The 57,671-nt window shown below is 62.8% G+C and carries 42 protein-coding genes, 1 tRNA gene and 3 pseudogenes (1 of these 46 running past the window's edge); 23 read left to right on the top strand and 23 right to left on the bottom strand.

What is annotated here, in order from left to right; all coding sequences use genetic code 11:
- The 7 genes from F758_RS0132355 to F758_RS0132325 all read right to left on the bottom strand — a co-directional run.
- On the bottom strand, nt 1-1,128 hold the 5' portion of the coding sequence (locus F758_RS0132355; RefSeq protein WP_024511769.1) for a S9 family peptidase. 999 nt of this gene lie to the left of the window's left edge; the window shows 1,128 of its 2,127 coding nt (coding positions 1-1,128); it begins with the start codon at nt 1,126-1,128; the stop codon falls past the left edge of the window.
- A 307-nt stretch (nt 1,129-1,435) separates the two neighbouring features.
- Nucleotides 1,436-3,157: an ABC transporter permease gene (locus F758_RS0132350; RefSeq protein WP_024511768.1), complete on the bottom strand. Its 1,722-nt coding sequence runs from the start codon at nt 3,155-3,157 to the stop codon at nt 1,436-1,438.
- A gap of 132 nt (nt 3,158-3,289) precedes the next feature.
- On the bottom strand, nt 3,290-4,351 hold the full coding sequence (locus F758_RS0132345) for an ABC transporter ATP-binding protein (protein ID WP_024511767.1): 1,062 nt from the start codon (nt 4,349-4,351) through the stop codon (nt 3,290-3,292).
- Nucleotides 4,352-4,433: 82 nt separating this feature from the next.
- Nucleotides 4,434-5,621, bottom strand: a complete 1,188-nt coding sequence (locus F758_RS0132340; RefSeq protein ID WP_024511766.1) for a pyridoxal-phosphate-dependent aminotransferase family protein — start codon at nt 5,619-5,621, stop codon at nt 4,434-4,436.
- Between the two features lie 69 nt (nt 5,622-5,690).
- Nucleotides 5,691-6,476, bottom strand: coding sequence for an LssY C-terminal domain-containing protein (locus F758_RS0132335; protein WP_024511765.1), 786 nt, complete (start codon nt 6,474-6,476; stop codon nt 5,691-5,693).
- Between the two features lie 211 nt (nt 6,477-6,687).
- Nucleotides 6,688-7,407, bottom strand: a complete 720-nt coding sequence (locus tag F758_RS0132330) for a thermonuclease family protein (protein WP_024511764.1) — start codon at nt 7,405-7,407, stop codon at nt 6,688-6,690.
- 139 nt (nt 7,408-7,546) lie between these two features.
- Nucleotides 7,547-9,277, bottom strand: coding sequence for a hypothetical protein (locus F758_RS0132325; protein ID WP_024511763.1), 1,731 nt, complete (start codon nt 9,275-9,277; stop codon nt 7,547-7,549).
- 459 nt (nt 9,278-9,736) lie between these two features.
- Here F758_RS0132325 and F758_RS0132320 point away from each other — a divergent pair, with 459 nt between their 5' ends.
- Nucleotides 9,737-10,597, top strand: a complete 861-nt coding sequence (locus F758_RS0132320; protein WP_024511762.1) for a caspase family protein — start codon at nt 9,737-9,739, stop codon at nt 10,595-10,597.
- Between the two features lie 135 nt (nt 10,598-10,732).
- On the opposite strand, the gene F758_RS0132315 is transcribed toward F758_RS0132320, so the two are convergent.
- Nucleotides 10,733-11,632 carry an efflux RND transporter periplasmic adaptor subunit gene (locus F758_RS0132315; RefSeq protein WP_024511761.1) on the bottom strand — a complete coding sequence of 300 codons (900 nt, stop codon included), beginning with the start codon at nt 11,630-11,632 and terminating at the stop codon, nt 10,733-10,735.
- Nucleotides 11,633-11,820: 188 nt separating this feature from the next.
- On the opposite strand from F758_RS0132315, the gene F758_RS48330 reads away from it, so the two are divergent.
- Nucleotides 11,821-12,168, top strand: a complete 348-nt coding sequence (locus tag F758_RS48330; protein WP_245286652.1) for a hypothetical protein — start codon at nt 11,821-11,823, stop codon at nt 12,166-12,168.
- Between the two features lie 66 nt (nt 12,169-12,234).
- On the opposite strand, the gene F758_RS0132305 is transcribed toward F758_RS48330, so the two are convergent.
- Nucleotides 12,235-14,220 (bottom strand): AsmA family protein, encoded by a 1,986-nt coding sequence (locus F758_RS0132305; protein ID WP_024511759.1) that lies wholly within the window; start codon nt 14,218-14,220, stop codon nt 12,235-12,237.
- A gap of 199 nt (nt 14,221-14,419) precedes the next feature.
- Between F758_RS0132305 and F758_RS0132300 the strand changes: the two genes are divergently transcribed.
- Entirely contained in the window at nt 14,420-15,094 is a 675-nt protein-coding gene (locus F758_RS0132300) for a Crp/Fnr family transcriptional regulator (protein WP_024511758.1), read from the top strand.
- Between the two features lie 18 nt (nt 15,095-15,112).
- Complete coding sequence (locus tag F758_RS0132295) at nt 15,113-16,078, top strand: DNA-methyltransferase (protein ID WP_024511757.1); 966 nt, start codon at nt 15,113-15,115, stop codon at nt 16,076-16,078.
- 13 nt (nt 16,079-16,091) lie between these two features.
- Here the strand turns inward: F758_RS0132295 and F758_RS0132290 are convergent, their stop codons facing one another.
- The 3 genes from F758_RS0132290 to F758_RS0132280 form a co-directional block, all read right to left on the bottom strand.
- Nucleotides 16,092-19,223, bottom strand: coding sequence for an efflux RND transporter permease subunit (locus F758_RS0132290; RefSeq protein WP_024511756.1), 3,132 nt, complete (start codon nt 19,221-19,223; stop codon nt 16,092-16,094).
- Complete coding sequence (locus F758_RS0132285) at nt 19,223-20,134, bottom strand: efflux RND transporter periplasmic adaptor subunit (protein WP_024511755.1); 912 nt, start codon at nt 20,132-20,134, stop codon at nt 19,223-19,225. The genes F758_RS0132290 and F758_RS0132285 overlap by 1 nt, the downstream gene beginning before the upstream one ends.
- A 108-nt stretch (nt 20,135-20,242) precedes the next feature.
- Complete coding sequence (locus F758_RS0132280; RefSeq protein ID WP_024511754.1) at nt 20,243-21,718, bottom strand: caspase family protein; 1,476 nt, start codon at nt 21,716-21,718, stop codon at nt 20,243-20,245.
- A gap of 478 nt (nt 21,719-22,196) precedes the next feature.
- Here F758_RS0132280 and F758_RS0132275 point away from each other — a divergent pair, with 478 nt between their 5' ends.
- The gene (locus F758_RS0132275; protein ID WP_024511753.1) at nt 22,197-23,003 is read left to right on the top strand and encodes an N-acyl homoserine lactonase family protein; all 807 of its coding nucleotides are present in this window, start codon (nt 22,197-22,199) and stop codon (nt 23,001-23,003) included.
- Between the two features lie 157 nt (nt 23,004-23,160).
- On the opposite strand, the gene F758_RS0132270 is transcribed toward F758_RS0132275, so the two are convergent.
- The 3 genes from F758_RS0132270 to F758_RS0132260 are packed head-to-tail and all read right to left on the bottom strand — an operon-like array spanning nt 23,161 to nt 25,409.
- Nucleotides 23,161-24,606, bottom strand: a complete 1,446-nt coding sequence (locus tag F758_RS0132270) for a DHA2 family efflux MFS transporter permease subunit (RefSeq protein WP_024511752.1) — start codon at nt 24,604-24,606, stop codon at nt 23,161-23,163.
- A 4-nt stretch (nt 24,607-24,610) separates the two neighbouring features.
- Nucleotides 24,611-24,934, bottom strand: a complete 324-nt coding sequence (locus F758_RS45040; protein WP_035723843.1) for a hypothetical protein — start codon at nt 24,932-24,934, stop codon at nt 24,611-24,613.
- 22 nt (nt 24,935-24,956) lie between these two features.
- Nucleotides 24,957-25,409, bottom strand: a complete 453-nt coding sequence (locus tag F758_RS0132260) for a MarR family winged helix-turn-helix transcriptional regulator (RefSeq protein ID WP_024511751.1) — start codon at nt 25,407-25,409, stop codon at nt 24,957-24,959.
- Between the two features lie 331 nt (nt 25,410-25,740).
- Here F758_RS0132260 and F758_RS0132255 point away from each other — a divergent pair, with 331 nt between their 5' ends.
- Nucleotides 25,741-26,265, top strand: a complete 525-nt coding sequence (locus tag F758_RS0132255) for a cytochrome P460 family protein (protein ID WP_024511750.1) — start codon at nt 25,741-25,743, stop codon at nt 26,263-26,265.
- Nucleotides 26,266-26,990: 725 nt separating this feature from the next.
- Here the strand turns inward: F758_RS0132255 and F758_RS0132245 are convergent.
- A complete protein-coding gene (locus F758_RS0132245) occupies nt 26,991-27,521 on the bottom strand; it encodes a MarR family winged helix-turn-helix transcriptional regulator (RefSeq protein ID WP_024511749.1) in 531 nt (176 codons plus the stop codon).
- A gap of 119 nt (nt 27,522-27,640) precedes the next feature.
- On the opposite strand from F758_RS0132245, the gene F758_RS0132240 reads away from it, so the two are divergent.
- The 5 genes from F758_RS0132240 to fahA all read left to right on the top strand — a co-directional run bounded on the left by F758_RS0132240 (nt 27,641) and on the right by fahA (nt 33,262).
- Nucleotides 27,641-29,290, top strand: coding sequence for an FAD-dependent oxidoreductase (locus F758_RS0132240; protein WP_024511748.1), 1,650 nt, complete (start codon nt 27,641-27,643; stop codon nt 29,288-29,290).
- A gap of 11 nt (nt 29,291-29,301) precedes the next feature.
- Nucleotides 29,302-29,523, top strand: coding sequence for a DUF2783 domain-containing protein (locus F758_RS0132235; RefSeq protein ID WP_024511747.1), 222 nt, complete (start codon nt 29,302-29,304; stop codon nt 29,521-29,523).
- 20 nt (nt 29,524-29,543) lie between these two features.
- Nucleotides 29,544-30,497 (top strand): MBL fold metallo-hydrolase, encoded by a 954-nt coding sequence (locus F758_RS0132230; RefSeq protein ID WP_024511746.1) that lies wholly within the window; start codon nt 29,544-29,546, stop codon nt 30,495-30,497.
- A 1-nt stretch (nt 30,498) separates the two neighbouring features.
- Nucleotides 30,499-31,845 (top strand): homogentisate 1,2-dioxygenase, encoded by a 1,347-nt coding sequence (gene hmgA, locus F758_RS0132225; protein ID WP_024511745.1) that lies wholly within the window; start codon nt 30,499-30,501, stop codon nt 31,843-31,845.
- Between the two features lie 145 nt (nt 31,846-31,990).
- Nucleotides 31,991-33,262 (top strand): fumarylacetoacetase, encoded by a 1,272-nt coding sequence (fahA, locus tag F758_RS0132220; RefSeq protein WP_035723831.1) that lies wholly within the window; start codon nt 31,991-31,993, stop codon nt 33,260-33,262.
- 16 nt (nt 33,263-33,278) lie between these two features.
- Here fahA and F758_RS0132215 read toward each other — a convergent pair whose 3' ends face one another.
- Nucleotides 33,279-33,746 carry an Lrp/AsnC family transcriptional regulator gene (locus F758_RS0132215; protein ID WP_024511743.1) on the bottom strand — a complete coding sequence of 156 codons (468 nt, stop codon included), beginning with the start codon at nt 33,744-33,746 and terminating at the stop codon, nt 33,279-33,281.
- A 119-nt stretch (nt 33,747-33,865) separates the two neighbouring features.
- Here F758_RS0132215 and hppD point away from each other — a divergent pair, with 119 nt between their 5' ends.
- On the top strand, nt 33,866-34,984 hold the full coding sequence (hppD, locus tag F758_RS0132210; RefSeq protein ID WP_024511742.1) for a 4-hydroxyphenylpyruvate dioxygenase: 1,119 nt from the start codon (nt 33,866-33,868) through the stop codon (nt 34,982-34,984).
- 30 nt (nt 34,985-35,014) lie between these two features.
- Here hppD and F758_RS0132205 read toward each other — a convergent pair whose 3' ends face one another.
- From F758_RS0132205 to F758_RS0132190, 4 genes are all read right to left on the bottom strand, one after another.
- Nucleotides 35,015-36,127: a CaiB/BaiF CoA transferase family protein gene (locus tag F758_RS0132205; RefSeq protein ID WP_024511741.1), complete on the bottom strand. Its 1,113-nt coding sequence runs from the start codon at nt 36,125-36,127 to the stop codon at nt 35,015-35,017.
- A 160-nt stretch (nt 36,128-36,287) separates the two neighbouring features.
- Nucleotides 36,288-37,088, bottom strand: a complete 801-nt coding sequence (locus tag F758_RS0132200) for an FAD binding domain-containing protein (protein ID WP_024511740.1) — start codon at nt 37,086-37,088, stop codon at nt 36,288-36,290.
- A gap of 134 nt (nt 37,089-37,222) precedes the next feature.
- Entirely contained in the window at nt 37,223-39,571 is a 2,349-nt protein-coding gene (locus F758_RS0132195) for a xanthine dehydrogenase family protein molybdopterin-binding subunit (RefSeq protein ID WP_024511739.1), read from the bottom strand.
- Between the two features lie 87 nt (nt 39,572-39,658).
- A complete protein-coding gene (locus tag F758_RS0132190) occupies nt 39,659-40,144 on the bottom strand; it encodes a (2Fe-2S)-binding protein (RefSeq protein ID WP_024511738.1) in 486 nt (161 codons plus the stop codon).
- An 865-nt stretch (nt 40,145-41,009) separates the two neighbouring features.
- Between F758_RS0132190 and F758_RS0132185 the strand changes: the two genes are divergently transcribed.
- On the top strand, nt 41,010-43,052 hold the full coding sequence (locus F758_RS0132185) for a methyl-accepting chemotaxis protein (protein WP_024511737.1): 2,043 nt from the start codon (nt 41,010-41,012) through the stop codon (nt 43,050-43,052).
- Nucleotides 43,053-43,117: 65 nt separating this feature from the next.
- Here the strand turns inward: F758_RS0132185 and F758_RS0132180 are convergent, their stop codons facing one another.
- Nucleotides 43,118-43,504, bottom strand: a complete 387-nt coding sequence (locus F758_RS0132180; protein WP_024511736.1) for a DUF3175 domain-containing protein — start codon at nt 43,502-43,504, stop codon at nt 43,118-43,120.
- Nucleotides 43,505-43,725: 221 nt separating this feature from the next.
- Between F758_RS0132180 and F758_RS0132175 the strand changes: the two genes are divergently transcribed.
- From F758_RS0132175 to F758_RS0132160, 3 genes are all read left to right on the top strand, one after another.
- Nucleotides 43,726-45,195, top strand: coding sequence for an MFS transporter (locus tag F758_RS0132175; RefSeq protein WP_245286651.1), 1,470 nt, complete (start codon nt 43,726-43,728; stop codon nt 45,193-45,195).
- A gap of 6 nt (nt 45,196-45,201) precedes the next feature.
- Nucleotides 45,202-46,026, top strand: a complete 825-nt coding sequence (otsB, locus tag F758_RS0132170) for a trehalose-phosphatase (protein ID WP_024511734.1) — start codon at nt 45,202-45,204, stop codon at nt 46,024-46,026.
- A gap of 372 nt (nt 46,027-46,398) precedes the next feature.
- Entirely contained in the window at nt 46,399-47,874 is a 1,476-nt protein-coding gene (locus tag F758_RS0132160; RefSeq protein ID WP_024511733.1) for a trehalose-6-phosphate synthase, read from the top strand.
- Between the two features lie 100 nt (nt 47,875-47,974).
- Here F758_RS0132160 and F758_RS45035 read toward each other — a convergent pair.
- A pseudogene (locus F758_RS45035) lies at nt 47,975-48,309 on the bottom strand (hypothetical protein).
- Nucleotides 48,310-48,524: 215 nt separating this feature from the next.
- On the opposite strand from F758_RS45035, the gene F758_RS0132150 reads away from it, so the two are divergent.
- The 7 genes and pseudogenes from F758_RS0132150 to F758_RS0132115 all read left to right on the top strand — a co-directional run.
- Nucleotides 48,525-48,614: transfer RNA gene (locus F758_RS0132150), tRNA-Ser, on the top strand.
- Between the two features lie 161 nt (nt 48,615-48,775).
- Nucleotides 48,776-50,071 carry a tyrosine-type recombinase/integrase gene (locus F758_RS0132145; RefSeq protein WP_024511732.1) on the top strand — a complete coding sequence of 432 codons (1,296 nt, stop codon included), beginning with the start codon at nt 48,776-48,778 and terminating at the stop codon, nt 50,069-50,071.
- Nucleotides 50,072-50,474: 403 nt separating this feature from the next.
- Nucleotides 50,475-51,560: a SphA family protein gene (locus F758_RS0132140; protein ID WP_024511731.1), complete on the top strand. Its 1,086-nt coding sequence runs from the start codon at nt 50,475-50,477 to the stop codon at nt 51,558-51,560.
- A gap of 147 nt (nt 51,561-51,707) precedes the next feature.
- Entirely contained in the window at nt 51,708-52,706 is a 999-nt protein-coding gene (locus F758_RS0132130) for a formylglycine-generating enzyme family protein (protein WP_024511730.1), read from the top strand.
- The gene (locus tag F758_RS0132125) at nt 52,703-54,394 is read left to right on the top strand and encodes an arylsulfatase (protein ID WP_024511729.1); all 1,692 of its coding nucleotides are present in this window, start codon (nt 52,703-52,705) and stop codon (nt 54,392-54,394) included. Before F758_RS0132130 ends, F758_RS0132125 begins: the two co-directional genes overlap by 4 nt.
- 145 nt (nt 54,395-54,539) lie before the next feature.
- Nucleotides 54,540-55,527, top strand: a pseudogene (locus F758_RS45030) (HAD family hydrolase).
- 262 nt (nt 55,528-55,789) lie between these two features.
- Nucleotides 55,790-56,368, top strand: a pseudogene (locus F758_RS0132115) (hypothetical protein); the annotation flags it as partial.
- Between the last annotated feature and the right edge of the window lie 1,303 nt (nt 56,369-57,671).

Raw genomic sequence — 57,671 nt, 5'->3', positions numbered from 1 at the left:
ATCGAAGGCGATGGCGTGCTCATCGCCGGTTGCGAGATCGCGGATGATGATGGACGGCAACGCATGGGCGCGCTCCAGCCGCACCAGGTGGCCCGAATAGAGATCGTGGCCGAGGATATAGACGCCGGGGCGATGGCCGATCAGGTCGCGCCAGTTGGCGCGCTCAGCCGCGGTGAGCGGGGCGGTGACGATCTTGAAGTCGATCGCGTTATCCGCATTGGTGAGGATGAACAATTCCTCGCCGCGATCGGCGATCGAATATTGCACGCCCTTCTCGCGCGCGGCGACCAGGCGCGGCGGCGCATCGGGGTTCTTCAGATCGATCAGGCGCTGCTCGGAGGTCTCGTGGTCGCCGCCGGCGATCACGCAAAAGCGGCCGGAGCTCGATTCGTGCAGATGGGTGAACCAGCCGGGATCCTGTTCCTCATAGACGAGGATGTCGTCCGCCTGCGCGGTGCCAAGCCGATGCCGCCAGACCTGCATCGGCCGGTGGTTCTCGTCGAGCTTGACATAGAAGAAGCTCTTGCAATCCGCGCTCCACACCATGCCGCCGTCGGTGTCCTCGACGAGATCGTCGAAGTCCTCACCGGTTTGCCAATCACGGATGCGGATCGCGAAATATTCCGAGCCCTTGGTATCGGCACTCCAAGCCTGCAAGCGGTGATCCCAGGAATGGCGGCTGTCGCCGAATTTGAAATAGTCTTGGTCCTTCGCGAGCGCGTCACCGTCGAGCACGATGTGCTCGTCGCCGCCATCGCGCGGCATGCGGCCGAACATCTCGTGCTGCCCGCCCTCGCGGAATTTGCGGAAATAGGCGTAAGGCCCGTCCGGCGAAGGCACGCTGGAATCGTCCTCCTTGATGCGGCCGCGCATTTCCGCAACCAGCTTCTTCTGCAGCGTCGCGGTATGGCCGAGCAGGCTCTCGGTATAGTTGTTCTCGGCTTCGAGATAGGCGCGGATATCCGGATCCAGGACCGCCGGATCGTGCAGGACCTCCTGCCAACTGGGATCCTTCAACCAGGCATAGTCGTCGGTGATGGTGATGCCGTGGCGGGTGAAGGAATGCGGCCGGCGGGGAGCCTCCGGCGGCTTCACGGCGGCAGCCTGTTTGTCCAGGATTTCAGTCACTTAGGTCCTCGTTGACGCGGGGCTTCGATCGGGTCCGGGACATATGGGCGCGGAACGACGGATTGCCATATGCCGGGCGTATCCATCTTGAACCGACATCCTGACGAGCCTGCTCGAACCATCATTCTGAGGCGCCGATGCCAACGGGTCCGCGCAAAGCGCGGCCCGATGACAGGCTCCGCGGCGGCCTCGAAGGATGAACGGCCCCGCTGCGAGACCCGGGCCGTCGCCCTTTGAGGCTCGCTGGCGCGAGCACCTCAGGGGGTGACGGGATTAACTTTGGACGGGTTTCGATATTGCGCCTGCTCTAGTTATTGCGCAGCCGTGCGCTGGCACCGGCGCCGAATATCGGGATGCGGTTCACCGCCAGCACCACGGCGAAGGTGATCAGCAGCATGACGATGCCGAGCACGGAAATGGCGGCGAGCTCGCCGCCCTCGTTGAGATCGTAGATCAGAACGCTCAGCACCTTGGTTTCCGAGGTAAACAGCACAATCGCCGCGGAGAGCTCGCGCATCACGCCGATGAAGATGAAGCACCAGGTCGCGATCACGGCGCTGCGCAACAGCGGCGCGGTGATCCCGATCAGCGATTGCAGCCGCGTCGCGCCGAGAATGCGGCTGGCGTCCTCGAGTTCGGGATGGATCGCGGTGAATGCCGCCTGCAATTGCTGATAGGCCGAGGGGAGATTGATGATCAGATAGGCGAGCAGAAGGATCCAGAGTGTGCCGTAAAGCACGAAGGGCGGCCGCGTGTAGCTCAAGAACAGGCCGACGCCGAGCACGATCCCGGGCACCGCGACCGGCGCGGTGGCGAGAAAGCCGAGCAGGCCCGCGCCGACGATCGCCTGGCGCGTGGCGACATAGGCGAGAACCAGCGCCACGATCGTGCCGATGGTGGCGGTGGCCGTGCCCAGGATAACCGTGTTCTTCAGGACCAGCGCGGTCGAGGACAGTTCGGTGAACACGAAGACGATATTGTGCAGCGTCAGCGTCGATGGCGTTACCAGCGTCGTGGCGTTGGGCGAGACGGCCGCGTTGAGCAGCGCGAAATAGGGCAGGAACACCGGGTTGAGCAGCACCAGCAGGCAGAATGTGAGCGCGGCCCAGCGCCAGCCTTTCAGTTCGATCCGCCGCGGCGAGCCATATTTGCCGCCGACTACCGAATAGCTGCGCCGCCCCAGCATGAATTTTTGCGCCTGCAGGAGCAGTATGGTCAGGAGCAGCAGCGGCACCGCGCCCGCCGCGGCGAGCTCTGGCTTCGGCGGGTACTGAAACAGGCTCCAGATTTTCGTGGTCATGGTGTGAAAGCCCGCGGGCAGCGCGAGAATCGCGGGCGAGCCGAACAAGGTCATCGCCTGCAAGAACGCGATCAGGCTGCCGGCCACCAGCGCCGGCAGCGCGAGCGGAATTGTGATGCGGCGCGCCGTGGTCCAGGCCTTGGCACCGAGAATGGCGGACGCGTCTTCCAATTCCCCCGGCATGGTGTCCAGCGCGTTCGCGATCGGCACGAACACGAAAGGGAAAGTGTAGCAGGAGATGACGAAGATGAGGCCTTCCAGCGAATAGATGTTGAACAGGTGATCGTCGGGCTCGGTGCCGGTGATGAAACGATAGAATTGGTTGAGCAGCCCGCTGTTGGGTGCGGCCAGCAGCTCCCAGGCGATCGCGCCGAGAAAGGGCGGCGTCACGAAGGATGCGGTCACCAGCGCGCGAATCATCTGCCGGCCCGGCATGTCGGTGCGCGACACCAACCAGCCGATCGGCGCGGCAATCGCACAGCAGATTGCGGCGGAGCTGACGGCGATAACAGCGGTGGTGAACAGCGGATCGAGAAAATCGGGATCGGAAAACAGGGTGGCAAAATTCTGCAACGTGAAATGCCGTGCCTTGTCGGTCAAGCTGTAGATCGCAAGCCACGATAAGGGCAGCGCGATCAGCACGATCAGACAGGCTGCGAACAGCCATAGCACTGGCTTTGTGAAGTCGATGCGGGGCTTGGTGCGTGAGATGTCCGCGGCGATGGTCATGCCGCATCCTCCGTCGTTCCGGGGCGCTCCGAAGGAGCGAGCCCGGAACCTCGAGATTCCGGGTTCGCCTCTTCGAGGCGCCCCGGAATGACGGCGGTGAGTGGGGACGCAACAGTTCGCATCACGCGCATCTCACCGCTCCAGCGCCCGGCAACGTCGCGGCGGGAGTGTCAGCCACACCTTGCTGCCGTCGGCCACCACATTGCCGGGGCTCGTGACCACGCGCAAGGACGTGCCGTCGGCCGCCTCGACCAGATAGTCGCGGCTTGCGCCAAGAAACACCTGCCGGATCACGCGCGCGGGCAGCGTGTTCGGCGTACCGGGCGACGCTTGTGTGGCCAGCGCAATGTCGTGCTGGCGGATCGCCACCGCGGCGGGTTGACCGGCAACGAGCTTGGCGCCGACCACTTGTAGCGTCGTGTCCGCAAAAGCGACGTGGTTTTCATCGCGCGCCACCGCCTTGATCACATTGGCCGCGCCGATGAAGCGCGCCACGAATTCCGATTGCGGGCGGTCGTAGATGTCCTCGGGCGTGCCGAGTTGGTCGATGCGGCCTGCGTTCATCACCGCAATCAGGTCGGCGGTGGTCATCGCCTCCGACTGGTCATGAGTGACGTAGACTGTCGTGTAGCGGTATTCGTCATGCAGTCTGCGGATCTCGAAGCGCATCTCCTCGCGCAGATTGGCGTCGAGATTGGACAGCGGCTCGTCGAGCAGCAGCGTCTCGGGTTCGACGATCAGCGCCCGCGCCAGCGCGACGCGCTGCTGCTGTCCGCCCGAGAGTTCGCCGGGGTAGCGCTGCGCCAGCGGCTCCAGCCTGGTGGTGGCGAGGATCGCCGCGAGCTTTTTTGCGATGGTCTCGCGGTCGAGCTTGCGGACCCGCAAACCGTAGGTGATGTTGTCCGCGACCGTCATGTGCGGCCAGAGCGCGTAGCTCTGGAAGATCATCGACATCCCCCGGTTTTCCGGCGGCACGGTTCGCATTGTCGACGATAGAATACGGTCGCCGACGCAGATTTCTCCGGCGGACGGTTCGAGAAAGCCGGCGATCAGCCGCAGCGTCGTGGTCTTGCCGCAGCCGGAGGGGCCGAGCAGGCACACGAGCCTGCCGTGCTCGATCCGCAACGAGACGTCATCGACCACGGTGAGCGGACCAAAGCGTTTTGTCAGGCCGCGCAGTTCAACCGGCGCCACGCATCTCCCCCGGCGTATTGTTGCGAGCCTCAGGCGCGCTTTACCCGGGAGTAAGCACTAAAAGCCGCGCGGCGAACAGAGCCTAGGCGCCAACACTTTCGCCGATATAGGCGATCGCCGCCTCCATGCCGCCCTTGCCATGTGGAATCCGCAGCGCGTTGAGGCCGACCTCGATCACGCCGAGCGTCCCCAGGATCATCGGCGCGTTGATGTGGCCCATATGGGCGATGCGGAACGCCTGGCCCTGCAGGTCGCCGATGCCGACGCCCAGCACCACGCCGCATTTCTCCTTGCAGTAGCGGTGCAGTTTGGTGGGCTCGTGGCCGTTGCCCACCAGCACGGTGGTCACGGTGTTGGAGCGCTCGGAGCTTTCCGTGATGTTGAAGCCGAGCACCTGGCCCTCGGACCACACAGCGACCGCGCGCCGCACCGCTTCGGCGAGAAGCTGATGCCGGCGGAACACGTTGTCGAGCCCTTCCTCGAACAGCATGTCGATGGCCTGTCGCAGCGCGAACAACAGATGCACCGGCGCGGTGCCGGCATAGCGGCGGTAGTGCTCGACGCCCTCGCGCTCGGTCCAGTCCCAATAGGGAGTGCGCAAATCGGCCGTCTTGTGCACTCCTTGCGCGCGCTCATTGGCGGCGACGAAGCCCAGCCCGGGCGGGGTCATCAGGCCCTTCTGCGAGCCGGACATCGCGACATCGATGCCCCATTTGTCCATCTCGAACGGCATGCAGCCGAGCGAAGCCACGGTGTCGACCATGTAGAGCGCGGGATGTCCGGCCGTCTTGATGGCCTTGCCGATCGCCTCGACATCGTTGACCACGCCGGAGGCGGTGTCGACCTGGGCGACGAGGATCGCCTTGATCGCATGATTCTTGTCCGCGCGCAGCCGCGCCTCCACTTCATCGGGCCGCACCGCGCGCCGCCAGTCGCCCTTCAGCACCTCGACCTCGGCGCCCATGGCGCGCGCGGCATTGCCCCAGCCGACCGCAAAGCGTCCGCTCTCCAGCACCAGCACCTTATCGCCGCGCGAGAGCACGTTGGAGAGCACCGCTTCCCAGGCGCCATGGCCGTTCGCGATGTAGATGTAGGATTTGGCCTTGGTCGCGAACAGCTTCGAGAGATCGCGCAACAGGCTGTCGCTCAAATTGACCATCTGTTCGGAGTAGATGTCGAGCGCGGGCCGGTGCATCGCGCGCAGCACCTCGTCAGGCATGGTGGTGGGCCCGGGAATGGCCAGAAACTCCCGGCCGGCGCGAACGGTCATGGGTGGATTTCCTTGCGTTGGGGCAACCGATGGATGCAGCCTCTTGGGACGAATTTCAAGCGTTTTGCACTAGCTCTTGAGCGCACCCGTTATGCTTCGCCAGATCTGGTCTTTCAGTTCGGTCGCGGGCGGGCTCGGGATCACGGTGACGGGACCTGTCTGCTTCTGGCACGCCTCGACCAATCGCAAGATCCACACTTCCCCGTCGGTGTAATAAAGATCGCCGCCGCCATTGCGCCCGGTGAGCGTGGGCCCGACGCCGGTCACCTGATATTTGGCTGTGATCATGCCGGCATTTTCGAGATCGGCTGCAAGCAAATCCCGCTCGGCATCGACATCGGCATCGATGTGGTGCGTAATCGCCCCGGTGAAATGGCTGATGCCGACGCCCTTGTCGAAGGTCACGGCGCCCAGCCAGACCGGTCGGTCCTCCTGGCCCTTGTCCAGCACCTTCCAGAAGCGCACGTGGTGCCGACGATCGGCGCTTTTGCCGGCTGGCTTCTCGAACGCGTAATCCTCGCGGCGGCCGAGATAGAACAGGTTGGAGACCGGCGCATCCTTATAGGCGCGGTCGAGCAGCACGCTGCCGACGATTTCGATGGAGGAGCGCAGCGTGATGGGATCGGCGGGAAACCAGCCGGCTTGATTCATCGCGCACAGCACCTCGCGAGCATCTCCGATCAGCCCGATATTGATGGGATCGCCCGGAATGCCCTGCGCGGTGCGCGTCACCATCGGCAAGCTCGCAAGTCCGCGCTGATGCTCATAATGCGTCCAGAACGCCGGCAGCACGATATAGGCGAGCGAGGTGTATCCGAGCAGGATCGCAAGCAGCGTCAGCAGCACGCGCTCCAGCCGCGCGTGGTGCGCGGCACGCGGATCCGCATCATGGTGTTGATCGCTCACGCTCTCTCACCGTCACCCTGAAGAGCGCGCCCTGGCGCGCGTCCCGAAGGGCGACGGCCCGGCTGCTGCAGCGGGGCCGTTCATCCTTCGAGACGACCGCGTTGCGGCCTCGTCAGGATGACGGATTGAGATGGGCGTCCGCTTCAAAACGAACAGCCCTTCACCGCCGCGTCTCGCGGCAGCCGGCGGCCTCCGCTTCATCCACCGAGCAGAACCAGCGCGTGCCCTTGCTGATCTTCATCTTGATCTGGGCGTACCAGCGGCTGGTCGGCTTGTGATAGATGCATTCGCCCGACGAGTTGACGTTGCCTTTGATGGTGCAGTCGGGCGAAGGCGCGACCGGGCCGGATGCGGAGGCCAGGAGGATCGCATGCGCGGTCTCCGGCACTTTCACCGCGCCGAGGATAGTGGTCTTCTTGTTGCGGATACGCCAGTCCCACGGCGCGATGAAGGCGCCCTGCCACATGCCGGCCTTGGCCTCCCGCGCGGCGGCCTGGTCCGCATCATAGTCGTGGGACACGCGCGCCAGCGCCCAGCCGCTGTGCACCAGCCATTTCTGAATGTCCTCGCCGTCGACCTCGCAACGCGCCAGCGCCCGGCCGCGGCGATCGGTCTGGCCGAGATGGCAGGTCCAGCTCTTGTTGTCGGTGTGCTTGATCAGCTCGTCGCGCGCGGCCACGCCGCAGGTCCAGCGCTCCCCCTTGGTGTTGAGGCAGAGCTGATCGACCGAAGGCGCGTCGATGCCAGACAGGCGAATGCGGCTGTTGCCGATCTGGATCTGGTCGGCCTCGCGAATCTTCGGCACGCCGGAAACATCGGCGGCAAACGCGAGGCCGGGCCACAGCATCAACAGAAGCACAAGCGGTAATTTGGGCGACATGCAAAGGGCCATGTAAAGGAATCAGCCGATAAATGCCGGCGATTGTGGTGCGGATTGGGCTATCTCGCCAGCGCCTTCCGCCGCGGTCGCGCTTCAACTTCGCGCGATGGCTTCACGCTTCGTCCCGGATAAGCGAAGGTTACGGTCTTTTCACCATCGCCTTCCGCGCCAGCGCAAGTCCCATCAGCACGAAGGCCGAAGTCACCTCGGGCCCGCCGACCAGGATGCGGGTCGGCGTCTTCATCTTGTTCCACTCATAGGCCCGGAACGGACCGTGCCGGCCACCCTCGCCGAACTGCGCGACGATGCAGGCGAGCGCCGGGGCAAAGCTCGCGACCTCGGCACCGAGATGGCCGAGCGCGATCAGCGCCAGCGCAGCATCGAACGGGTTGATCTCTGCGGTGAGCATCTCGTCCAGCACATAGGCCAGCACATGAGCGCGGATGACATCAAAGGCGCCGTCGGGATCGATCGTCTTGCGCGCCTCTGGCGGCAACGCCTGGAACGCCGCAAAGCAGCGGCCGAAATAGGCGCAATACAGCTCCGGCAAATAATAGATGTGCGAGCGCGGATTGCTGAACGCGCCGCTTTCGACGAGCCGCCGCTGAAATCCGATGATGCGCCTGACGGTGTCGAGCCGCTCGCGGCTTTCCAGCACCTTCCAGCGCGCAAGATTGCGTAAACAGACTTCGAGCACATCGAGGTTGAGCGTCGGGTCGAGATCGTTGCCAAAGGGCCGTTCGCCGGCGAGATTGTCGATCCAGGTGACGATGCCGCCCTCGAAATCGATGTTGTCGTTGATCGGCACGGTCACCAGCGGCTCGTTGCCGCCTGCACGCACCTGGTAGCCGGCGTAAAAGTCGAGCAGGGGCTGGTCGAGGATCGGGTCGGCAGAGCCGGCCTGTGTCGCGGCAGAGAACGAGCAGGCGGTAGTGTCGCAATCCGGCACGTAGATGCCGAAGCCCAGATCCTGCTTGATCTGGGCGAAGAATTTCGAGAAGCGCGGATGCGGCGCCGGCGCCAGCGCGGTCACCACGGAAAACGGGCCGCCGTCCCGGCTGCGCACGTCCTCGCGGCTGGTCGAGAGGCAGAAAGCCACCATCTCCGAAATCGCGCCGCGCGCATTCGCGATCTCGTGCGGAGCCGCGAGGCCGGTCTCGATGAAGCCGAGCAGCGCCTCGGTGAAGAACGCATCGTAATAGGCCGAGCGGTGGCGGACCTGCACCGGTGCCCACATGGGCTCGGCAATCCCGGTCCAGGGCGGGTTGACCAGCGCGCCGACCTGCGAGCGGGCGATGAAGATGCGGGCGAGATTGAACAGGAATGTCGAGTTCTTGTAGCCGCGGGAATTGAGCCCGGTCAGCGCCGTCAGGAATTCGCGGCCGCGCAGATCGGGATCCCCGATCAGGTTGAAAGCGGCGTAGGTCGGCAGAAAGCCGTTCCGGCGGAAGCTGCGCAACAGATGCGCGCCGCAGGCGCGGATCACGCGATCGAGCTCGGTCGGCTTTGGTACGCGCGCGCCTGCCGAGACCGGCTTGGGACTGGGATGTGCGAGCACGATGATGTCGAGCAGGTCCGCGATGGGTCGGCCCGCCGCCTCCCAATCGGGGGTCGCATCGTCGCGGGCGCGCAGGATGGCGGTCCGCAGCGCCTCCAGCCGTCCGTGCTCCTTGAGTTCGGCCAAGCCCGCGCGGCGCAGCAGCGCGCGCAGCGCCGGATTGCACAGCGCCATCCGGTAGAATTTCGACAGATGCGCGTCGCCGCTGTGCGGCGCCAGCAGCAGCGGATCGCAGACGTCGTAGAGCGAGGGCCCGTCCTTGGTCGCCGTCAACGCCAGACAGGTGGCAGCGGCAAAATAGCGCAAATTCATTGAGCGGATTTTCCGGCGGGCGGGTTCAAGCGGCGGGGAACGGGCGTTCTGAACAAACGCCGCTGCGGCCGATATCGCGCAGTTCCATCCGCATCTTTTCGCCGCCGCCCCCTTGCAAAATCAGCAAGTGCTTGAAAACTGGCCCAAACCGGGCGGAAAGGCAATGTGACGGCAGTCACAGTCGGGGAAAAGGTTGGGCCACAATGTGGAACACCGCAATACCGGAATCTTGCGGGAAGGCGATCGGCCATGCATCGGGTCAGGAAGTGTTTTCAATGGCTTATCTGTCAAGCACGCTTTGATGTTGCCCCTTTGGGTCGGGCAGGTTAAGGGACCACTTATTGCGATGCCGCAAATAGAGCACAATTAAACGACACACCGCCGGCCATCTCCCAATAAGCAAGATCAGTTTGGCGCGACCCTTGGTTTGCGCGCGCCGCGAGTAGGAACGCACCAGTGATGAATTTGACGCAGCTCCGTTTCTCCCGCCGATCGATTGCTATTGCCGCCGCGCTGTTCGGCACGGTGTCGCTGGCGATTGGCGCCCACGCTGCGTTGTCCATTCGTGCGCTCGATGCGGCGCGGGCGGTGCCGGCCGAGCAGGCCCCGCTTGTGGCGGGCAAGGCGGCGCGGCTCGCGCTCGTCATCGGCAATGGTCATTATCCTGATGCCAGCGAGCCCTTGAGCCAGCCGATCAACGACGCGCGTGCGCTGACAGTTGCGCTGCGTCATGACGGTTTTGATGTCGATGTGGTGGAGGACGCCACCAAGGATGACATGACCCGCGCGGTGGCGCGGCTGAAATCCAAGATCACGCGCGACTCGGTCGTGATGCTGTTCTTCGGCGGCTATGGTGTGCAGGCCGGCCGTGAGAGCTACATGATCCCGGTCGATGCGACGATCTGGAAGGAAAAGGACGTGCGCCGCGAGGGGGTCAGCATCGAGTCCGTGCTTGACGTGATGAAGGAGCAGGGCGCCCGCGCCAAGCTGGTCGTGGTCGATGCCTCGCGCCGCAATCCCTATGAGCGGCGCTTCCGCGCCTTCTCCCACGGCCTGGCACCGATCAATGCGCCCGACAACGCGCTGATCCTGTCCTCGGCGACGCCGGGCAAGGTGGCCTACGATTCCAACGGCGCCAACAGCGTGCTTGTCTCCGAGCTGCTCAATCATCTGGATGCCAAGGCCGCCGGCGCCGAGGCCGTCTTCAACCAGACCCGCGTCGCGATCTCCCGCGCCTCCGAGGGAGAGCAGGTGCCCTCCGTCTCCTCTTCACTGCTTGAGGACGTCCGCTTCGGCGGCAGCGAGAAAGCCGGAAGCTGACCCCGCTCACTCGCCGTCGTTCCGGGCGCGCGCCGCGCGAACCTCGGATGCGTGATTGCGCATCGGGAACCTCAAGATTTCCGGGTTCGGTGCTGACGCACCGCCCCGGAATGACGGGCATGTGGCGCCGTCGCCTTACTGCTTCACTTCCGCGCCATTCACGAACGGCCGCACCGGATCGCCCTCGCGCAAGAGCGCGCCGGCGCGGACGACCACATCGTCGCCTTCGCTCAATCCCTCGCGTATTTCGACATTGCCGCCGGACATTAGCCCGACCTCGACCCGCTTGGTCTCGATGCGCTCGCGCCTGACCACCTGAACCACCGTGCCCGCATTGGAGTAGAGCACCGCGGTGAGCGGCACCGCGAGCCCGCAGCTCTGCCCGGTGCGGATCGACGCCCGCCCCGATGAGTTCACCAGAAGGCGGGTGCTGCCGACGATGCCGATGAAGACCTGACCCAACTGGCTGTTGGATTCCACCGTTGGTGCCACGCGCCGCACCACACCCTGGAAATCGCCGCCTGCGCCGACGATGCGGATATCGGCGCTCTGGTTGGGCGCGAGCTTGCCGACGTCCTCGACCGGCACCATGCCGACCAGGTCATATTCGCTGCGCGCGATGATGTTGAACAGCGCCTCGCCGCGGCCGGATGCGATCGCGCCGACCGTCGCGGTGGAGGCGGAAATCACCCCGCCAACCGGCGCCTGCACATTGATGCTGCCACCCTCCGGCAGGCTGAGCCGCGCCAGCACCTGCCCCGCCTGCACCGTATCCCCCGCATCCGCCATCACCTCCGCGACCTTCAACCCCGGCCGTTCCGGGCGGATTGCCCGCTCATCGCGCGCAATCACGACGCCGGAGACTTCGACGATGTTGTTGAAGCAGGACTTGGCTGCCTTCATCACCGTGACCGCCGCGCCTTTGGGCGTGGCCTCGGTGGTATCGGCCAAGGCGGGGTAGGCTGCGAGGCTGGCGCTTACGCAGGCAGGGAACAGCAGTTTTCGCGCAAAGGTGTTCGCGATGAAATTGATCATCGGTGTTCCGGTTAGGTTCATGGAGGCTTGCATATCAGAACACCGCAACGGACGCCAACGAAGGGACGAGCCATTACCTGACGCAACGATGCGACGCGCCGGGACTTATGATATGAGATTGCACATCGCTGAAGGTATTAATCGCACGAGGTATGAGCCTCTCCGGCGTTGGTCTCCACGAGCGAGAGATGACCATGACGACTTGCACCGAACCACACCACGCCAATCATTCCCATCAGCACGGCCCGGGCTGTGGGCACACGGCGGTCCGGCATGCCGGGCATGTCGACTACCTGCACGACGGTCACCTGCACCACATGCACGGCGATCACGTCGATGAGCACGCGATCCCCGTCGATGCAACGAACCCCGCGCGCTGCACGCCGGACAACATCTGCGCCGGTCACACCCACGGCCCAGGCTGCGGCCACGAGGCGGTTCCTCACGGCGATCATGTCGACTATCTCGTGAACGGTCGCCTGCATCATCCGCACAACGGCCATTGCGACGATCACGGCCCGCTGGCGGTGGTGTAGGGGCCTGTTCCCCCATCCGCCCTCGCAAATGCTTCAGCAACGAGCCTGGAGCGGTGAGATGTGAACCTACCGCTTGAACAATTGCCGCAGCACGTCGGTCATCGGCTGGCTCTCCTGCATCTGGGGGAGGGAACCGTCTTGCCCGGCGTTCGGCGGCGTTGGCGCGGCCTGCTGTTGGCCTCGGCCCTGGGTGCTTGAACCAGGTGGGACGGTGCGGCTGCGGTCGCCTAATCCCTGCTGGATCAGGCCGCCCAGCGCCTCCCCAAGGTTTCCGCCAAGCAGGCCGTTCTGCTCGTCGCCGTTGCCATTGCCGCCACCGGTCAGCCCGTTCAAAAGGCCGCTCAGGCCGCCATTGGGCCCGAACAGGCCTTCGCCCATCTCGCGCAGCTTGGCGTAGGCGGCGTCCGGGTTGTCCAACATGCCGGCGATGTCGGGGTAGATGCGTGGCTCGGCCCAAGGGCCCTCGATGGCAACAGGGATACCGAAACTGACGGGATCGGAGGTCCGTCCCTGGCCCTGAGTGGTCATCACGAGCTTCGGCTCGACGCGCAAGCCAAGCGTTTTCGTAGCCAAATCCACGGTGCCGCCGCCGGTCACCCGCACCAAGGGGCCGACCAGGTTGAGATCGCTGGTCGTGGCCTGGCCGCGGTCGATGCGAAACGAGGCCGAGAGCTGGGTGAGGTCGGTCGACTGCTCCTTCTCTTGCTGCCAGCCCGACAGCGGATTCGTCGTCAGATTTCGGATCATCTGGGCAACGTTCAAGCCGCGAATGGCGCCGTCCTGGAAATCGGCGAATACCGTGCCGGAGAGATTGGACATGATCGCCTGCTGGCTGGAGCCGCTGGAACGCGCGGCGATCTTGGCCTGCAGCTTCCCGTCGATCTTGTCGAAATCGGCAAGGCTCGTCAGCAGCGGTAGCGCGCTGACGCCGACGAGGTCGCAATGCATCGTAAAACTGGGGGCGCCGCCGGTGGCGTCGACAACGACCTCGCCGTTGGCCTGGCCCCCATAGGTGCCAAGATTGGCAATCGCGGCCTTCAGCACACCGCCCGCGAGCGTGGCCTCAACTGCGGCCGGAGCGAAATGCGCCTCTCCGATGTTGGCGTCCGCGGCGGAGATCCGGACCTCTCCGTCGAGATAGTTCAGGCCGATGAAATCGATGGGAGCGTTGCTCCAGGGCTGCGAGGGCGAGGTGGGCGCCCCTTTGGCAAGCGGGACATTGAGCCGCTGGAAATCGAGATCGACTTTCACCAGCGGCTTGGAGGCGGCGTCCACCGACGCCCAGCCGCTGAAAGCGCCATCGCCAAGCGTTCCGCTCACGCCATTGAACATGATGAGCGAGCCGTTGGCGCGAATCTCGGTCTTGGCCGAGAGGGGGGCGTGCAACAGATCGGGCGCATCGATCCTGAGCTCCACGGGAATGCTCTGCCGCTGCAGCGGCAACGATGGGACCTCGGCCGTGATGTCGAAATTGAGCGGAGACGTGCCTGCACGCGCCGAGCCGGCCAGCTTGAGCTTGTGCTCGGCATCCATGCCGGCATCGGCGTCGATGCCGTCGATGCGATTCTCCACCCGGTCATGCGGGTTGGAAAAGACGATCGCACCGTCCGCGATCTTGACGCGATTGATCGCAACCGCCTCCGCGTCCCCGGCCGCCTTCGCGGACTTGGTGGCGACGACCTCGCGGCTGCGCTCGCGGAGCAGCGGAACATAGATAACCGGCTTGGTGATGACGAGGGCATTCACTTGCGGGTGGCCCGACCACACGCTCGACAAGCTCATGTCAGCCTCGATACTGCCGACGGTGACGCGGTTGGAACCGTCGTGATCCCCCGGGTCCTGCAACGTGACATCGTTGATGGTGAGGTTGAGCCGTGGCCACAGGCTGAGCCTGGTCGTGCCCGCAATCGTCAGGCGGTACCCGGTCGCACGCTCGACACGCTCCTGGATTGCCGAGGTGACGAAGCTGGAGGGAATTCCGACGATCAGCACCAGTGCGATCACGATGATGATGGCGGCGATCGCGGCGCCTGTGATTTTCAATGCTTTCATGTCGACGTTCCCAGGAGCAAACATCACGACGTACGGCCGGCAGCCATCCTGCCAAGCCTGTGTTTTGAACTTATCCCGGAAACGGCAGGCCGCTCAAAAGGGCCCAAAATATTCCGGGTGCTGCAAAGTTATGTGACTTATGGCACACTTCGCGCTGGCCGGAATTTGTTAAGCGCCTCGTACATTTAAAGGCATTGCAATGAGTAAACAGGCCGAATTTGCGGTCATCCTGAAAATGAATCCGATGTTCGCGGACCTGGGTTCCGACGAGCTGCAGCGGCTGTCGGATCTTTGCCACACCCGGAATTTGGCGAGCGGGGAGGTGCTGTTCCAGAAGGGTGATCCCGGTGATGCCTTGTTCGGGGTTCGGAGCGGCCAGATCCGTATCGAGGCTGGCGCCTCCGACGGCAGCCGGATGACGCTCAATTTCATGGGGGCGGGCGAGTTGTTCGGCGAGGTCGCGGTTCTGGACGGCCAGAATCGCACCGCGGACGCAATCGCTGCTGAGCCGACCGAGCTGTTTGTGCTGCGGCGCGATGACCTTCTCAATTTTCTGGAACGCGAGCCAAGGGTCGCGATCAAGATCATCACCTTGCTGTGCCGGCGTATCCGTTGGCACAGCGAGCGCATGGAGGAATCGGTGCTGCAGCCGCTATCGGTCCGGCTTGCGCGGCGGCTCGTTGCGCTCGCCGCCGATTTCGGCACGGAGGTGCACGTGTCGCAGGAGCAACTAGGAGTGTTCGTCGGCGCCGCGCGCGAGAGCGTCAACCGTCAGCTACAGAGCTGGCGCAAGGATGGCATTCTGGATCTGCAGCGCGGCCGCATCCTCGTGCAGGACATGCCGCGGCTCTCAACGATCGCACGAAACGAATAACGCGGCGCGATCCCGAACATGCCCAACAGGTCGCATCACAACGCCGGGCATATCGGGATGAACATGCTGCGAAAGAGGGGACGTTCCCATTCTTCCGCAAAAATAGCGATACCGCCGAGCGCTCAAGCGACCTCGCACATCATCGCCGTTGAGGATTGTCTTACGCTGCTCCGCGGCATTCCGTCGGGGTCGATCCAGCTCGTCATCTGCGATCCGCCCTACAACATCAATGTCGCCGCGTGGGATGATCGCACCCATTATGTCGATTGGGCCGGGCAATGGCTGTCGGAGGTCGAGCGCGTGCTCGCCCCATCGGGCAATTTTGCCCTGTTCGGCGGCCTGCAATATCAGGGCGAGGCAGGCAGCGGCGATCTGATCAGCCTGATCGGCTGGATGCGCCAGCACTCCACGATGCTGCTCGCCAATCTCATCATCTGGAATTATCCGAACGGCATGAGTGCGCATCGGTTCTTCGCCAACCGGCATGAGGAGATCGCCTGGTTTGCGAAATCGCCGAAGTATTATTTCGATCTGGACGCGGTACGCACCAAACTCGATGCGAAGACGCTGGCGCGCTACAAACGCGACAAGCGGCTCAATCCGGATCATCTCGACAAGGGCATCAATCCGACCAACGTCTGGAAGATTCCGCGGCTGAACGGCAATTCAAGGGAGCGCGTCGGCCATCCCACGCAGAAGCCGAAGCGCCTGATCGAGCGGCTGGTATGCGCGCTGTCCTATCCGGGATCGACGGTGCTGGATTTTTTTGCCGGCAGCGGCGTGACCAGCCGGGTCGCGATCGAAACCCGGCGGCACTCGATCTCGGCCGATGCGGACGCGATGTTCCCGAGCTATTTCGGGCGGCATCTCGACCAGATCGACGGCGGGGAATCGTTGCCGAAGCAGTATGTGCTGATCGGCCGCGGCGAATGGTCCACGCATCCGGCGTTCACGGCGGCTGCCCGGATCGCCGCCGCCAAATGATCCCGTGCGTGATCTACTCCGCGGCCGCCGCCCGGTTTCGGTCGTCGCGCGCTTCCTTGTGCGATTCCGCGTGCTCCGCATCGGCGTGGGAGACGACGAGCCTTTTGCCGACGCGCCGGATCAGCAAGCCGATATCGTCCATCACCATGAACATTGCCGGCACGAAGACCAGCGACAGGACAGTCGAGAAGATGAGGCCGCCGATGACGGCGAGCGCCATCGGCGAGCGAAACTCGCCGCCGGCGCCGACCGCGAGCGCGCTCGGCGTCATCCCGGCGACCATGGCGATGGTGGTCATGACGATCGGGCGCGCGCGCTTCATGCCGGCATCGATCATCGCTTCGTCCCGACGCTTGCCGGCGCGGATCGCCTCGATCGCGAACTCCACCAGCATGATGGCGTTTTTGGTGACGATGCCCATCAGCATCAAGATGCCGATCCACACCGGCGTGGTGAGTTGCTTGCCGGTCAGGAGCAGTGCGCCGATCGCGCCGCCGATCGACAGCGGCAGCGAGAACAGGATGGTGATCGGTTGCAGGAACGTGCCGAACAGCAGCACCAGCACCGCATAGACCATCATCAACCCGGCGGTCATGGCGGTGGCAAAGCCCTCCGACAATTCGTTCAGGCTTTCGGCATCGCCCGAGGGGCTCACCCTGACGCCCTTGGGCAGGCTTTTCATGACCGGCAGATCGTAGATCTTCCTCGTCGCATCGCCGAGCGCCGCCGGGCCGACGAGGTCGGCCGCGACGGTGGCCTGCCGCTCGCGGTCGTAGCGGTTGATGCTGGTCGGCCCCTGGTCGAGCTTGATGTCGGCCACGACCGAGAGCGGCACGCCGCCCTTTTCGCCGTGCGCGCCGAGCGGGACCCGAAGCTGCTCCAGCGTCCGCAGGTCGCTGCGCGCGGAGTCCTCGAGCTGCACCCGGATCGGAACCAACCGGCCGCCGGCGTCGAACTTGGCGAGCGCCGGACCGACATCGCCGATCGTGGCGACGCGCACCGTCTGCGACAGGCTCTCGGTGGAGACCCCGAGCCGAGCCGCCAAATCCGCGCGCGGTTGGATTCGAAGCTCCGGCCGGTCGAGCGCCGTTTCCGGGGTCACGTTGGAGATGATGCTGATCCGCTTCATCTGGGTCGCCAGCTCATTGGCGACGTTGTTGACGATGTTGCTGTCGACGCCGGTGACGACCAGCGAGACGGCGCGCAGGCCATTCTCGTCGACGAACCAGAAGCGGATGTCGGGAACGTTCTGCAGCTCCTGGCTGATCGAAAGCTCGAGTTCGCGCTGGGTGACCTTGCGTTCCTTCTTGGGCGTGTAGTTGATGATCAGCGCCGCGCGCCGCACTTCCTCCGGACCCTGCGGAGTTCGTCCGCCATCCACGAACACGCTTCTCACCTCGGGCCGCTTGCGCAGGCGCGCGACGATGTCTTCTGTCACCTGCTCGGTATGCTCGAGCTGAGAGCCCGGCGGCAGCTCGATCGCGAGCAGCGAGCGCGCGGTGTCCTGCGCCGGCAGGAAGCCTTGCGGCAGCAGCGTGATGCTCCAGACCGAGGCGGCGAAGACGCCGAGCCCGATCAGCACCGTGATGTAATGGTGCTTCACCGACCAGGAGACGACGCGGTGATAGGCCTCCAGCACGCGCCCGTGCGGCGGCTCCTCATTGCTGTGCTGCTTGAGGAAGTAGGCTGCCAGCATCGGCGTGACGAAGCGTGCGGCCAGGAGCGAGAAGAACACCTGCACCGAGACCGTGATGCCGAACTGCTTGAAGAACTGCCCGGCGATGCCGGACATGAAGCTCGCAGGCGCGAAGATCGCGATGATTGTGAGGCTGATCGCGATCACCGCGAGGCCGATTTCGTCGGCGGCTTCCAGCGCGGCACGGTAGGGCGTCTTGCCCATCCGCATATGGCGGACGATGTTCTCGATCTCGACGATGGCGTCGTCGACGAGAATGCCCGTTGAGAGCGTGATCGCGAGGAAGCTGACGAGGTTGAGCGAGAAGCCGAGCAGGTCCATCGCCCAGAACGCCGGGAAGATCGACAGCGGCAGCGAGATCGCGGCAATGATGGTGGCGCGGATGTCGCGCAGGAACAAAAGGACGATGACGACCGCCAGGATGGCGCCCTCGAACAGGGTCGAGATCGCGGCCTCGTAATTGCCCTTGGTGAATTCGACCGAGGTATCGATCAGCTTGAGGTCAACGTCGGGATAGGCCTCCTTCAGCGCGTCGATGCGCTTTTGCACCGCGGCCGCGACTACCACGTCGCTGGCGCCCTTGGCGCGCTTGATGCCGAGCGCCACCACCGGCTCGCCGTTGAAGCGGGCAAAGGTGCGGCGGTCCGCGATGGTGTCGGTGACGGTGCCGAGGTCGTCCAGCCGCATCTCGCCGCCACCGAACAGCGGGATCATGGTGCCGGCGAGATCGTTCAGCGTCTTGGCGCCGGCGAGCGTGCGGATCGCCTGGTCGTTCCCGCCGATTTCGGCGCGGCCGCCGGCGAGGTCGACATTGGTGCCGCGCAGGCTCTGGCTGACATTGACGGCCGTAAGGCCGGCCGCCTGCAGCCGGTCGGGATCGAGCGAGACCAGGATCTCGCGCTCGACACCGCCGATGCGTTCGACCTGGGCGACGCCGCGGACGCCCTGCAGCGCGCGTTTGACGACGTCGTCGACGAAATAGGATAGTTGTTCCGGGGTCTTGCCGGGCGCGATCGCGGCATAGGTGACGATCGGAAGTCCAATCACGTCGACGCGCTGGATCAAGGGCTCGTTGACGTTCTGCGGCAGGTTGGCGCGGACGCGCGTGACCGCGTCCTTGACGTCGTTGAGCGCGCGATCGGTGTTGGTCTCGAGCTGGAACTGGATCGTCGTCACCGACAGGCCGTCGGTGATGGTCGAGGAAATGTGGCGTACGCCCTCGACGCCGGAGACGCCGTCTTCGATGATCTTGGTGACCTGGGACTCCAGCTCAGCCGGAGCAGCGCCGAACTGCGCCACTGCAACCGAGATCACCGGGATGTCCGCCGAGGGCAGGCGGGTCACCGCAAGCTTGGTGAAGCTGATCCAGCCGAGCGCCAGCAGGATGATCGAGAAGAGCACCGAGGGAAGCGGATTGCGGATCGACCATGCCGAGATATTGAGTGCCATCAGCGCACCTGCCGATCGAGTTCATCAGCGGACACCGTCTTCACCTGGTCGCCGTCATGCAGGGAACTGCCGGCATCGGCCACCACGGTTTCGCCGACATCGAGGCCCTCGAGGATTTCAATGTTGGTGTCGGACACGAGGCCGACCCGCACCTTGCGTGTCTCGATGGTGTTGCCTTTGACCACCTGAAGGGTCAGATGGTCAATGGCCGTGCGCGGAACCGCGACCCCGCAGCTCCGCTTGGCGTCGATATTGGCGCGGGCGAACATGCCGACCTTCAGCATCGGATTGTTGGTCAGCGATATCCTGACATGACCGAGCTGTGTGGTGCGATCGATCTGCGGCGAGATCAGCCTGACGCGTCCGACCATGTCGGGGGCATCGTCGCGGCTGATACGCGCGGTGGCGCCCGGATTGAGTTTCAAGAGATGGGCGGCCGGCACCTCGGCATCGAGTTCGATCTCGTTGTTGACCGAGATCCGGAACATCGGTCCGGCCTGGGGCGAGGCCGGCGCGCCGACGGCGGTCCGGACCTCGGTGACCAGGCCTGCGGCCGGCGCGCGCAGCGAGAACGGGCCGTTGCGGCCGGCGGGCGCGCCAGGTGGCGGCGTCAGGCGCGCCAGCTCCTGATTTTCGGTGACCATGTCGCCTTCGTGGACCAGCAGGTCGGTGACTTTCGAGCCTTCCTGCTCGACTCCGACGACCGCCTCGCGCCGCGGGACCAAATGCCCCGTGACCCGCACCAGATCGGAGAAGCACGCGTTGGTCGATTTGGTCACCACGACCTGCGCCTCACGGAGCTTTTCGGTCTCCTCGTGATGCGGCCGATGCTCGAACCAATAATAAAGCCCAATAAGGGCTGCAAAGAACACCACGCCTCCCGCGGGTTTTACGTACTCGGTCAATCTCATCGCCGGATCATTCCAAAGAGGTCGCGAGGGCAGTATCGGAAGTGTCGCTGATAGGGTTGAGGGCCGCGGCCGTCCTGAGAGGAACGAACCGGTCGGCACAAATCGCGCTCACCGGACCCCGTATCCCTCGAATTCCTGGACGATGTTGGGGTCCATGGCCTTGGCATTGGCTATATCCAAATTGCCCTCGGGAATCGACCCGTTGCGCTGTTTGGCAAGGCCACGGCCATAGAGCGAGGAGGTCAAGCGCGGATTGATCTTCAGTGCGGCGTCGAAATCGGTGATGGCATTCTTGTTCGCGCCGGCCTTGAGATTGAGGAGCCCGCGGCTGTCCAGCGCATCGACGAAATTGGGCCGCAGCCGCAGCGCCTCGTTGCAATCCTTCAGCGCGCCCTGCAGGTCGCCGACGACAATGCGAACCCAGCAGCGGTTGTTCAGCGCCTCGACATCTTTCGGATTCAGCCGGATCGTGTCGTCGAAATCCTTGATCGCGAGCTTATAGGCGCCCTTGCTGGCATAGACCTGCCCGCGCCGGTACAGCGCGTTGATGTCATCGGGATTGGCGTCGATCTTGGCCGTCAGGCTCTTGATCGTCGGATCGTCGGCCAGCGCCAGTTCGGTCGGAGCGGGATTGTTGCTGGCTGGTTTCTCGGCCGGTGCTGGCGTGGACGGCGTAACCTCGACCTTTGGCGGGGGTGCGGGTGTCGGCAGGTTGACCGCCGGAGCTGGACTCGGCGCCGGAGCGGGCGATGGGGTCGAAGGCGGAGGGGCGGTCGGGGGCAGCGCCGCGATCGCAGCCGCATCCGGCGGGTGCGGATTGCCGGCAGCCGCGGCGCCTGGGACGAAAGAAAAATCCTCCGCAAGCGAGGAGGAGATCCACGGGATCTGCTCCTGGCGTGACGCGCGGGTGACGCCGACGCGGGTGCGATTGAGCGCCTCTTCCGCCATCAGGTCAGGGACGCGGATTTCCTTCAGCAGTTCCTGTACAAACAGGCTGTGATCGCCGCCGCTGTCCGAGACGACCGACGACAGCGCCGCCGAATACATCACCAGCGTCCCGTTCGGCGCGATCACCGGCGCAAGCCCCGCGGAGAAACTGCGGAAGCGGCGCTCATAGGGGTTGCGCCTGCTGGCATCGAGCAGCGCGATCTTGACCCCGGCGCCGCGGCTGTTGATCTCCCCGAGCACCGTCTCCAGACTGATGCCGTCCCGCCGCACGTCCGATTCCTGCCAGATCTGGGCATCGACCGGGATCATGTAGCTCTGGCGATTGGACTGGATGCCATAGCCACTGAAGAACAATAGCACCACGTCGCCCGGCTTGATCTCGGCATAGAGCCGGTCGAAGGCGCGGCGCATCGCATCGCCCGTCAAGTTCTCCCCGATCTCGAGCTTGAAGCCGTCCCGCTTGAGTTCGTCGGCGACGTCGCGCGCGTCGTTGATCGGTTCCTTCAAGGGGGCGTCCGCATCCGGATATTTTGCATTGCCGATGACGAGGGCATGGCGGTCGCCGGCGGCGGATGATGGGGCGGTCCAGGCGACCGAGAAAATCACTGCAAGAAATAATGCGAGGCGGATCTTCATCACTCAGCGGTCCAGCGAAAAAGGCGCCGACACCAGCTTGCGCCCCGGCGAACTTAACTAACACATAAGCCATTATCGAACCGGCCTTGCCACCCGTCAACCGCATGGAAAATCGCGCTTATTGCCGCGCCCCGCAACGGGAAACAGCGCGGTGCGTCCTTTGCGGATCACGTCGGCGCCTTCCGAGCCTCGCCGATGCCCAAGTTCCCCGGCAGCCTCGCAATGTGATTACCTCACATAGAGCATGATCCGGACCTGGAGGGCCGCGTTAGCGCAAAGTGTGCCGCGGTTTTCCGAAAGATCATGCTCAAACAAAAAGTTAGAGCACGATGACGATTCAACCTGAACTCATCGCGCTCTAATATCGCGCTCTAATGCCGAGTTGCGTCGTCTCTGTGTCCGTCGACCGGTTTGACCTTTGTCGCGAGCGGTGGCTTGCTGCAGCCGCCTACCTTTGCAGCAAAGACAAGGGACACAAATGCAAAACGTCTATGAGGTCTATGCGCTGCGCTATGCGACGATGTCGCCGCGCACGCCGAACATGAATTTTCTCTCACCCGATCCCCATGAGACCACGGCCCAGGCGCTCGATTATTTCGTCTGGCTGATCCGCGGCGGCGGTCGTGACATCCTGGTCGATACCGGCTTCAACGCCGAGGAGGCGCAGCTCCGCGCCCGTAAGCTGACGCTCAATCCGGTCGATGCGCTCTCGGGATTTGGCGTCGCGGCCTCCGACATCAGGGACGTGGTCGTCACGCATTTGCACTATGACCACGCCGGCAACCTCGATCGTTTCCCCAATGCGCGCTTCCATTTGCAGGAGCGCGAGATGGCCTATGCCACGGGGCGCTGCATGTGCAACGGCCTGTTGCGGCATCCGTTCTCGGTCGAGCACGTCACGCTGATGGTGCGCCATGTCTATGGCGAGCGCGTCATCTTCCACTCCGGCGACGGCGAGGTCGCGCCGGGCGTCACCGTGCATCGCGTCGGTGGCCATTCCGATGGCCTTCAGGTGGTGCGGGTCGAGACCGCGCGAGGTCCCGTGGTGCTCGCCTCCGATGCCGCGCACTATTACGCAAACCTGCATCGCCGCAACCCGTTTCCGATCCTCTACAACATCGGTGACATGGCCATGGGCTGGGAAATCGTCGAGCGGCTTGCCGGCCATCCCGATCGTTTCATCCCCGGGCATGACCCGATCGTGGCGGAAATCTATCCGCGTGCCAGCGAAAAGGTCGACGCCTTCGCCTTGCACAAGGCACCGTCGAGGTCGTTCGCGAAATAGGTGCTGGCTCGCGCTGCAGCAAAGTCCACCATGTCGTCCCGGCGACCCCCAGCGCGAGCACTTGCGCTCCTCGCGATGCCGCCGAATTCGTCAGTGGCGCACGCGGGCGGCTTCGCCAAGGCGAAGCGGCCCCTTGAGCCTGCGGGAATCGCAGGCCTCAGTCGGTTCTATCCTCTGCCTCAGAGCTTGGGAGGCGGGTGTGAGCAGGCGCTTTGCGAACCCGATGCGGAAGGCGCATGGTGGCGGCGCACAACACGAGATGGAAGCCGCAGAGCAGAGCAAACGCGCTGCCATACGCGCTCGATGCTGGCGCAGTTGTTGGCGCGGCCAGACGCCATCCGAGAAATGTCGCGCATATCGTCGTGAGGGTCGGCCCGCCCATGCGCATGACGATGTTGAGCGTGGTGGTAGCCATGGGCAGGTCCTCGCGTTTGACCGACGTGTAGGCAGCCGAAATCGACGGAATGCCAATGCAGCTTAAGCCCACGCCTCGGACGAACAAGGCGGCGGCGACCTGGGCGCTGGGAAGGCCGTGACTGGCCAGAAAGACGAAGGGCAAAGTGCCCGCCAGTGCCGTCAGCGCGCCGCCTGCCGAGAGGTTGCGGTTGCCCAGCCGTTCCACAAGCGATCCTACGAAAGGGTAGCTGACCATCATGCCAAGGCCTTGCGCGGCCAGCAGCAGGCCGGTCTCGCTCGGCGAGAGACCCGAGGCGCGCGTCAAGAACGCCGGTACAAGCATCTGACCTGCGAACGAAACGCCTTGTGACAAGAATTGCGCGACGACGGCGGCAGAAAAGATCTCGCCTTTGAACAGCCGCAGGTCGATGATCGCGTCGTGCTTTTTTCTTCTCGCCCAGCAAAGGAAAATGACAAACAGCAGCGCGGAGAGTGCCAGAGCGGCAAGACCGAACGGATCGGTTGCTCGTTCTGATCCGTAAAGGAAAAGCACGGCGCAGGGCGATAGCAAAGCGAGACCGATCAAGTCGAGACTGCGCGGCCTCCTCTCGTGCCGGTCGTGCGGCAGAAATAAAGCGGCGAGCGCGAGTGCAAGCGCGCCGAAGGGAAGGTTGACCAAAAAGAGCCAGCGCCACGACGCAAAATGCAATACTGCGCCTGCGATAACCGGCCCGAGAAGCGGCGCAAGCAGAATCGGCATCGCTGCAAAGCCGAGGACGCGAGCCATTTTCGCTCCGGCGGCGCGGGCCATGAGCAACTGCGCCATCGGCGCCAACAGCCCGCCGCTCATGCCCTGCAGGATGCGAAACCCTATCAGTGAGTTCGCCGACCATGCGAGTCCACAGAGCGCCGAACTGAGCGTGAAAGCCGAGAAGCACCAGAGGTAAACGGCCTTGGCTCCGATGCGGTCGACGAGCCAGCCGTTCAAGGGCAAAGTGAGCGCAAGCGCGAGCAGGTAGCCGCTCGTCACCCACTGGATGCTTGAAAGGGTCGTGTGCAATTCAAGCGCAAGGCTTGAAAGAGAGACGTTGACGACCGTCGCGTCCATTTGCGCAAGAAAAGACCCGAGTACGGCAACGGACGAAATTTTCCAAAGCTGCGGACTGACTTGCGCGGCTTCGCGCTGCTCCTCGGCGCTTGAGGCCATTCGTTTACTCGGGGGAATTGCCGCCGTGGAAACGACCGAAGTGGCGGGCGCTCAGCAGGCCGATCAAAAGAAAGCCCAGCCCCAGAGTTGCCGCATCGGCGATCGAGTGCAGGCTGAAGTCTCCGACACGGCAGATCAGGACGTAAGCAACGGCGAGATTGAGAACGCCCCACACGATGTTGACGGTCGAAGAGGAAAGTCCTTGACCGGGCGGCTTGGCGAAAGGGCTCTGAAAGGGATGCCCCATCGACCCACTGGTGATGTGGGGAATTGAATTGGCAAGAAATGCGCCGCCGAAAAAATACGAAATGAGTGTCAACCACTCCATCGTTCACCGTCCTTTTCGTTGATCAGAAGTCGGCAAGCCGGCCTAGTAATTTCATCGCCGCGGCGAGTTGCTCATGCTCGCGGGGCGTAAGTTGCGCATTCAGGGCGCGGAACAGCCAGTCCTCCCTCGCCGCGCGGCCGGTCCTGACGATCTTCAAAAAGGAGGGCGTAAGGCTCAGCAACGTCTGCCGACCATCATTGGGATCGGGCTTTCCGCTCACCACGCCCGCCGCTTCCAGCGCGGCAACGGTTATTCGCATCGATTGCGGGCGCACGCCCTCGGCGCGTGCGAGCATTGACACGGTTGCGGGGCCGTCGCGCTCCAGTCGCAGAAGGACGGATTTCTGCGAATTCGTGAAATCCCCTGCATCCGCCTGCTCTCGCAATCGGCGCTTTAGTTTGGAAACCACGACCCGCAACTCGCCTGCAAGGACGGTGAGTTGCGGCGATTCGGAACTTTGGGGCGTCCTGCTCATGATTCGATGTTAGCATACGTACAGATAATCTGTACAGATAGTCTGTGCAGTTAACCTGCGCACTTAGTGCGTGCAGTCACTCAAGCTCCCATCTTCAAGAGCTGTGGCATGTGGGACCGGCGGCACAGTCACGCGCCATCGGCCCGGCCCCGGTTGCGAGCGGGCAAAGCGGAAATCGAAGGGCAGTCCCTGTAGATTGGGCCAAAAATGACCCATCAGCTACCGCAATGGTCACACGCCGCCAGCCCTTTCATGCTATGTCTGTTCGACTTGCTCCAAACCTTTCGCTGGCACCGAGAACACAACTTGCCTCAAACAAGGGAGAGCGGCGGTGAAACGTAAAAGCAGGCTCCTCGTCACAGCGACGATCGCCGTCCTGGGCGTTACGGCCGGTTACGCGCAGGACAAGTACTCGCTGAAATCGCCGGACGGAATCGCGTTCTCCGACTTCAAAGGATACGAGGACTGGGCGGTGGTCTCCTCTGCCCGAACCGACGAAGTGCTCAAGGTGATCGTCGCCAATCCGATCATGATCGAGGCGTACAAGGCCGGTGTTCCGAACAACGGCCAACCTTTCCCGGATGGCTCTAAAATCGTGAAGCTCCAGTGGAAGCCGAAGAGGAGCACAGAGGCTCCCTTCGCTGTGGATGTGCCGGACGTCTTCACGCAGGCTTTCGTCATCGAAAAAGACAGCCAGAGATTTCCGAAAAGCGGCGGATGGGGTTACGCGCTGTTCAACTACGAAGCCGCATCCGACACGTTCACGGCCAATCCCAGCCCCTCAGACTGCGGACACGCTTGCCATGTGGCCGTCAAGGCGAAGGACCATATTTTCCACCCATACCAGAAGCGCTGAAGCGCGGGTGACCGGCATAGAGTACCCGGCCTTCACCGCGTGATGTTCGAAATGGCCCCTTCGCGTCGTGCGGGCGTGATTTGCCCGACGAGCAGCGGTTTGCAAAATCCGTCAAGCCTTGCGCGCGCAAGTATTTCTGTTTTTCAGAAGCCCGAATCAGTCGTATCGTTCGCGCATCCTGCCTCGATGATGGAGGGGCGTATCGCGATCGTCACGAACGCGAGGCGGGCTGCGGTGGACGCGAGAATGCCGACAGACGAGCGGCATGATTGCGGACGGCGAAGTCGTGTGGTCCTGGCGCGCCCATGCAGGCGCCAAGTTGGCAACGATGCTTATCGCATCGCGCTGATGACGGTGGCAAACGCTGGTTCACCGGGGAGAGCACGTATAAGCCGTAAACCACCGTGCAGGGAAGGCCGGGCTGATCCCGCCTGTACCTGTGGTCTTCGCGCTCGCGCAAATTTCCTTTTGCGCGAGGGCTCCGGGTGCAGCGGCCACCCGGTCTTCCCTGCGCCCTCTGCTTTTTGAAGAGGGTTCGTGTGACGCACAACTCGGGCGAATGCCGCCGCGAGAAGGCGGACTCGTATCCTCTGTCCTCCGCTGTTTGAAAATTGAATCCGATGGCATTCGGTCTTGAGCCTCGAAGGAGATCGCCCCGGTGACGCGGCAGGGCCGTTCATCGCCGGGGCTTCGGCGGACCAGAGCGGCGCGAGCGAAGGAGAGCGCTAATACGCCTCCTTGGCGTCGGCCTCTTCGCTCGTTTGAATAAGCCCGAGGCTGCCCTCGATCTTCCCGAGCAGGCGTGCAAGTTCCTTCCGCTCGGCCGCTGAGAGGCAGGTCAATATCTCCTGTTCCCTGCGCAGCAGGCGCGGGATCAGTTCTTCATAAAGTGTGCTGCCCTTGCGCGTCAGGCGCAAGCGGAACTCGCGGCGATCGTCCTCGTTCGCGACCCGCTCGATCAGCCGCCGCTCGAGCAGCGCAGTCACGGCGCGGCTGATGGTAGATTTGTGGGTGCGCGTGCAATGCGAAATGTATTGCGCGCTGCATGGATCCTTGCGGAAGCCGAGCGTCGCCAGCACCCGCCATTCCGGAATGTCGAGCCCATAGCGCGCCTGATACTCGCTCGACAGCGCGAGGCTGACCTCGGCCGCGACACGGTTGAGGCGGAACGGCACGAACTTGAAGAGGTCGAGCCGGGCGTTTCGCTTGGAGGCGCTTTCCTCGCGCGGATTGGCGCCCGCCTCGCTTTGCAACAAGGTTCTCGGCAAAAAATCGCTCCAATTTGAGTTGACGGCCGAACGCGCCCGGCTAAGATAGTTGCAAGTGAAACCATTTTGCAAGATGGTCGGTTCAGATTTCGGGGAGATTCGAAGGCATGGCGCAAGCCGATGGCCGGACCAAGATCGAGGCTAAGCTCCAGGCGAAGACCCAGTTCGGCTATCGCCGCCACGCCGATCAGGATCGCGCAGGCGGCGATCTTGCCGAGCATGCCGTGGTCGTCGTCGGTGCCGGCCCCATCGGGCTGTCGCTTGCGATCGATCTGGCGCAGCGTGGCCATCAGGTGGTGCTGCTCGACGATGCCGACCGTATCGGCGAGGGATCGCGCGCGATCTGCTTCTCGAAGCGCTCGCTGGAATATTGGGACCGGCTCGGTGTCGGCGACCGCATGGTCGAGAAGGGCGTCGTGTGGAGCGTGGGGCGAATTTTTCACGGCGATTCTCAGCTCTACGAATTCAACCTGCTGCCGGAGCAGGGGCACAAGCGTCCCGCCTTCATCAACCTGCAGCAATTTTATGCCGAGGCCTATCTCGTCGATCGCGTCGAGCAACTGCCCGGGATCTCTCTGCGCTGGCGCAACAAGGTGACGGCTCTCGAGCAGCGCAACGACGGCGTTGTGCTGACGATTGCGACGCCCGAAGGCTCCTACCGGCTGCTCGCGGCTTATGTCATCGCCTGCGACGGTGCCCGCTCTTCGCTACGGCAAATGGTGGGCGCGGAATTTTCCGGCCAGGTATTCGAGGACCAGTTCCTGATCGCCGACGTGAAGATGACGGCGGCGTTCCCGACCGAACGCTGGTTCTGGTTCGATCCGCCGTTCCATGCCGGCCGGTCGGCGCTCTTGCACAAGCAGCCGGACGATGTCTGGCGCATCGACCTGCAACTTCGTCCCGATGCCGATCCCGTCGCCGAGAAGCGGCCGGAGAATGTGCGGCCGCGGATCGCGCGCATGCTCGGCCACGACCAGTTCGAGTTCGAATGGATCTCGCTGTATAAATTCCAGTGCCGGCGGATGGACAAATTCATCCATGGCCGCGTGATCTTTGCCGGCGACGCCGCACACCAAGTGTCGCCGTTTGGAGCGCGCGGCGCCAATTCGGGCCTGGAGGATGCGGAAAACCTCGCCTGGAAGCTCGATCGCGTGCTGCGCAAGCTTTCTCCCGAAGCCCTGCTCGAAAGCTATCACGTCGAGCGCAGTGCGGCCGCGGACGAGAATATCCGCGAATCCACCCGCTCGACCGACTTCATGGCGCCCAACACCGCGCAGGAGGCGCGGCTGCGCAAGGCGGTGCTGGCACTGGCAAAAGAGACCGAGTTCGCCAAACGCATGGTCAATGGCGGACGGCTCTCGGTGCCGACCACTTACGATTCGCCGCTGTCGACGCCGGATCAGGAGAGCTGGCGCGGCGGTCCGCGGCCCGGCACGTCGATGCCCGATGCGCCGATCGCAACACGCGACGGCCGCAGGAGCTTTCTCACCGATGCGTTCATCGATCAGGGAACGCGCTTCACGCTGCTCGCGTTTTGCAATGGCAGCTCCATCGAGGCGCCGGAAGGGCTGGGCGCAATCCGGATCGGCGGTGAGGGCTATCTTGTGGATTGCGAAAAACTGGCCGCGGCGCGCTACGATGCCGAACCGGGAACGGCGTATCTGCTGCGCCCCGACGGCTATATCGCCGCGCGCTTCCGGCATCCGACCCGGCCGGCCCTCGAGGCTGCGCTGGCGCGTGCCGCCGGACTCAACTGAGGTTTTCCGAGATGGCGCTCTCGACCACCTCCAACTTCGCAAAGCCGGATGATGCGTTCCGCGCCATCGTCGAAGCGCATCGCGGCTTGAGCGACGGACAAAGCGCGGATTTTGATGCGGCGCTGGTACTGATCCTTGCCAATCACATCGGCGACATTGACATCTTGCGCGAGGCGATTGCGCTCGCCAAGAGGCAGGTGATCGACGCGCAACAACAGCAGCAACAGCAATAATTTCATAAGGAAATGAAACGATGGCGAAAGGCTTCGCATCCACCACGGACCTTGGCGAGAAGAAGATCACCTTCTCGGAAATCGGTTCCGATCTCTATGCCTTCACCGCCGAGGGCGATCCAAACTCCGCCGTCATCGTCGGCGACGACGGCTGCATCGTCTTCGACGCGCAGGCGACGCCGGCGATGGCAAACAAGGTCATCGAGCGCGTGCGCGCCGTCACCGACAAGCCGATCAAATATGTCGTGTTGTCGCACTATCACGCGGTGCGCGTGCTCGGCGCTTCCGCCTATCACGCGCAAGGTATCGTCGCCTCGCAGGAGACTTACCGGCTGATCGAGGAGCGCGGCAAGCAGGATTGGGACTCCGAATACGGCCGTTTCCCGCGGCTGTTCCAGGATGCGCAAAGCATCCCCGGCCTGACCTGGCCGACGCTGACCTTCGAAGGCGACATGTCGATCTATCTCGGCAAGCGCGAGGTGCGGCTGATGCAATTGGGCGCCGGCCACACCTCGGGCGATATCGTCGCCTGGGTGCCGGATGCCGAAGTGATGTTTTCCGGCGATCTGATCGAATATCACTCCGCCTGCTACTGTGGAGACGCGCATTTACGCGAATGGCCGGCGACGCTGAACGAGATCCGCGCGTTCAATCCCAAGGCGATCGCGCCGGGTCGCGGCGACGCGCTGAAAGGCCTTTCCACCACGCGCGAAGCGATCGCAACGACGCGTGATTTCGTCACCACGCTTTACGGCGCGGCCGAGCAGTCGGTCGCCAAGGGTCGTAGCCTCAAGGACACAATGGCAGCGACGCGCGAGGTTATGGACCCGAAATTCTCGAGCTTCGCGATCTACGAACATTGCCTGCCCTTCAACGTCTCACGCGCGTTCGACGAAGCCTCCGGGATCGACGATCCCGTGATCTGGACCGCCGAGCGTGATCGCGAAATGTGGGCTGCCCTGCAAGGAGGATGATATGAACATCAACACCTCGCCTGAGAAAGTCACCCAGAGCTCTGTTCACGTCACGCCGGGCTACATGTCCGGCTTCGGCAACAGCTTTGAAACGGAGTCGCTGCCGGGCGCGCTGCCGATGGGCCGTAACTCGCCACAGCGCTGCGCCTATGGGCTCTATGCCGAACAGCTATCCGGATCGCCCTTCACCGCGCCGCGCGGGACTAACGAGCGCTCCTGGCTTTATCGCATCCGCCCCTCGGTCAAACATTCCGGACGCTTCACCAAAGTCGGTGCCGGGCTGTGGCGCACGGCGCCCTGCCATGAATATGAGGTGCCGATTGCGCAGTTGCGCTGGGGCCCGACGCCAATCCCGACGCAGGAGATGACGTTCCTGCAGGGCGTCCACACCATGACCACTGCGGGCGACGCCAACACGCAAGCCGGCATGGCCGCGCATGTCTACATCATCACGAAATCGATGGTCGATCAGCACTTCTACAATGCCGATGGCGAGATGCTGTTCGTCGCGCAGCAAGGTAATTTGCGCTTCATCACCGAATTCGGCCGCATCGATATCGAGCCGGGCGAGATTGCGGTGATCCCGCGCGGCGTGAAATTCCGGATCGAGATTCCTGCGGGACCGGCGCGCGGCTATCTGTGCGAGAACTATGGCGGAGCTTTTACGCTGCCCGAACGCGGGCCGATCGGCGCCAATTGCCTCGCCAATGCGCGCGACTTCCTGACGCCCGTTGCCGCCTATGAAGATAAGGACACCCCGAGCGAGCTCTACGTGAAATGGGGCGGCTCGCTGTGGAAGACGACGCTGCCGCATTCGCCGATCGACGTGGTGGCCTGGCACGGCAATTATGCGCCGTACAAATATGATCTGCGCACCTTCTCTCCGGTCGGCGCGATCGCCTTCGACCACCCCGACCCCTCGATCTTCACGGTGCTGACCTCGCCTTCGGAGACCGCGGGCACCGCGAATATCGATTTCGTGATCTTCCCGGAGCGCTGGACGGTCGCGGAAAACACCTTCCGCCCGCCCTGGTATCACATGAACATCATGTCGGAGTTCATGGGGCTGATCTACGGCGTCTACGACGCCAAGCCGCAAGGCTTCGTGCCTGGAGGCATGAGCCTGCACAATTGCATGCTGCCCCATGGCCCCGATCGCGAGGCCTTCGATCACGCCAGCAACACCGAGCTCAAGCCGGCCAAACTCACGGGCACCATGGCTTTCATGTTCGAGACGCGCTTCCCGCAACGTGTCACTGAATACGCGGCGAGGTCGGGGACGCTGCAGGAGGATTACGCCGATTGCTGGAAGGGCCTGGAAAAGCGGTTCGATCCGAACAGGCCGTAGATTGGTGCCCGTCATTCCGGGGCGCGAAGCGCGAGCCCAGGATCCATAACCACGACCGGGAATATGGATTCCGGGCCTGCGCCTCGCGGCCGATCCCGGAATGACGACCGAGAGAGCTCGATGTCATTAAAACAGGACTGATACCTTGCACCCCAACGACCCGAAACTCCGCTCCTTCATCGACGTCGTCCCGGAATCCGACTTCCCGATTCAGAACCTGCCTTACGGCGTGTTCTCGACCGTGGCCTATCCGACTCCGCGGGTTGGCGTGGCGATCGGCGATTACGTCCTGGACCTCGCGGTGCTGGAAAAAGAAGGACTGATCGATCTCTCGCCCGCCTTTGGCGTCTTCTCACAAGGCTCGATCAACGCCTTGATGACGCTCGGGCCGAAGGTCTGGTCGAAGACGCGGGCGCGGATCAGCGAGCTGTTGCGTCATGACAATCCGCAGCTTCGCGACAACAAGGAGCTGCGCAGCCGGGCGCTGGTGCCGATGACCGAGGTGAAACTGCATCTGCCGGTTGCGGTCGCCGGCTACACCGATTTCTATTCCTCGAAGGAGCACGCCACCAATATCGGCACCATGTTTCGGGGCAAGGACAACGCACTGCAGCCGAACTGGTTGCACATGCCGATCGGCTATAACGGCCGCGCCTCGACCGTCGTTGTTAGCGGCACGAAGGTTCGCCGCCCGCGCGGTCAATTGAAGCCGCCGAATGTCGAGGCGCCCAGCTTTGGCCCGTGCAAGCGGCTCGACTTTGAGCTGGAAATGGGTGTCGTCATCGGCCAGCCGTCGCCGATCGGCGAGATGATTGACGAAGCGCGCGCGCAAGACATGATCTTCGGCTTTGTGCTGCTCAACGATTGGAGCGCGCGCGACATCCAGCAATGGGAATATGTGCCGCTCGGTCCGTTCCAGGCCAAGGCCTTTGCAACCTCGATCAGTCCCTGGGTGGTGACGCGCGAGGCGCTGGAGCCGTTCCGCTTGCGGGGACCTGCACAAGACCCGACGCCGTTGCCTTACCTGCGCCAGAGCCAGCCGAACAATTACGATCTCGCGCTCGATGTCGGCTTGCGCGCGGGCGCAATGGATAAGCCGCAAACGATTTGCCGCACCAATTTCAAATTCATGTATTGGTCCTCAGTGCAGCAACTGATGCATCATGCCTCCAGCGGTTGCGCCATGAGCGTCGGCGATCTCCTCGGCAGCGGCACCATCTCGGGTCCGGAAAAACATCAGCGCGGCAGCCTGATCGAGATAAGCTGGAACGGCGCCGAGCCGGTCGAGCTCGAAGGCGGCATCAAGCGCTCGTTTCTGGAAGACGGCGACACGCTGATCATTCGCGGCTGGTGCCAGGGCGATGGCTATCGCGTCGGCTTCGGCGAGGTCGAGGGGACGATTGCGCCAGCGGAATGACCGCAAGAAGCGATCACTATGCACGCAGCGGCAACTTTCCACTCTCCTTCAGCCGGTCGAGGACGATTGAGGAGCGCACATGTGCCACGCTCGGGTGTGGCATCAGCACGTTATTGACAATATCGGACAGGCTTTTCAGATCGCGCAGCACGGCCTTCAGCACATAATCGGCATCGCCCGTCAGCGAATAGGCTTCCTGGATATCGTCAACGCGATTGATCAGGGCGCGGAATTTCTTGGCATTGTCGGGCGAGTGGGTGGCGAGCGTGATCTGGATGAAGGCGATGACGCCGAAGCCGAGCGCTTCGCTCGCGAGTTCGGCGCGATAACCCGCGATCACCTTTTCCTCTTCCAGCCGCATCCGCCGGCGCGAGCATTGCGAGGGCGACAGTCCGACGATTCCTGCGAGCTCCTGGTTGGTCAGCCGCCCGTCGTCCTGCAGTGCGCCGAGGATCTTGAGGTCGAAAGCGTCGAGCGAGATCATGCATGAAATCCGCAGTTGGCGCACAGATTGTGCATGATCCCCGCGAAAATGCAACTCATTTGCACGCCAATTGCGGCCCTGATGAGCGAGTATTTAGGCTGAAGCAAGGGAGAGTCGCCATGGGTCCGTTTCCGCACGATGCGCCGCCGGCCACGATCAGCGCTGACAATCCGATGGGCACGGATGGGTTTGAGTTCGTCGAATATGCCCACCCCGATGGGGGTGCGCTGCACGCGCTATTCAAGCTGATGGGCTTTGCGCCGGTCGCGCGCCACAGAACCAAGAACATCACGGTCTACCGCCAGGGCGACGTCAACTATCTCGTCAACGAGGAGCCGGGCAGCCACGGCTCCAATTTCGTCGCGGCGCATGGGCCGTGCGCACCGTCGATGGCATTTCGCGTGGTCGACGCGCAGAAGGCTTTTGAGCGTGCGATCGCGCTCGGTGCCGAGCCGGCCGGCGCCTCATCCGCGCAGAAGGTGCTCGACGTTCCCGCGATCAGGGGCATCGGCGGCAGCCTGCTCTATCTGGTCGACAGCTATGGCGCCAAAGGCTCGGCCTATGATGCCGAGTTCGAATGGCTCGGTGCGCGTGATCCGAAACCGGCAGCGGCAGGGCTCTATTATATCGATCATCTCACCCACAATGTGCATCGCGGTCGGATGGATGTGTGGGCGGGGTTCTACGAAAAGCTGTTCAACTTTCGCCAGATCCGCTTCTTCGACATCGAGGGCCGTGTGTCGGGCCTGTTCTCGCGGGCGCTGACCAGCCCCGATGGCAAGATCCGCATTCCCATCAACGAGGACGCAGGCGATTCCGGGCAGATCGAGGAATATCTGAAAATCTACCGCGGCGAGGGCATTCAGCACATCGCCTGCGGCTGCCGCGACATCTATCAGACGGTCGAGAGCCTGCGCGCGGCGGGCCTGCCCTTCATGCCGCCGCCGCCCGACACCTATTTCGAGAAGGTCGACATCCGCCTGCCCAGGCATGGTGAGGACATCGTGCGGCTCAGGAAGAACGGCATTCTGATCGACGGCGAAGGCGTGGTCGATGGCGGGCAAACGAAAGTGCTCTTGCAAATCTTCTCCGCCAACGCGATCGGGCCGATCTTCTTTGAGTTCATCCAGCGCAAGGGGGATGATGGTTTCGGCGAGGGCAACTTCAAGGCCCTGTTCGAATCGATCGAGGAGGATCAGATCCGCCGCGGCGTGCTGAAGGTCGAGCACGCGGATTAGATTGTCGTCCGGCGAAAGCGGACGACGGTGTCACCTCGCTGTGTTCCAGGCACCTATCAATTCCGTCAACTCCACCCTCTCCGGCTCGCGGATGGCTGACGGCGTGCGCGAGAAGCGCGGGGCGGGGGCGGGCTGGGTGACGCCGTGGCGCTCGACAAAGACTTTCCGCACCGCCATGTGCGGGTGCTTTGGCGCTTCCGCCATGGTCAGCACTGGCGCGAAGCAGATGTCGGTGCCTTCCATAATCCGGCACCATTCGTCGCGCGTCTTGGTCTTGAACACTTGCGCAAGCTTTTCCTTCAGTGCCGGCCAGGCCTTGCGGTCCATCTGCGCGTCGAATGCGGCATCGGTCAGGCCGGCGTGCTCGCGCAACAGCGCGTAAAACTGCGGCTCGATCGAGCCGATCGAGATGAAGTGGCCGCAGGCGCATTCGTAAGTAGCGTAGAAATGCGCGCCACCATCGAGCCAATTGTTGTCGCGGCCTTCGATCCAGCGGCCCATCGCGGTCAGATCGAAGAACATCGACATCAGCGAGGCGGCGCCATCGACCATCGCCGCGTCCACCACCTGGCCCTTGCCCGATTTCGAAGCCTCCAGCAGGGCCGCAAGTACGCCGACCACGAGGTAGAGCGCACCGCCGCCGAAATCGCCGACCAGGTTGAGCGGGGGCAGCGGCCGCTCCTTAGGTCCAATCGCGGCGAGCGCGCCGGTCAGCGAGATGTAGTTGATGTCATGGCCGGCGGCCTGCGCCAGCGGACCGTCCTGGCCCCAGCCGGTCATGCGGCCGTAAACCAGTTTCGGGTTGCGCGCGAGCACAACGTCCGGGCCGAGCCCAAGCCGCTCCATCACGCCGGGACGAAAACCCTCAATCAGCGCGTCCGCGCCCGCGAGCAGATCGAGCACCTGCGCCACCGCTTGCTTGTCCTTCAGGTCGAGCTCGATGAGCTTGCGGCCGCGGCCCGCGACAGATTTCGTGTTCTTCTTCGCGCCGATGCGATCGAGGGTGACGACCTCGGCGCCCATGTCGGCGAGCATCATGCAGGCGAAAGGACCGGGGCCGATGCCGGCGAACTCGACGATGCGATAGCCGGCCAACGGACCGGAGGCACGGGCGCCGGCTTGCGGAGATGATTTATCGAGCACGTTGATTTTTCCGAGTTGATTTGCGCTGTCAGCGTTTCCGCTAGTGATTGTCTCGCCTTGAGAACGCGGCCGCAAGCGTCTTTCGACTGGAATGCTTCTTGAAATCGCTGCGGCGCGCAATGGTTTGCGCGCCGCACTCTCTTATTCCGTTTAGATGCTGTCAGCCCGCGGCCGTCACGGCGCGCTGCGCCATCACCTTGATCAGATGCGCGCGATAGTCCGCAGCGCCGTGAATGTCGCTGATCAAGCCGCTTGGGGGGATCGTGATGCCGTCGAGCGCGCTTGCCGACCAGTTGCCCTTCAGCGCGGATTCGATCGCACCCACACGCATCACGCCATCCTGGGATGCGCCGGTAGCGGCGACGCGGACATCACCCGCCTTGGTCTGCGCCACGAACACCCCGGTCAGCGCAAAGCGCGAGGCAGGATGTGGGAATTTCGCATAGCCTGCCTTGGCCGGAATCGGGAAGGACACGGCGGTGATGATCTCGCCGTCCTCCAGCGCCGTTGAGAACAGGCCCTGGAAGAAGTCATCGGCCGCGATCGAACGCTTGTTGGTCTTGATCGTCGCGCCCAGCGCCAGCACCGCCGCCGGATAATCTGCCGCCGGATCGTTGTTGGCGAGCGAGCCGCCGATGGTGCCGCGATGGCGCACGGCGGGATCGCCGATCGTGGACGCCAGATAGGCCAGCGCCGGGGTCGCCTTTTTCACGTCGGTCGAGATCGCCACATCGTGATGCGGTGTCGCGGCCTTGATGGTGACCGCATCGGCTGACACCTCGATGCCGTTGAGCTCCTTGATCTTGCCGAGGTCGATGACGTCGGACGGTGCGGCGAGACGCTGCTTCATCACTGGGATCAGCGTATGGCCGCCGGCGAGATATTTTGCCTCTTTGCCCTTGGCAAAGAGCGCGGCGGCGTCGTCGATCGAGGAGGCGCGATGATAGGTGGTTTGATACATGGGGTGCTCCCTGAAATCTTTTCTCAGTCATTTCGGGATGCGCCGATAGGCGCAGACCCGGAATCTCGAGTTCAATCCGTGCTTCAGATTCCGGGTTCGACGCTCTCGCGTCGCCCCGGAATGGCGATGGTTTCCTAAGCCGCCTTGCTGTGGATCGCGTGCCAGACGCGGTCCGGGGTTGCCGGCATTTCCAGCTTGTTGTCGCCGATCGCGTCCGTGATCGCGTTGATCACGGCGGCTGAGGCGCCGATCGCGCCGGCCTCGCCACAACCCTTGACGCCGAGCGGATTGCCCGGGCACAGGGTCGTGGTGTGCGACAGCTTGAACGACGGCAGGTCGTCGGCGCGCGGCATCGTGTAATCCATGAAGGAGGCCGTCACGAGCTGGCCGTTGTCGTCATAGACCGCGCCCTCGAGCAGCGCCTGGCCGATGCCTTGCGCGAGCCCGCCATGCACCTGGCCCTCGACGATCATCGGGTTGATGAGCCGCCCGAAATCATCGGCCGCAACGAAGTTGACGAAGCTCGTCTTGCCGGTGGCTTCATCGACCTCGACCTCGCAGATATAGGCACCGGCCGGGAAGGTGAAGTTGGTGGGGTCATAGAACGCCGTCTCCTTCAGACCGGGCTCCATGCCGTCGGGCAGATTGTGCGCGGTATAGGCAGCGAGCGCGACCATCGGGAATGCAATCTTCTTGTCGGTGCCGGCGACCTTGAACTCGCCGTTCTCGATGACGATGTCGCCTTCGGACGCCTCCAGCGCATGGGCGGCGATCTTTTTCGCCTTCGCCTCGACCTTCTCCATCGCCTTCAGGATCGCCGTCAGGCCCACGGCCGCCGAGCGCGAGCCGTAAGTGCCCATGCCGAACTGCACCTTGTCGGTGTCGCCATGGACGATCGAGACCTGATCGATGCCGATGCCGAGCCGGTCCGCGACGAGTTGGCAGAAGCTCGTCTCGTGGCCCTGGCCGTGGCTGTGCGAGCCCGTGAGGACCTCGATGGTGCCGACCGGGTTGACGCGCACCTCGGCCGATTCCCATAAGCCGACGCCGGCGCCCAGGCTGCCGACCGCTTTCGAGGGGGCAATGCCGCAGGCTTCGATGTAGCAGGAGACTCCGATGCCCCGGAGCTTGCCGTTCTTCTTGGCCTGCTCCTTCCGCGCCGGGAAGCCGGCATAGTCGATCGCCTTTTTCGCGGCATCGAGTGAGGCGACAAAGTCGCCAGTGTCGTAGTTCATGATGACCGGCGTCTGGTAGGGGAATTGCCGGATGAAATTCTTGTGACGCAGCTCGGTCGGATCGACCTTCAGTTGCCGCGCCGCGGTTTCCATCATCCGCTCGACCAAATAGCTCGCCTCGGGCCGACCCGCGCCGCGATAGGCATCGACCGGCGTGGTGTTGGTGTAGACGCCGATCACCTCGGCATGGATCGCCGGGATCACGTACTGGCCCGACAACAGCGTCGCATAGAGATAGGTCGGTACCGACGACGAGAACAGCGACATATAGGCGCCGAAATTGGCGTGGGTCTTGACGCGCAGCCCCAGGATCTTGTTATCCTTGTCGAAGGCCATCTCCGCCTTAGTCACGTGATCGCGGCCATGCGCGTCGGTGAGGAAGGATTCCGAGCGGTCCGCTGCCCATTTGATCGGGCGGCCGACCTTCTTGGAGGCCCACAGGCAGACCATCTCTTCCGGATAAATGTAGATCTTCGAGCCGAAACCGCCGCCGACATCCGGGGCGATCACCCGCAGCTTGTTCTCGGGCGCGATGTTATAGAACGCCGACAGCACAAGGCGTGCGACATGCGGGTTCTGTGAGGTGGTGTAGAGCGTAAAGTGCTCTTCCGCAGCGTCGTAGTTCGCAATCGCCGCGCGCGGCTCCATGGCGTTCGGCACTAATCGGTTGTTGGTGAGATCGAGGCTCACCACATTGGCGGCCTTCGCAAAGGCATCCCTGACCGCGTTCTCGTCGCCGAGCACCCAGTCATAGACGATGTTGCCGGGCGCTTCGGGGTGCAGCTGCGGCGCGCCCGGTTTGATCGCCGCGTGAATGTCGGGAACGGCAGCCAGCTCTTCATAATCGACCACCACGGCCTCAGCAGCATCGCGCGCCTGGTTCTTGGTCTCGGCGATCACGACCGCGACGGCCTGTCCGACAAAGCGCACGACTTCCGGCGCCATCGCCGGCCACGCGCCCATCTTCATCGGCGAGCCGTCCTTGGACGTAATGGCCCAGCCGCAGATCAGATTGCCGATCTTGTCGTCGACCAGCTCCTTGCCGTTCAGCACCGCGAGCACGCCGGGCATCTTCAGCGCCGCCGAGGCGTCGATGCCTCTGACCTTGGCGTGCGCATGCGGGCTGCGGATGAAGTGAGCATAGCTCGTGCCGACAAGCTTGATGTCGTCGACATAGCGGCCCTTGCCGGTGATGAAACGCCTGTCTTCCTTGCGCACCACGCTGGCGCCAATGCCTTCAATACCCATCTTAAGTCCTCCCTCCCGGAGTTGGTTGGCCGTCGCTTCTCGCGGAAAGCGCGGCGATCTTGTTTGAGCAGGCGGTCGCGGCTTTCGCTATTCAGCGGCCTGCGCGACCTTCATGCGGCTGGCCGCATCCAGCACCGCCTTGACGATGTTGTGATAGCCGGTGCAGCGGCAGATATTGCCTTCGAGCTCGTGGCGGACGGTCGCTTCGTCCAGGTTGCCGCCATACCGGTTCACGATATCGATCGCCGACATGATCATACCGGGCGTACAGAAGCCGCACTGCAGGCCATGATTGTCGCGAAATGCCTCCTGCATCGGATGAAGCTGGTCGCCCTTGGCGATGCCTTCGATGGTGGTGACATTGGCGCCATCGGCCTGTCCCGCGAGCGTCGTGCAGGACTTCACGGCGCGGCCGTCGATATGCACGACGCAGGCTCCGCATTGGCTGGTGTCGCAACCGACATGGGTCCCGGTCAGGTTGAGATGATCGCGCAAGAGGTGGACAAGAAGCGTGCGGTCTTCGCAATCGACCGAAACCGCCCTGCCATTTACCGTCAATTTGACTGTCGACACGTCGAGCCTCCCGTTGATTTTGAATTGCTCTAATTAGAGACAGGGGCTCAAAGACTTTGCAACTGCGATTTTCGTCGCCAGGGTCATCAAGGGTCACGCGAGGACGTGTGCATGCGACCGGGTCCGCTGCTGAATGCCTCGCCTCACATTCGCCGGGACCGCGTCCGTCATTTCCGAAGCCGAATAAAGCCACGCCCTCGCCTTCTCGCGACGCGATGGGTCCGAGCCTTGCCAGGACATCAGCTCCCTCCAGAAATAAGCCGGCGCAGGGAAGGCCGGGTGCCCGCCGCCGCACCCATCGCGCAAGAGAAATTGTGGGGCGTTGACCGCAGGTGCAGCCGCAATCACACCGGCCTTCCCTGCGCAGTAGCTTTAACGGTGTCTTTCGTGCTCACCGGTGAGCCGGACGTTGTTGTCACCGTCATTGGTGAGACGCGAAAGCCAGCTTCGCCGACTCGGCGCCAGGCTTGAGGCGCCAGGACCACATGATTTGCGTGTCCGCGCCGATGGCGTTCGTCCAGCGACACGGTCGCGTCCATCGCATTTCGACCACCCGACGTCGGTGACGATCGCGATACCCCTCGTCGCTGGACCGGAACAAAAAGAGAACTCGATGTCAATCAGGAGCGGGTCAAGAGGATTCCGGCCCCGCCATCCAGCCGGGCGATCGTGCCGGAGCCGCCACTTCGGATTGTGGATCGCGCTCCCGCATCGCCGTGATGGTCTGAATTTACCGGCTTTTATGAATTGTGCCGTAGTTATTTTTATGAATTGTGCCGTAGTTATACGGGATACGATCGGGCGCTGTCGCGCCCCGGTCCGCGCTGTTTTGATGGTTTGATTTGGGAATACGCGTGAGGTCGGAATGTCTGGGGCTGAGGGTACGAAACGGCGTCTCCCGAAATTCTTCACCTTGCGATTTCGCGGCAAAGTCCTGCTCGGCTTTGCGGCCGTGCTGCTGATCTCGACCGTCAGCCTCGGCATCGCCTATCTCGGCTTTGAGCGTGTATCCGCCGCCGTTGCAGCCTATCGTGGCAGCGTGTCCGAGGCGGATCTGGCACGCAACATCGACGGCGCGCTGATCTCGTACCGCTCGCTGGCCAAATATTACGTCGTGACCGGCAAGGAGGACGACGCCAATGGGGCGCTGGCGGCGGAAGCAAGCCTGAAGGCTGCGATCGATCAGGCGCTGAACAGCACGAGCAAGTCGGCGCGGCGAGATGGACTGAACAAGCTCGCCGCCGAATTCAAGCGTTTCTCGCAAATTTTTGCCGATATCCTGAAGCTCAAGCGTGAGAGCGCGCTGGTGACGCAGAACCAGCTCAACCGCAGCGGCAATATGCTGCGTTACAAGCTTGACGACATTGCCAGCAACGCGTCGGAAGAGCAGCTCGGGGCGGTGGAGATGGGAGTCAAGCAGGTCAGCACGCAGCTCCAGACGGCGGTGGCGCTCGCCAACAACTTCGTCATCAATTCCGATCGGACGGTCGCGAGCAGCGCGCTGGCGCGGCTGAAATTCGTCGAGAGCACGATGAATGCCGTGGATGCCGGCGGTAACGAGAATGTCGCGGGCGGGATCAAACAGGCAAAGGCGCTGCTTGTCGAATACCGCGACGCGCTCACAAAGCTCGTCGACAACACCAAGGCGGTCGACGAGCTCGTCAAGGAGATGAGCGGTTCGGCCGGTGCGATCAGCCAGGGCGCGAGCGCCATGAAGGATGATCTTGTCTCCGAGCAGCGGCGGATCGAAGCCGGCACCGATGCCATCGTCGGGCAAACCGAGCAGCTCATCATCATGCTCGCGGCCGGCGGCTTCTTGCTCGGCGGCTTGCTCGCGCTGCTGCTGGGCCGCGGCATCTCGCGGCCGATGATCGCGATGTGCCAGGCGATGCGCGAACTCGCCGGCGGCAATTTCGACGTCGTGCTGCCCGGACTTGGGCGCAGCGACGAACTCGGCGAGATGGCGGGCGCGGTGGAGGAGTTCAAGCTGCAGGCGATCGCCAAGGCCGAGCGCGACGCGGCCGTGCATGAGGAGCAGAGCAAGGCGGCCGGCGCGGCGCGACGCGCCGAGCTGATCCGCTTCGCCGATCAATTCGAAGCGGCGGTCGGCTCGATCGTCTCCAACGTGTCGACGTCCGCTTCCCAGCTCGAACAAGCTGCCGGCCTCCTGACGCGGACGGCCGAAACCACGCAAGGCCTGTCGAGTCAGGTGAGCGGCGCCTCGGAAGAGGCGGCGAGCAATATTCAATCGGTAGCCTCCGCGACCGAAGAGCTCTCGACCTCGGTCGATGAGATCGGCCGGCGCGTGCGCGAGTCCAACAAGATCGCGGAATCCGCGGTCGTGCAGGCGCAGCAGACCGACGAGCGCATCAGCAAATTGTCGCGCGCGGCGCAGCAGATCGGCGACGTGGTCAAGCTGATCACCGCGATTGCCGAGCAGACCAATCTGCTCGCGCTCAACGCCACCATCGAGGCCGCGCGTGCCGGCGATGCCGGACGCGGCTTTGCGGTAGTCGCCTCCGAGGTGAAGTCATTGGCGAGCCAGACCGCGAAGGCGACCGACGAAATCTCCAACCACATTTCCGGCATGCAGCAGGCGACGGAAGAATCGGTGGCCGCGATCAAGGAGATCGGCGCGACGATCGCTCAGATCTCCACCATCGCATCCTCGATCGCGGGCGCGGTCGAACAGCAGGGTGCGGCGACGCAGGAAATCGCACGCAACGTGCAGAACGTCGCCGCGGGCACGCAAGACGCCGCCGCCAATATTGTGAGAGTCAACCAGGGCGCCACCGAAACCGGCTCCGCCTCCGAACAGGTGCTGAGCTCGGCCAAGACCCTGTCAGGCGAAAGCGCCCGCCTGCGTGCCGAACTCGACCGCTTCATGGCGAACATCAGAGCGGCATAGGCCGGACTGACCGCCAGCATTCCGCCGTCATCGTCCGCCACCGGTTGTTTGGCGGCAGCGGCGAGCTACTCTCTCCCGAACTCGCGCTTCAGCTCGTCCTTCGCTCGTTCCAGTCGCGCGCGCTGTGTCTTTGGCAAATTCCTTCCGGCGCGGTTGATATAGAACGTCAGCATCGACAGCGCTGAGCGGTAGGCGCCGGACTTGCGGCGGCGGCTGGATTCCGCCGAGCGCTTCAGCGAGGCGGCGATCTTCCTGGCGCTGGTCTGCTTGAAGACGCCCTGCTCCAAATCGAGCGCGTTGCTTTTGCGGGTGACGCGCTGAGACCAGCGTTTTGCGGTGCGCTTGGCCGCAGGCCTCTTGCGTGCCGCGCCTTGCTTGCGCGCCGCGCCGGCGCTGGCCGTCGATGCTTTCCGGGAGGTCTTGCGCGAAGCTGCCTTGCTGCGTATCGCCATCGGTCAACTCCAAGAACTTCCTGTGAGGCATCCCCTGAAACCGACGCCTCGCCGATCGGTTCCGTTCGGAACCAACGTGCCGCGTGCGGCGTTGTCGCACAGTTGCGGGCAGCGTCTTTGCCGCGATGGCGCATGAGGTCCTTCACAGAAACTCGAGGGCGCAGGCCCGCGAGAGGGTTTGGCGTTGGTACCATCCAATGGAGTTGCAGCAGAGTCCGGCCATGAACCATGGCGCCACCGTCTGCGCCGCCGTGCCGGCCCGCGATGATCGCATCATCGAGACCAATATCCCCTCGCGTCTCGATCATCTGACCTGGAGCGGCTTTCACACCCGTGTCGTACTCGCGCTCGGCATCACCTGGATTTTGGATGGGTTGGAAGTGACCCTGGCCGGCGCGCTGTCCGGTGCGCTGAAGCAAAGCCCGCTCCTGCAATTCTCCAATTTCGACATCGGTATCGCCAACAGCGGCTATCTCGCGGGCGCCGTGCTTGGCGCGCTCGGCTTCGGCTGGCTGACCGACCGGATCGGGCGCCGAAAACTGTTCTTCATCACGCTTGCGCTCTATCTCACCGCGACCGCCGCGACCGCGCTGTCCTGGAGCGTTGCGGTCTACACGCTGTTTCGCTTTCTCACCGGCGCGGGCATCGGCGGCGAATACACGGCGATCAACTCCACGATCCAAGAGCTGGTGCCGGCGCGCTACCGCGGCTGGACCGATCTCGTGATCAACGGCAGTTTCTGGATCGGCGCGGCGCTCGGCGCAAGCAGCGCCATCATTCTGCTCGATCCCGCGTTGCTCGAACCCGACCTCGGCTGGCGCCTGGCTTATCTCATTGGCGCCGGTCTTGGCCTCATCGTGCTGGTAATGCGGATGTGGATCCCGGAAAGCCCTCGCTGGCTGATGATCCACGGTCACCCCGAGGCCGCCGAGAAAATCGTCACGGAGATCGAACGCAGCGTGCTCGGCCACGTCCAAGATTCTGCGGGGCCGGACTTTGCAAAGATACGATTGCGGATGCGCGATCACACCCCGCTCAAGGAGGTAGCGCACACGCTGTTTTCTTCCTATCGCACGCGTGCGCTGGTGGGACTCACGCTGATGGTCGCGCAGGCGTTCTTCTATAACGCCATCTTCTTCACCTTCGCGCTGGTGCTGACCGATTTCTACGGCATCGGCGCCGATGCGGTCGGCTGGTACATCCTGCCCTTTGCGGCCGGCAACTTCATCGGCCCGGTGCTTTTGGGCCGCCTGTTCGATACGCTCGGACGACGCGCCATGATCACGCTGACCTATGGCGTCTCCGGCATCCTGCTTGCGCTCTCGGGCTATCTGTTCTCGATCGGCGTCCTGAGCGCGCAAGGCCAGACAATTGCCTGGATGGTGATCTTCTTCTTTGCTTCGCCCGCCGCGAGCGCGGCCTATCTCACGGTCAGCGAAACCTTTCCCTTGGAGGTGCGTGCGCTTGCGATTGCACTGTTCTATGCCATCGGCACCGGCATCGGTGGCGTAGTCGGTCCGGCCCTGTTCGGCGCATTGATCGATACGGGATCGCGCAGCAGCGTGTTCTTCGGTTACCTGCTCGGCTCCGTACTCATGGTCGCCGCAGCCGCCATCGCCTGGCGCTACGGCGTCGCTGCCGAACGCAAGTCCCTGGAATCGGTTGCGCGCCCGCTGGCTTTTTTGGAGTAGAATGACATGATGGAAAATCTGGCCGAAATGCAGGACGAGCTACCAGAAGAGCAGGATACGCCGGACCAGCTTCCGGTGCCGCAGTCGTTGGTGCCGCATTTGAGCGAAACCGCGATCCTGCTCGATATCGACGGCACGCTGCTCGATCTGATGCCGACGCCGCGTGAGGTCTGGGTGCCGCCGGGGCTTGCCAAGACGCTCAATCGCCTGATGGCGCGGACCTCGGGCGCGCTCGCGCTGGTGAGCGGGCGCTCACTCAACGACATCGATTTGATCTTCGCACCGGACCAGTTTCCGGCCGTCGGCGGCCATGGCGCGGAAATGCGGCTCTCCGCGGACGCCGAGGCCGTTGCTGCCCAGGCGCCGCCGATGGACAGGGAGTTGAAGCGCAGGTTAGCGGCGATCGCGCGGCTCAGCCCCGGAATATTGCTGGAGGACAAAGGCTATTCGCTGGCGCTGCACTATCGGCTGGCGCCGCACGCGGAGCGCGCGATCTATGAGGCGATCTCACTGATCCGAGCCGATCTGCCGGAGGCGCCAATCGAAGTTCTGCCGGGCAAATGCGTATTCGAGATCAAGCATGCCGGCTTCACCAAGGCCAATGGCGTCCGCGAATTGATGAAGCACGCGCCATTCAGCGGGCGGAAACCACTCTTCATCGGCGACGATGTCACCGACGAAAGCGTCTTTGCCATCATGCCCGATCTGAATGGCCTATCCTTCTCGGTTGGCCGGCGCGCGCACGGCGTCAACGGACATTTCGATGCGCCAAGCGATGTGCGCGAGTTCCTTGCTCATCTTCTGGACGACGAGCGTAGCCCGGCACCGTAGCAACGGCGTACCGAGTTTGTATGGTTCCAAGATGCCGAATTGGCAGCGCGCGGTGACTTGTCTTCGAATTGTCATCCCGTTCTCTTTTTTTCGGCATGATGTCTTCGCAGCGCTCGCCGCTCGATCGTCCCCATCGTCGGGCGGAAGTGCCGCTTGGTTGTGAAAAATCGTGCGCGATCAGGGGGCGGGCAGCGACACTGTGTCGCCATCACATTCGAGCGCGGCATTCCTGCACCAGCCTCTCATTTTGTTGAAGCGCCCGGGTTCCTCCGCCGTCCGGCCCGATTTCGGTTTCAATTCGCTGGAAGGCTAAAAGGAACCATATTGATGAACGGCAGTTAAATGACACGCCGTAACAGGAGGGGACTCCTCGTGAATCTCGTTGTCATTTCAAATCGCGTTGCGCGCGGTAAAGCCAATGAGCCGATGACGGGCGGGCTTGCAGCCGCCTTGTTGCCGGTCGTTGAGAACTCCGGCGCGATTTGGGTTGGTTCCTCGGGCCGCGTGCGCGATGGGTTCCAGAAGGAACCGTTCGCCGAAATCGAGGCGCTCGGGTGTGGCGCGCTGGCCATGCTCGACCTGCCGGCCGCGCATTACGGCGGCTATTATGAGGGCTTTGCGAATTCCGCGCTGTGGCCGGCGCTGCATTCGCGCAGCGACCTGATCCGCACTTCGCAGGGCGATTATCTCTCCTATCGTGAAGTCAATGCCTTCATGGCCCGCGCATTGATGCGGTTCCGCAAGCCGGACACCGCATTCTGGGTGCAGGACTACCATTTTCTCGCGCTGGGCGCCGAGCTGCGCGAGCTGGGGGTCACCGAACCGATCGGCTTCTTCCTGCATACGCCGTGGCCCGCGGCGGCCGTGGTTGAGGGCGTGCCGCACCATCGCGAACTGATCGAGGCGATGCTGGCTTACGATCTCATCGGCTTCCAAACCACGCAGGACTGCGACAATTTCTTGTCCTATGTTCGCGACGATCTCGAGCTGCCGGTACGCGACGGCATCGTCAGCTCGCGCCATGGCCGCACCCGGCTGGCCGTGTTTCCGATCGGGATCGATGCGGAGAAATTCGCAACCGGTGCCGCCAAGGCGATCTCGCATCCGGACGTGTCGCGGCTGCGGCGCAGCCTGAACGGCGAACGGCTCGCGATCGGCGTCGACCGGCTCGACTATTCCAAGGGCCTCGTCAACCGCATTCATGCCTTCGACCGCATGTGGACGCTGCATCCGACGCTGGCGCGCACCGTGTCGTTGCTGCAGATCGCAACGCCTTCGCGCGGCGGCATCGAGGCCTACGGCAATCTGCAGAATGAGGTTGCGCGTCTTGTCAGCGACGTCAACGGCCGTCATGGCGAGGTGGATTGGACGCCGATCCGTTATCTCAACAAGGGGTTCAGCCAGTCGGTGCTCGCCGGCCTCTATCGCACTGCGCAGGTCGGCGTGGTGACGCCGCTGCATGACGGCATGAATCTGGTCGCCAAGGAATATGTCGCCGCACAGAACCCGGCCGATCCCGGCGTGCTCGTGCTGTCGAAATTCGCCGGCGCCGCCAATGAGCTTGATACCGCGCTTTTGGTCAATCCGTACGATATCGACGGCATGGCGCGCGTGATCGCTATGGCGCTATCGATGCCGCTGACCGAGCGGCGCATGCGTTATGAAGCGATGATGGACAAGCTGAAGAGCCACAGCATCACGCACTGGTTCGCCAATTTCATTCGTGCATTGCAGGAGAGCCGCAGCGAGCGCGCGCCTTCGATCGCCGATCAGGCTATGGGCGAACCCGAGATGCCGGAGCCCATGTGGCGGATGCGCGGCGCGCATGGGGTGGCGCGGTTTCACTGACAGGGCCTGGAGCGCGATGAAATCAGGTCAAACGTCATTGCGTTCTCGTTTCTTGCTTAAGCATGATCTTTTCGGGAAACCGCTGCGCAGTTTTTCGGGATCATGCTCTAACTAAGCCTCGATAGCAGTAGGACACGCCGTCGAGGATGGCGCAGCGCGTCTTGTTCGGCGCGTTTGGCTCGTCCAGCGGCACCATATGCCGTAGCGCTCGCCGACGAACACGCTCTTGCCCACCGACACCGATGCCTTGTTGCCGATGATGACGCTGGGATACGAGCTTGCGCTTGATCGCGTGCGGTCGGGCCAGACAATGGCGTTCTCGGTGAAGATGCCGCGACGGCCGTCATCGCAGGTAACGTCGACACCTTGCCGGGTGCGGCGCTGCGGCGCGGCCAGGGCCATCGTCGCCAGCACTGCCATTCGCCCATCCTGCATCGCCGCCTCTCCGCTGCTTGCTGATTCCAGATCAATCGTCGCGCCAGCACCGATTCCGGTTCAACGCCAGGGCCCGGAACGGCCCCAGAGCGGTTCGCCGGCGGCCGATCAGGCGTAAATATTGTGTATACATTTCAATGGCTTGCATAAATTTCTCGCGCCCGGCACGGCGCCACTTGCAAAAACCGCCACGCCCCTTCAAGAGAGGGGCATCCGGAGAGATGGCCGAGTGGCTTAAGGCGCACGCTTGGAAAGCGTGTGTGCGGGAAACCGTACCGTGGGTTCGAATCCCACTCTCTCCGCCAGAAGGCTGTCTCAGGGCATCCCACCCAAACCCGATTTCCGACATAAAACGCAGCGATTGCAGCGCCATACAGACAGTGTGGCGCTCCAAGCTGTTCCGCCTTGTTTCGTCAAATCTTGCGCCTAAGTGTATGTAGGAGTGTATGTAGCGGGAGGCCGGTTTATGGCGCGGAGCTTCGGAAAATTGACGGCCAAGAAGGTCGAGCATCTATCGAAGCGCGGCATGCACGCTGACGGTGGCGGGCTTTATCTGCAGGTCGCCGAGGGCGGCTCAAAGAGCTGGCTCTTTCGATACAAGCTACACGGTCGCGCGCACTGGCACGGGCTCGGCTCGCTGCGCGACGTGAGCCTTGAGGAAGCGCGCGATAAGGCGACCGAGGCTCGCAAGCTCCGTCGCAGTGGCGGTGATCCGATCCAGGCGAAGCGCGAGGCAGAAGCCGCCGCCCGCATCGAGGCAGCCAAGGCGATCACGTTCGGTGCGGCTGCCAAGCGGTTCATCAAGGCCAATCGAGCGGGCTGGAAAAATGCCAAGCATGCCGACCAATGGCTGATGACGCTGCTCGGCATCGACCGGAATGGCAAGCCGACCAAGAACGACTACTGCAAGACGATCCGTGATCTTCCCATCGGCGCGATTGATACGACGTTGGTCCTGCGGATCATCGAGCCGATCTGGGCGAGCAAGACCGAAACGGCCAGCCGCATTCGCAGTCGCATAGAGCAGGTGATCGACGCCGCCAAGGCGAAGGGCGAGTTCAAAGGCGAAAACCCGGCACGATGGAAGGGGCATCTCGACAACCTGCTCCCGGCCACGTCGAAGGTTCGCAAGGTCCGCAATCATCCCGCGCTGCCTTATCGGCAATTGCCCGACTTCATGCGCAAGCTCCGCCAGCGTGATGGTGCCGCTGCGGCAGCTCTTGAGTTTCAAATCCTGACGGCCGTCAGGCCCGGCAACGCGGTCGCGGCAAAATGGGACCAGATCGATCGGCAGACATCAGTTTGGACCATTCCGGCTGCACTCATGAAGAGCGATTCGGAACACAGAGTCCCATTGAGCAAGGCGGCGCTCACTGTCCTTGATCGCATGGAAGCCACGAGGGACGGCAGCGAATACATCTTCCCCAACAGCAAGGGCAAGTCTCTAAGTGACGCCTCGACGGCCGCGGTGATCGACAGGATGAATGAGCTGGAACGGTGCTGGATCGATCCGAAGCTCGACCGCGAAATCGTGCCGCACGGCTTCCGGTCATCGTTCCGCGATTGGGCTGCAGAGCACGGCTATGATGATCCTGTCGCCGAAGCTGCGCTCGCGCACAAGGTCAGTGACGACGTGATCGCGGCTTATAAGCGCACAACGTTCTTCGAACTGCGCAAGCGGATGATGAAGGACTGGGCCGAATATTGTGCCCGACCTTCCAGCAGCGTTGACACAATCGTAGCATTCCGCGCGCACTCATGAAGCTTGAGAAAAGAATTGGCGATACAGATTTTCTCGATGAAGAGCGACTAGCAATCATTGAGCACTGGGCCTTCTCCGTTGCCGGATGCCATTGATCTTGACGCTGCGATTAGCGAGCTGGAAGACGAGCGAGCGTCTATCGCGGCCCGTGAGTGCGGCCGATGTCCTTGACCGAATTAGCGAGCGTAAGCTTCAACTCGTCGCTGACGCGAGAGGTGCGCCGTCGCGTTCGACCGACGCCAATGCCATCTGTGGTGGGGCGGCAATGGCCGAGGACTGCGAGGCCGAAAGCGTATGCGGGTGGTCCAAATGCCACAATCGAAGGTTTAAACTATTTCACCACTTGCTCCGCCGCACGAGAGGCTGCAGAATTGAGCAGTCGCTTCCCTTGCCGGGTAGTCCGATGAAATGCGTTCAGCGTTTTTTGAGGACGACGCCTGTTCTTCGCCGAGCCGTTTGGCCGCTGGCCGCGAGCGCGGTCGTCGTCATCTCCGTGCTGGGGTCGATCGAACCGGCCGCCGCGGACGAGGACGGGATCAGCTTCTGGCTGCCAGGAACGTTCGGAAGCTTGGCTGCGGTGCCAACGGCACCTGGATGGTCCGCCATATCGTCCTATTACCATACGTCGGTGACTGCCGGCGCCAACGTCTCGGCAGCGCGTGAGATCACGATTGGCCAATTCACTCCGAGCGTTACGGCGAACCTTGCGGCCAACCTGAGGGCGACCGGGGATCTGTTCTTCCTTACTCCAACCTACACGTTTGCAACGCCGGTTCTGGGAGGACAGGCGGCCGTGAGCATGACCGGCGTTTTCGGGCGCACAAGCACCTCAATCAACGGGACGCTGACGACGATGGTCGGCCCGTTTACCTTGACGCGGCCCATCAGCGCCAGCGACGAGCTGACGAGCGTTGGCGATCTCTATCCGATGGCGACACTGAAATGGAATCAGGGCGTCAACAATTTCATGGTCTATACGCGAGGCGACATTCCGGTCGGCGCTTACGACGCGAACCGCTTGTCCAATGTCGGCATCGGCCACGGTGCTATCGACGCCGGTGGGGGCTATACATACTTCGACCCGACGAAGGGCCATGAGCTCTCGGCGGTCGCGGGATTCACCTACAACTTCAAAAATCCGACCACGGACTACCAGAGCGGCACCAACTTTCATCTCGACTGGGGCGCGTCCCAATTCCTGTCCAAACAGGTTCACGTCGGGCTCGTCGGATATCTGTACGACCAGATCGGATGCGACAGCGGTGGACGCGACCTGCTCGGCTGCTTCAGGTCGCGGGTGGCCGCCGCAGGACCTCAGGTCGGATACATCTTTCCGGTCGGCGAGATGCAGGGCTACCTGAACCTCAAAGGATACTACGAATTCGCCACCGACAATCGGCCGCAAGGCTGGAATGTTTGGCTCACGTTTGCGATCTCGCCGCCCGCGCCAGGTGCGCCGCCTCCGCAAACACCGCTGGTGCACAAGTAGCGTTCGTAGCTGGAGCGTGCGGAATGAGCTTTGCCATTTCGTCAATAGACGTTTTTGCGATCGACGCTCGGATACGATCTCAGAAGCGCATTGAAGGGCGCGGATATCCGCGTGCCGAGTAGAAATTGCGGAGGCTGCACCTTGACCATGGAGGTTCATCCTGATCCTGGAACCAGTGGCACTTCCGATCTTGCCGTTCGTGAAGTCCCGGCGAGACCCGGCATGGTCTGGATTCCCGGTGGCACCTTCCGCATGGGATCAGACAAGCATTATCCCGAGGAGGCCCCGGCCCATCGCGTGCGCGTCGATGGCTTCTGGATTGATCGCACACCGGTCACCAATTGGGAATTCCGCAAGTTCGTCAACGCGACCGGCCACATTACTTTCGCCGAGATTCCGCCCGATCCGAAGGATTATCCCGGTGCATTGCCGCACATGCTCAAGGCCGGCTCGCTCGTCTTCACGCCTCCCAGGCACGCGGTCGATTTGCACGACTGGTCGCAGTGGTGGAATTTCAAGTTCGGCGCCAATTGGCGCAGGCCCTACGGCCCGCGCTCCTCAATCAGTGGGCTCGACGAGCATCCCGTCGTGCACATCGCGTACCGCGATGCGGAGGCTTACGCGAAGTGGGCAGGAAAGGAGTTGCCGACTGAAGCCGAGTGGGAATTCGCGGCGCGCGGAGGCCTCGACGGAGCCGAGTTCGCCTGGGGCGACGAGTTCGCGCCCGGCGGCAAGCACATGGCCAACACATGGCAGGGCGAATTTCCGCACGAGAACCGCGTGGAAGACGGTTGTGCACGCACGTCGCCGGTGATGGCGTTCCCGCCGAACGGCCACGGCCTCTACGACATGATCGGCAACGTCTGGGAATGGACGACCGACTGGTGGTCGACCAAGCACGAAACCGAGGCCACAAAGCCCTGTTGCATCCCGGAAAATCCGCGCGGCGGGCCTGAGGCCGCGAGCTACGACCCGTGCCAGCCGCAAATCAGGATTCCGCGCAAGGTGCTCAAGGGCGGCTCGCACCTGTGTGCACCGAACTACTGCCGCCGCTACCGCCCGGCCGCGCGTCATGCAGAGCCGGTCGATACGTCCACGAGCCATGTCGGATTTCGTTGTGTCATTCGTGAAGGGAGGAAGTCATGAACAATGGCGACAATCGAGGCGAAACCAAAAAAGATAGTCGCGTCCCGACCCGGCGCAGCATTCTGCTCGGCGGTACCACGCTCGCGGCTGCATCCGCGCTCGGATCGGGCAATTTCGTTGGCACTGCACAGGCACAACAGCAGCCGACGCCTCCGCCGAGCACTAGACCCAACATTCTTGTGATTTGGGGTGACGACATTGGGCTGACTGACGTGAGCGCCTACTCGCTCGGCCTGATGGGGTTTCGCACTCCGAATATCGACCGCATCGCCCGCGAAGGAATGATATTCACGGATTACTATGGCGAGCAGAGTTGCACTGCAGGCCGCGCGGCTTTCATCACCGGACAGAGTGTCTTTCGGACCGGCAACTCCAAGGTCGGACTGCCGGGCGCACCGCAAGGCTTGCAGAAAGAGGACCCGACAATCGCCGAACTGCTCAAGCCGCTCGGCTACGCCACCGGCCAATTCGGCAAGAACCATCTTGGCGACCGCAACGAGTTCCTGCCGACGGTGCACGGCTTCGACGAATTCTATGGCAATCTCTACCACCTGAACGCCGAGGAAGAACCCGAACTTCCAGATTATCCGAGCCCAATGGATTTTCCGAATTTCCGCGAGCATTTCGGGCCGCGCGGCGTGCTGCACACTTTTGCCAGCGATGTGGACGACCCGACCGTTGATCCGCGGTTTGGCCGCGTAGGCAAGCAGAAGATCGAAGATACCGGACCGCTGACCAGAAAGCGCATGGAAACGATCGATGACGACATTGCCGAACGCGCCGCCGTCTTCATCGAAACGCAGGCCAAGGCAAACAAGCCGTTCTTCTGCTGGGTGAACTTCACCCACATGCATTTCCGCACGCACCCGAAGCCGTCCAGCATCGGACAGGCGGGCCGCTGGCAGGACCCGTATCACGATGTGATGATCGATCATGACAAGAATGTCGGCTCAGTGCTGCAGAAGATCGACCAGCTCGGCCTAGCGGACAACACAATCGTCTTCTACAGCACCGATAACGGACCGCACATGAACAGCTGGCCGGATGGGGCAATGACCCCGTTTCGCAACGAGAAGAACTCGAACTGGGAAGGTGCCTACCGCGTGCCGGCGATGGTCCGCTGGCCCGGCAAGATCAAGCCGGGCACGGTGTCGAACGACATCATGTCGCATCTCGACTGGCTTCCGACTTTCCTGGCCGCAGCCGGCGTGCCGGACATCAAGGAGAAGCTTCTCACCGGCTACAAGGCCGGCGATATGACCTACAAGGTGCATCTGGATGGCTACAATTGCCTGCCCTATCTCACCGGCCAGGAAGCGAAGTCCCCGCGCATCGAATTTTTCTACTTCTCCGATGAAGGCGACCTGACGGGCCTGCGCTACGACAATTTCAAGTTCGCCTTCGCGATCCAGCCGGCACCGGGGACCCTCGAAGTGTGGCAGAAGGAGTTCGAGCATCCGCGCGTGCCGTACGTCTTCAATCTACGCACCGATCCCTTTGAACGCGCGAACATCACGTCGAACACCTACTACGACTGGCTGATAGATCACGCCTTCCTGATGGTGCCGGCGCAGGCGGTGGTGGGCAACTTCCTCGCGACGTTCAAGGACTATCCGCCGCGCCAGAAGGCGGCGAGCTTCACTATCACACAAGTATTGGAGAAGATGAGCCGGACCAACGGGGATTAAGGTCAATTTTGCCGCGCCGCATTGCGCTCCTGCCATCCCAGTAGGCAGCGCAAGGCGGACGCAGGCCTTGCAAAACGTTGATCAGGCGTCCCAGTTTTCACCGCCGGCGCCGTATGCCAGCGTGGCAGCCCGTTAGGAGAAGGCGATGCGCCAGCAAATCATGCGAGCAGTAGTTCTCGGATTGATCGCAGTCTTCGTAGCTGAACTGAGGGTAGGCGTTGCCGCCGCCCAGAACGATCAGTTACCCTCCTGGAATGACGGACCTGCCAAGCAATCGATCGTCGAATTTGTTGCGAAGGTGACGAAGGAAGGTACGCCTGAATTCGTACCCGTTCCAGAACGCATCGCAGTCTTTGACAATGACGGCACTCTCTGGTCAGAGCAGCCGATGTACGTCCAGCTCGCCTTCGTGCTCGATCGCGTGAAGGCGCTCGCGCCGACGCATCCGGAGTGGAAGGCCGAGCAACCATTCAAGGCCGCGTTGGAAGACGATATCAAGACTCTCGCCGCCGGCGGGGAGCATGCGCTCGTTGAGTTGGTGCTCGCGACACACGCCGGTATGACGACGGACGAGTTTGCCGAGATCGTTAAGGAATGGCTTGCGACCGCGAAGAATCCGATGGTCTATCAGCCGATGATCGAATTGCTCGCCTATATGCGAGCGAATGGCTTCAAGACGTATATCGTCTCCGGGGGAGGCGTCGAGTTTATGCGGGTTTTCAGCGAACAAGTCTATGGCGTTCCCCCGGAGCAGGTGATCGGCAGCACGGGAAAGACCAAGTTCGGAGTCCAGGATGGCAAGCCGGTGATCCTGCGCCTGCAGCAGATCACCTTTATCGATGACAAAGACGGAAAGCCGCTTGGCGATCAATCAGTACATTGGCCGCCGGCCTATCGCCGCCTTTGGCAATTCGGACGGCGATTTCCAGATGCTTGAATGGACCACGGCGGGGGCGGGACCGCGGCTTGCGCTCTATGTGCACCATGACGACGCCGAGCGTGAATTGGCGTACGATCGCGACTCCTCATTCGGCCGCCTCAGCCGCGGGCTGGATGAAGCGACCAAGCGCGGCTGGATCGTCGTTAGCATGAAGAACCATTGGAAAAGGGTGTTCGCGTTTGAGAGCAAGTGACCGGACATGCCGAGTCACGCGGCAGCCACCCAGACAAATTGTGCGAGCGACGCATCGAAACGCGGTTGCGGCGTGCTGGTTCGCTGGCTGTCTATTCGCCGCCGCAACAACCAGTCCAGGCGCCGCCGTCGCTCAGACGTCCAGCGAGCAGAATTCCGACCGTGATGGCGCGTTCGATTTCGTCCGGCCGCCGCCCAACATATTCCAGATGATTTAGCAATACAGGACCGCTCCGGGAAGCGGCTCCGAGCCTAACACGACACGGTCGGTCACCACCCAGACTCTCAACCTGCGCTATGATCACGCCTTCTTCGACCTGCCATCTAACTGGATCCTGGTGACGCGAACCGATCTGCCGCTGCTCGCCAGGAATCCCATCACCGATTTCAACCCCAACGGCGACTATCTTCAAGGTATCGTCGATGCCGACTTCCAGGCGGCCCTCATGCAGAAAATCAATCAGCGCTTCGCGTTCGGTTTCGGGCTTCGCGTCATAACCCCCACCGGCGATAATGCGCTGGGCTCCGGCAAATGGCAGGTGATGCCGATCGTGGGTGCCCGCCTTGGCCTGCCGGAGATCAGCAGCCCGAGCTATTTCGAACCAATCCTTCGTTACGATACCAGCGTAGTGGGCGATCCAACCAAGAGGAACATCAGCAACCTGCAATTCGCGCCGACGTTCAACGTCGGCTTGCCAGATCGGTGGTTTGTGACCTTCTTCCCAAGCCCGGACATCCGCATCAATTACGGCGATCCGATCACTGGTCAGACCGGTCGCTTGTTCCTTCCGTTCGATTTCCGTTTTAGCAAGAAATTCTCGGACAATGTTGCCTGTCGCTAGAGGTTGGCGTGCCGATCATCAAGGATTATCCGGTTTATGGCGTCAAGGCGCAGCTTCGGTTCAACGTGACGTATTAAATTCCCGCGTTGATGGGGGTAGCCGTAAGGCCAGGACGGCCTCCTATGCAATGGGCGGCGGTAAGTTCGGCGGGCGCGATAGATAGAGCGCAAGAACGATCAGTGCCGCTTGGGTTTCCCACCGCGGTAGGATATTCTGATCGCGGCCTCAGCGCAGCTGAACGACAATCTCGACCAAGGCCGTCATTGCATTGCGCCTAATCGGCGAGTAGGGCCTTGGCCTCTTTCAAGTCCCGCGTGTCGAGACCTTCAGTGAACCAGCCGTAAATCGGCGAGAGCAGATCGCGCGCCTCGGTGCGTTTGCCCTGGTCGCGCCAGAGCCGCGCAAGATCGCGGGCCGCGCGCAGCTCCCAGAATTTGGCGCTTTGACGCCGCGCCACTTCGAGCGCGCGGCGATAGCTAACCTCCGCGGCGGCGTGCTTGTGCATGGACAGCAATAGCGTCCCACGGAGCCGATGTATCTCGGCCTCGGTCCAGCGCTCGTGCGTTGTCTCAACCAACTTGGCCGCTTCAGCGAGCTGATCAAGCCCTTGTTGCGGTTGCGCCGCCATCCCGTAAGCGTCGGCGAGCGTCAGCAAAAAAAATGGAATCATCAACTTGCGATTCCCGGCGCGGCACGTTGCCAGCCCTCCAAGGAGCAGCGGGATGCCCTCGGCGGCTTGCCCTAAGCTGGCCAGACACCACCCGCGCATGATGTTTCCGATTGCCAACGAGTCACGGAAGCCATGCTCGTCCGAGACGGTCACGACCTCTTTCGCCGACGCCAGCATCGACCGGGCTGCCTCAGTCCCCTCGACCGCCCAATCGCGATACCAGGCCTGACGCAGCACGAAGGCCCGCATGAAGGGCGAGAGCCGTTGCGACTCCGCAAGGGCCTCGTCCCGCCGCAAACGCGCCTCATCGAGATCACCAAGGCAAACCAACGTCCGGGAAAAATGAATCACGGCTCCGACGTATGGATCTTCTGCCGTCGGCGCGAAGGCTCGATAGGTCGGATCCCATAAGGAGAAAACACTCTCATGGTAAGCGCGGACGTCGGTGAACTTGCCAAGGTAGAAGCAGATGTTTCCGCTGATTTGCGCGCCGAAACATTTCCACATNGCGTCGTTGCCNGCCTCGCGCAGGTTACGCAGCTCCTCGGCATGATGTTCCGCCTGCTCCAGCTCGCCACGGACGATGCGAAACAAATACTGCCCATACAGGACCAGTCCTAATTGCGCCGGCCG

This window comes from Bradyrhizobium sp. ARR65 (genome assembly GCF_000472385.1).
GTDB lineage: Bacteria > Pseudomonadota > Alphaproteobacteria > Rhizobiales > Xanthobacteraceae > Bradyrhizobium.
This window is presented reverse-complemented; position numbering and strand designations above follow the sequence as displayed.

What these genes read in the sequence shown, in the direction of transcription:
- F758_RS0132350 (WP_024511768.1), bottom strand. Translation starts at nt 3,157, where the DNA reads ATGACCATCGCCGCGGACATCTCACGCACCAAGCCCCGCATCGACTTC.
- F758_RS0132340 (WP_024511766.1), bottom strand. Translation starts at nt 5,621, where the DNA reads ATGACCGTTCGCGCCGGCCGGGAGTTTCTGGCCATTCCCGGGCCCACC.
- F758_RS0132330 (WP_024511764.1), bottom strand. Translation starts at nt 7,407, where the DNA reads ATGTCGCCCAAATTACCGCTTGTGCTTCTGTTGATGCTGTGGCCCGGC.
- F758_RS0132325 (WP_024511763.1), bottom strand. Translation starts at nt 9,277, where the DNA reads ATGAATTTGCGCTATTTTGCCGCTGCCACCTGTCTGGCGTTGACGGCG.
- F758_RS0132320 (WP_024511762.1), top strand. Translation starts at nt 9,737, where the DNA reads ATGAATTTGACGCAGCTCCGTTTCTCCCGCCGATCGATTGCTATTGCC.
- F758_RS0132315 (WP_024511761.1), bottom strand. Translation starts at nt 11,632, where the DNA reads ATGATCAATTTCATCGCGAACACCTTTGCGCGAAAACTGCTGTTCCCT.
- F758_RS48330 (WP_245286652.1), top strand. Translation starts at nt 11,821, where the DNA reads ATGACCATGACGACTTGCACCGAACCACACCACGCCAATCATTCCCAT.
- F758_RS0132305 (WP_024511759.1), bottom strand. Translation starts at nt 14,220, where the DNA reads ATGAAAGCATTGAAAATCACAGGCGCCGCGATCGCCGCCATCATCATC.
- F758_RS0132300 (WP_024511758.1), top strand. Translation starts at nt 14,420, where the DNA reads ATGAGTAAACAGGCCGAATTTGCGGTCATCCTGAAAATGAATCCGATG.
- F758_RS0132295 (WP_024511757.1), top strand. Translation starts at nt 15,113, where the DNA reads ATGCCCAACAGGTCGCATCACAACGCCGGGCATATCGGGATGAACATG.
- F758_RS0132290 (WP_024511756.1), bottom strand. Translation starts at nt 19,223, where the DNA reads ATGGCACTCAATATCTCGGCATGGTCGATCCGCAATCCGCTTCCCTCG.
- F758_RS0132285 (WP_024511755.1), bottom strand. Translation starts at nt 20,134, where the DNA reads ATGAGATTGACCGAGTACGTAAAACCCGCGGGAGGCGTGGTGTTCTTT.
- F758_RS0132280 (WP_024511754.1), bottom strand. Translation starts at nt 21,718, where the DNA reads ATGAAGATCCGCCTCGCATTATTTCTTGCAGTGATTTTCTCGGTCGCC.
- F758_RS0132275 (WP_024511753.1), top strand. Translation starts at nt 22,197, where the DNA reads ATGCAAAACGTCTATGAGGTCTATGCGCTGCGCTATGCGACGATGTCG.
- F758_RS0132270 (WP_024511752.1), bottom strand. Translation starts at nt 24,606, where the DNA reads ATGGCCTCAAGCGCCGAGGAGCAGCGCGAAGCCGCGCAAGTCAGTCCG.
- F758_RS45040 (WP_035723843.1), bottom strand. Translation starts at nt 24,934, where the DNA reads ATGGAGTGGTTGACACTCATTTCGTATTTTTTCGGCGGCGCATTTCTT.
- F758_RS0132260 (WP_024511751.1), bottom strand. Translation starts at nt 25,409, where the DNA reads ATGAGCAGGACGCCCCAAAGTTCCGAATCGCCGCAACTCACCGTCCTT.
- F758_RS0132240 (WP_024511748.1), top strand. Translation starts at nt 27,641, where the DNA reads ATGGCGCAAGCCGATGGCCGGACCAAGATCGAGGCTAAGCTCCAGGCG.
- F758_RS0132235 (WP_024511747.1), top strand. Translation starts at nt 29,302, where the DNA reads ATGGCGCTCTCGACCACCTCCAACTTCGCAAAGCCGGATGATGCGTTC.
- F758_RS0132230 (WP_024511746.1), top strand. Translation starts at nt 29,544, where the DNA reads ATGGCGAAAGGCTTCGCATCCACCACGGACCTTGGCGAGAAGAAGATC.
- hmgA (WP_024511745.1), top strand. Translation starts at nt 30,499, where the DNA reads ATGAACATCAACACCTCGCCTGAGAAAGTCACCCAGAGCTCTGTTCAC.
- F758_RS0132215 (WP_024511743.1), bottom strand. Translation starts at nt 33,746, where the DNA reads ATGATCTCGCTCGACGCTTTCGACCTCAAGATCCTCGGCGCACTGCAG.
- hppD (WP_024511742.1), top strand. Translation starts at nt 33,866, where the DNA reads ATGGGTCCGTTTCCGCACGATGCGCCGCCGGCCACGATCAGCGCTGAC.
- F758_RS0132200 (WP_024511740.1), bottom strand. Translation starts at nt 37,088, where the DNA reads ATGTATCAAACCACCTATCATCGCGCCTCCTCGATCGACGACGCCGCC.
- F758_RS0132195 (WP_024511739.1), bottom strand. Translation starts at nt 39,571, where the DNA reads ATGGGTATTGAAGGCATTGGCGCCAGCGTGGTGCGCAAGGAAGACAGG.
- F758_RS0132185 (WP_024511737.1), top strand. Translation starts at nt 41,010, where the DNA reads ATGTCTGGGGCTGAGGGTACGAAACGGCGTCTCCCGAAATTCTTCACC.
- F758_RS0132180 (WP_024511736.1), bottom strand. Translation starts at nt 43,504, where the DNA reads ATGGCGATACGCAGCAAGGCAGCTTCGCGCAAGACCTCCCGGAAAGCA.
- F758_RS0132175 (WP_245286651.1), top strand. Translation starts at nt 43,726, where the DNA reads ATGAACCATGGCGCCACCGTCTGCGCCGCCGTGCCGGCCCGCGATGAT.
- otsB (WP_024511734.1), top strand. Translation starts at nt 45,202, where the DNA reads ATGATGGAAAATCTGGCCGAAATGCAGGACGAGCTACCAGAAGAGCAG.
- F758_RS0132145 (WP_024511732.1), top strand. Translation starts at nt 48,776, where the DNA reads ATGGCGCGGAGCTTCGGAAAATTGACGGCCAAGAAGGTCGAGCATCTA.
- F758_RS0132140 (WP_024511731.1), top strand. Translation starts at nt 50,475, where the DNA reads ATGAAATGCGTTCAGCGTTTTTTGAGGACGACGCCTGTTCTTCGCCGA.
- F758_RS0132130 (WP_024511730.1), top strand. Translation starts at nt 51,708, where the DNA reads ATGGAGGTTCATCCTGATCCTGGAACCAGTGGCACTTCCGATCTTGCC.
- F758_RS0132125 (WP_024511729.1), top strand. Translation starts at nt 52,703, where the DNA reads ATGAACAATGGCGACAATCGAGGCGAAACCAAAAAAGATAGTCGCGTC.